Genomic DNA, 57671 nt, shown 5'->3' on the forward strand with positions numbered 1-57671 from the left:
ATACTTAAATTTTCCGCCCCTTTGAAAATATTTCGAATGAGTAGGGTAGTGCCTAAGCCAACTCCTAATCTTCGAAGATTAGAACGACTTACTTCAAAATTTGTACCTAATGAATATTTAGATTTTGGAGCTAGGTAGATGTTGGTATTTACCTTATTTCCAATACTATCTGCTTCAAAAATTATATTCGGATATTTAAAAATATTTAGGGCATTTAATTGTCTTGAGGTTCTTATTTTATCAACATCCCTGTAAGTGCTGTCTTTCTTGAAAAAGATGGTGTTAGCCAATGTTTTTGGTTTAATATCAAAATTAGGGGAATAGTGAATAGTATAGTCTCCATAATTTACTGTTCTAATGGTGTCTATAATACTTGTTGATAGATAATCTGTATAAACATTTATCTTGTTTATTTTTTCAACCTTGTACGCAGATGTAGTTACTTCATTCTCTCCCCGGGTCTTTAGGTTACCAATGTTTAACGTAATATTCATCTTTTGGTCATCGGTAGACCTGACGGTATCTCTTAAAATATCAAAGGTAATGGAGCTTTCTTGGAAATTACGGATACCGCTATTTCTGAAAATACTGGTTAAGCGTTCACGCTCTTTGTTAAAATTAGATAAATCGAACTGCTGACCCTCTTTTACGAGTGAGGTTGTTGAATTTAGAAAATATAGCGAATCAATAGCTGTTGATGAAATATCATTAGCAAGGGAGTCAATCATATAGGGATTACCTAGTTCTATGTGGTAATTGACTTTCGCCTTTCTATTATGTTTTAGGGTGTCTATTTCATAACTCGTGTTATTCGTAAAATAACCCTTCCCTTGATAATATGCACTTAGCCTAGCAAGGCTTAATCGTGTTCTTGTCGTGTCTAAAACAGTAGGTGCTTCACCAATATCTTTTAGCCAATTACTTAGGCCTTTGACTAAAAAAGATTCCCCTAAACGCTCAACTTGCTTGGCAGATAATATTTTATCCAACTTTCTCTCCCTGTTCTTCTTTTTATACAGCCAGGCGTTAAAGGATGAGTCTGGATTTTCCTTTGCTAAATTGTATAAGTTGAGTCTTAGTGGGTACCCTAATACAGTTGAATTAGGTTTTTGGTAAATAAGACTTTCAAGTTCCTCGTTGTTAATTTTTATGGAATCTGCGTAAATGGTGTTTTTTAGAACCAGATATTCATCTTGCTCAACTTTTTTAAGTGAGTTGCAGGAAAGCAAGACTATTGCCAGTAGGGATAATAAGCTTAATTTAGCCATGTCGTTTTTGGAGCAGAGTGCCATCCTCATAGAAATCAAAAATACATTATTTGAATGGTTGTCAAAAGTGAATTGAAACTTATCAAAAGTCTACAACATAAAAAATACCGAAATGAACACGGTCTATTTGTTGTTGAAGGTAAAAAGGTGGTAGAGGAAGTTATAAACTCTAAAATAAAACTGCATAAATTATTTGCGGTAGCGCCTGAAAAAATACAATTAGAGGGTGTGCAAACCTTTTCAATCTCTAATAAGGAGCTAAGTCAGGTAAGTAGTCTTAAAAGTCCAAACGGGTTTATAGGTGTTTTTTATATACCCAAACTAGAGGAGGAAATAGTATCAGATTGGATTTTAGTACTTGATGGTGTTCAGGACCCCGGTAATTTAGGAACAATAATTCGACTCTGCGATTGGTTTGGTGTAACCGATATCGTCTGCTCATTAGAAACTGTTGATTGTTATAATTCAAAGGTACTTCAAGCAACTATGGGTTCAATTACACGAGTTAATATCCATTATAGAGCTATAGATTCTTTTCTAAATACAACGAAACTACCTGTTTTTGGAACATTTGTGGATGGCGCTAGCGTAAAGGATTCAAAATTACCGAAAAAGGGAATCATGATTATGGGCAATGAAGGAAAAGGAATTTCTGATTTGGTTGCCAAATTTTGTACAGATAAATTGGCAATACCTCAATTTGGTAATAGCACTACAGAAAGTTTGAACGTAGCATCTGCAACAGCCATCTTACTTCACGAAATACGAAGATAAAATAGCTTTTAATTGGCTATCGAATTCAAGAATAATATTTTACTGACTACTGACTACTGACTACTGACTACTGACTACTGACTACTGACTACTGACTACTGACTACTGACTACTGACTACTGACTACTGACTACTGACTACTGACTACTGACTACTGACTACTGACTACTGACTACTGACTACTGACTACTGACTACTGATTTATTCAAAAGTAAAATTGATGAATAACCCTCTTGTTTTCATTGACTCAATATTACCCGTCCATGGGCTATTTGGGTCTTGATCGGGCACAAGTTCATCCGTTATGGCAAAAACACCACGTATAGAAGGTGTGAATTTGAAATATTCTAAGTAGAAATCTATCCCAAAACCAAGTTCGTAATTATACACCCATTTTTTCATTCTAAAGGTACCAGAGCTATTGTCGTCAGGACTAACTTCATTACTTCCTAAGTTAAGACTTCTTGAGCCCCCTCCAATTACAAAAGGTTTCCAGTTTCCAAATCTTTTGGCGCTTGCTTTTAGCAAAATAGGAAAATTGATATACGTTGATTTTACTTCTCTAATGGCATCACGCTCTTCATCAAACCCTTGAAACCCCAAAACTCTTGAGCCATAATAAAGTCCAGGTTCAAAGCGTAAATCTAGAAACTCATTAATACGCAATTCCCCAATAAGGCCTACATTGAATCCAAAGCTCTTGCTAACCAAAATATCAGGTGCGTTTTCTTTATATTCAAATTTAAAATCATATTGATTAAAACCTAAGAAATATCCCCAGTTTAAGAATTTCTTATCCTCGTTTTGTTTATTCAATATGGGGTTTTCGTTGAATTGAGCGCTTAACGAAGTGGACATCAACAATAAGGTTAGGCTTATAAAAAACCATTTCTTCATATAACGTGGTTTACGATTGTACGACATCTAATTGAATATGCGAATTTAACTAAAGCTAGGAATCAGCCTTTTTTGCAATATAAATTGATGCCACCCCAAATGTTTGAGGCTTGTTCGTTACATCTATAAACCCGATTTCACGTAAAATATTGTTGAAGTTTTCACCATATGGAAAAACAGAAGCTGATTCGCTTAAATAGCCATAAGCAGAATCATCTTTAGAGAACAGTTTGCCAATTAGCGGAAGAATATATTTGGTGTATAATTTATATCCTTGTTTGTATGGTGTTTTTGTGGGCACTGACGTTTCTAATATAACCAAGAATCCGTTAGGCTTTAAAACACGAAGTATTTCAGACATACCTATTTCAAGGGTTTCAAAATTCCGTACTCCAAAAGAGACTGTTACGGCATCAAAAGAATTATCATCAAAAACAAGGTTTTCGCTATCACCAACGACCATTTCTATATTGTTGTCAAGATTCTTGTCTTTCACTTTTTCTTTGCCAACGGCTAACATACCAGGAGAAATATCAAGGCCAATGATTTTTTTCGCGCCGGTGTTTACAAGTGCAATGGCTAAATCACCAGTTCCGGTGGCAATGTCTAATATTGAGTCGGGTTGTTCTTTTCTTAATATCTCGACAACTTTTTTACGCCATTTAATATCTATTCCAAATGAAATTACACGATTTAGGCTATCATAATTTTTAGAAATAGTATCGAACATTTTAGTGACCTGTTCCTTTTTTCCAAGCTCTGAATCTTTATAGGGCGTAACTTTACGGGGCATTATTATGTTTTCTTTTTTGACAAAGATACAATATAGCAAATGCTTAATTCCTTTTTATTAAGTGCGGTTATAAGTTGAAGGGTTAAAGAGCTGAAAACAAATAATAAACTAATTAAATTATGTAATTTTGCCCCATAACAATTGCTATTGTTGTCAGGATTACTTTTGGGTATTATTATAGCTAAGAGTAGAACTTCTTTTCAATTCTTGATAGTTAGCGTTCTAATAAATTAAATGAAAATTATAATCGCTGGAGCTGGGGAAGTTGGCTTTCATTTAGCTAAGTTACTATCTTATGAATCACAGGATATTACCTTAATCGATAGTCAAAAGGAAAGTCTTGCTTACGCAGATAATCATTTGGATATACGGGTTTTAAAGGGTGATGCTACCTCTATTTCGGTATTGAGAGATGCTCAAGTACAGAATTCTGATTTGGTTATTGCGGTTACTTCTTCAGAAACTACCAATTTAACACTATGTATGTTGGCAAAACAATTGGGTTGTAAGCGTACTATTGCGAGAATTTCGAATACCGAATTTATTAAGCATAAGGAGTTATTAAGATTTTCAGAATTAGGAATTGATGAATTGATATCTCCAGAAGCACTAGCAGCTACTGAAATTCAATTGCTGCTAAATAAGTCTGCTTTTAACGATACCTACGAATTTGAGGATGGAGAATTGATAATGGTGGGGGTATCCTTAATTAAATCTGCTACACTTGTGGGTAAAATGGTAAAGGAAGCGGCGAAAATTTTCCCAAAATTACATTTTATGCCTATAGCCCTTCAACGTACAGGCACGCAATATACGGTTATACCGAGAGGAGATACGTTGTTCAAAGAAGGTGATCAGGTTTATTTTATTACAGTAAAAGAAGGGGTTGATGAGCTTTACAAGCTTACGGGTAAGAAAAAAGCAGAAATTAAGAATGTAATGATATTAGGCGGTAGTAAGGTAGGGTATAAAACTGCCCGAGACCTTTGCGCCAATAAATTCAACGTTAAGCTTATAGAAAAAAACAAAGAAAAAGCATTTGATTTAGCCGATGAATTACCAAATGCGTTAGTCATTAATGGAGACGGTAGAAATGTTGAGTTATTGGAAGAAGAAAGTTTAGAATCTATGGATGCCTTTATTGCGGTAACCGGTAATTCAGAAACCAATATAATGTCATGCTTGGTGGCAAAATCTAAGTTTATCAAAAAAACGATTGCTTTGGTTGAGAACATGGATTATTTTCAACTCTCCCATTCTATTGGAATAGATACTTTGATTAATAAAAAGCTTTTGGCCGCTAACAATATTTTTAGACATATTCGAAAAGGTGAAGTAGTGGCATTGATGCGATTGAATAATTTAAATGCTGAAATTTTAGAATTTATCGTAAAAAGGAATTCTAAAGTAACAGGAGCAACTATTAGGGATTTAGACTTTCCTAAGCAGGCTACAATCGGAGGTGTTGTTAGAGATGGCGTAGGTCATATTGCCCTAGGGGGATTTAAAATTAAAGAAGGTGATCGAGTTGTTGTTTGTTGTTTACCATCTGAGATACCAAAAATAGAACGAATGTTCCTTTAAAATGCGGCTTAACTCAAGAATCATATTCCATTTAATGGGCCTTCTACTACTTTGTAACGGTGGTTTTATGCTTTTAGCAGCCGTTGTTAGTGGTATTTATCAGGATGGAGCTACATTGAGTATTACATTGGCATCGATTACAACAATGTTTGTAGGTGTGTTTTCAATGTACTATACCAGAGGGCATAAAAAAGAAGTAAAACAGAAAGAAGGATATATCATTGTAACTTTTGGGTGGATAGTCATGTCAATTTCAGGCATGTTGCCTTATTTATTCTCTGGCGCAATTCCTGACATTACAAATGCATTTTTTGAAACAGTATCGGGTTACACGACAACTGGCGCTTCAATTGTTGATGATATTGAAGCGATGCCCGAAGGTATTTTATTCTGGAGAAGCCTTACCCACTGGATCGGAGGCATGGGTATTATTGTTTTGGCCATAGCGATATTACCATTATTAGGAATAGGGGGCATGCAGCTCTTTTCTGCTGAAGCTCCTGGGCCAAGTGCAGATAAATTACATCCTAGAATTACAGATACAGCTAAGCGTCTTTGGCTGATTTATTTTGGATATACAGTAGCAGAAACCATTCTATTGCGAATAGCAGGAATGTCATTTTTTGATGCCATAAATCATGCCATGGCCACCCTGTCTACAGGTGGTTTTTCAACAAAAAATGCTAGTCTTGCCTATTGGAACGACCAACCGTTAATTCAATATATAGTTATCTTTTTCATGTTTCTAGCAGGGAGTAATTTTGTGTTGAGTTATTTTGCTTTTAAAGGTAGGTTTCAAAAAGTAATTAAAGATGAGGAGTTTAAGTATTATGCAGGGTTCGTAATCATTTTCACTATCATTGTTGCTCTTGTTATTTATTTTAAAGCAAATATCACGGACATTACTCCGGGGTATCCAATGGTTTTAGGAAAAGTAGAAAGTTCATTTAGGCACGCACTATTTCAGATAGTTTCGGTCATTACCACAACCGGATTTGTTAGTGCAGATTTTACACAGTGGACACCGTTCTTAACTATATTCTTTTTCGGATTGTTTTTTCTGGGAGGTTCCGCAGGTTCAACTGCAGGGGGTATAAAAGTCATGCGACACTTATTGATTATTAAAAATGGGGTGTTAGAATTTAAAAGAACACTGCATACAAATGCCATAATACCTGTGCGATATAATAATAAAACGGTGAAGGAAAAGATCGTTTATAATATCATTGGGTTCTTTGTGCTTTACATGTTGCTTTTTATAATAGGAGCGCTGGTGCTAGCTTCCTTAGGTTTGGATTTTGAATCGGCAATAGGTGGTTCTGCCTCTTCTTTAGGTAATTTAGGTCCGGCGTTGGGGAGTTTAAACCCGGTTAGTAATTTTAATAGCTTACCTGTATTGGCAAAATGGTGGTGTGGCTTTTTGATGTTGGCAGGTAGGCTAGAGCTCTTTACGGTATTGATATTATTAACGCCTTATTTTTGGAAACGAACTTAATTGCATCACAATTTGTGGTATAAAAAAAGTCCTTTACTCGTAAAGGACCTTTTTTATATAAATGGGTCTGATTTATTTTAACACCTCTTTGATTCTAGATATTGCCTCTTTGATTTCTTTAACGGAAGCAGCATAAGATATACGAATACAATTTCCATTACCAAAGGCGTCACCTGTAACAGTTGCTACATTGGCGGCTTCCAAAATGTACATTGAAAAATCTGATGCATTTTTGATTTTAGTGCCATTGAACGTTTTTCCAAAATAGGCGGTCACATCTGGATAAACATAAAATGCCCCCTCTGGTTCATTACATTTAAATCCTTCTATGTCATTCAGTAAACCTAAAATTAGTTTGCGACGTTCTTTAAATTCGTCTACCATGAACTTAATGCGTTCTGGAGATTCCTCTAAAGCTGTTATAACCGCACGTTGGGCAATACAATTAGCACCACTGGTAACTTGGCCTTGTAGTTTGTTTGTGGCACGAGCAATGTAGGCTGGTGCGCCAATATATCCAATACGCCATCCGGTCATTGCAAATGCTTTTGCTACTCCATTAACGGTAACTGTACGATTATACATATCTTCAAATTCGGCCATTGAAGCGTGTTCAGTTACACCATAATTTATATGTTCATAGATTTCATCACTTACAATGATGATTTGAGGGTATTTTTTTAAAACATCTGCAAGGGCACGCAATTCCTTTTTGCTATAAATAGATCCGCTTGGGTTGCAAGGAGAGCTATACCATAGCATTTTTGTTTTAGGTGTTATGGCGGCTTCCAGTTGTTCAGGAGTCATCTTAAAATCACTTTCCAAAGAAGTGGGCACTTCTACAGGTATACCATCTGCCAGCTTAACAATGTCACTATAGCTTACCCAGTATGGGCAAGGTAAAATAACTTCATCACCTGGGTTTAAAATAACTTGGGCAACATTATATAATGATTGTTTCGCACCCGTAGAAACAACAATTTGAGCCTGCTCATAACTAAGGTTATTATCCCTTTTAAATTTCGTTATTATAGCCTTTTTTAAATCTACATATCCGTCTACTGGAGAATATGAATTATAGTTATCATTAACGGCCTGTATGGCTGCTTTTTTAATGTAATCTGGCGTGTTAAAATCAGGTTCACCTAAACTTAAACCGATTATATCTTTTCCTTGTGCTCTTAATTCACGGGCCTTGGCGGCCATTTCCAAAGTAGCTGACGGCGTAACGCTATTTATTCTATCCGAAAGTTGATTGCTCATGGGTGCTATAAATTTCTAGTATTGTAATGAAGGCTCTTTGCCTAATTCTTTTAAATGTTTGAAGTGCGAAATTATAGCTTTTCTAGTAGTTTTATACTCGTGGTAAGGCAAATTAAATTCTTGTGCCGTTTCTTTCACAATTTTCGAAATTTTTGTGTAATGTACATGGCTTATGTTAGGGAATATATGATGCTCTACTTGATGATTCAATCCTCCTGTAAACCAGTTTACAACTTTATTTTTGGTGCCAAAGTTTACAGTAGTAAAGAGTTGGTGAATAGCCCAAGTATTTTTCATGGTACCCGATTCATCTGGTAATGGTGTGTCGGCATCGTCAACTATGTGCGCAAGTTGGAAGACAACACTTAAGATAACCCCAGCTACATAATGCATTAAAAAGAAGCCGATTAAAATTTTCCACCATGCGATGTCTATAAACAACATTGGTAATACGATCCAAATTGTTATGTACAATAATTTTGTGATTATTAGTGTACTCCAGTTCATGGTAGCACTTGGTAACTTACCATAAGATAATTTACGTTTCATGAACCTGTACATTTGCTGAAAATCAGTAGTTATTGCCCAGTTGAAAGTGAGCAATCCGTATAGAAGTACAGAATAGAAATGCTGAAATTTATGATGTTTCTTCCATTCCACATGCTTAGAAAATCGTAGAATTCTTCCAGCTTCCATATCCTCATCATGTTCATGAATATTAGTGTAGGTATGGTGAAGTACATTATGTTGTACTTGCCAGTTGTAGACATTTCCAGCCAGTATATAAATACTACTTCCCATTAATTTATTCACCCATTTTTTATTAGAATATGCGCCATGGTTCCCATCATGCATAACATTCATGCCGACACCTGCCATGCCAACGCCCATGACAATAGTTAGTAGAAAATTCGCCCAATTTGGTAAACCTAAGGTTAAAATCAAAAAGTAAGGAGCTAGAAATAAGGAGAACATCACCAAAGTCTTCACGTGAAGCTTCCAATTTCCTGTTTTCTTTAATTTATTCGTTTTGAAATATTCGTTAACTCTCCCATTCAAAGTCTTGAAGAACTTTGTAGAATCCGTTCTTGAAAAACGTATGGTATTTTGTTCCATAATATGATAATCTTTACTTAATATAACGTAATTGAATCTATAATAGTTTGATAGCTTAATTAAAAGCGAAATCTTTGCACTAGTGAATATACTAATAATATCCAATTACAAAGATACGGATGACTGCTGAAACCATATTTGAATATTTTCCCAATTTATCTGAAAATCAGAAAGAACAACTTGAAAAATTAGAAGAACTTTATAAGGATTGGAACCAAAAGATTAATGTGGTTTCGAGAAAAGATATAGATGAACTCTATTTGAGACACATTTTGCATTCTTTAGGGATCGTTAAATTTATTACGTTTAAAGATGGTTCCTCCGTTCTTGATGTAGGTACAGGCGGTGGATTTCCTGGAATTCCGTTAGCTATATTATTTCCTGAAGTACAATTTACATTGGTAGACTCTATTGGTAAAAAGATAAAAGTTGTCAATGAAGTGGTAGAAGGCTTGCAATTAACTAATGTGACAACGGTAAATGCGAGGGTGGAAGAAATAAAAGGTCAATTCGATTTTATCGTGAGTAGAGCAGTAGCAGCTATGCCAACATTTGTACATTGGACAAAGGGTAAAATAAAAAAGGAATCGGCACACGCTATTCGCAATGGAATACTTTACTTAAAAGGAGGTGATTTGCTTGATGAATTAAAGGAGTATAAAACGGCAGAAATCTTTGAATTGAAAGATTACTTCAAGGAAGACTTTTTTGAAACAAAGAAAATGGTCTATTTGCCGTTGAAATTCAAAGGATAATTTTGCGGTTTAATTCAGTGATTTAAATGCTGAATGCTTGGTAATAGGCTCTCCTGTATTTTTGAACGAATAGTTTAATGGAGCTCCATGTTAGAATTGGGAAACCGTTCAGGTGAGTTTTTGTTTTTAAAGATTTCATAAGGCATTGATTTTAAACGAAGTCTGAAGTTCGGTATATTGCATTTAATTTACAATTTATTAACGTTAAATTTACATTGATATTGTGTTCTACCACAGTGAATGTCTATTTTAGATATATGAACCTAGTTCAAAAAGGGTGTATATAGACTGATTCCGTAAGTACACCTATTTTTTTAAGAAGGTTTAGGATGGCGTCAGGTGTATTGACAAATCTAATAATGTTCCTTTTTGGTAAAATCTAAGGAAGAGTCAGCTGGGCCTTTTTTTTGTTGATGGACTAGTAAATATGGTTAACAAAGACCTTATAAGAGGAAGGTGTTTTTTGTAGCAAATATGAGTATTTGTCCTAATTTTTATTAACTAATCAATAGAACAAGGGAAATCATCCGTTTTGTTAACGACACGCTCATTAGTTATTTTCGGCAGGTGGTATACCTTATTAAAAGTCGTCTATTTTTTTCCTTCATACCTATAAATTTGGATAATAGTTTTGCGAAAAGAGCAACATTAAAGTGTCTATAAATACGTTTTCGCTATTGAGTTCGGCATTTTCTATCTGGTGTAACTTAGGAGTCTCAAACTGATTATTTTCTATGTTACCCGCTAGGTTTTGAACTAAACTAAATGCTCATTGAGGTTGTATGCATTTCAAGAGGCATTGAGATGGATAAATCAGAGTCATTATTATTATTATAAGACAACACAGATATAGTTAGTACTAGTGCGTAGATTATTTTATGTTTCATATAAATTTGAATGCAAGATGTAAATGGTTAGGCATAAAAAAGCCTTCAATCGTATATGTGATTGAAGGCTGAGTGTATTATTGCTGAATATTTTAGTTGCTCCAAGGTGGTACAACACCATTAGATCTTGCATAAGCGATTAATTGTCCTTTATGCTCTCCATTATGCTCCATAATCGCTAAAAGTCCCCCTAATTTATTCGATTTCATAAATCCGAAATCAACTTCTTCATTCAAAGTACCATCTTCTACCATGGTGATTTTATCAAGAACAAATTCATTAGACCTTTTTAAGGTGGCTATAATATTGTCTTTTCCAGTAATTTGATCGATGGTCATCATATCAACATCTTCAGGTGGAGCGAATCCTAATTTGGAAGCTAGAAAGTAATTTCCACCTGCAACATGTAAAAGTGCTTCCCTAACAGAATTAACTCCTTCTGTAGGTCTCCAATCATATGTATCTTCAGGAAAAGCTTCTGCAAGTTGTATAACCTGAGATTGATTGCTAGTCAAAAGCGCTTTTATAGTGTTTTGTGCTAATTCTTCTTGTGCCTGTAATAAGCCTGTAGAAAATAATACTGCAATTAGTAGTAACTTTTTCATATCTAGTGTGTTAGGAGAGTTAATAAATAAAACAGAATACCCTAATTTACCTTTATTTTTACAAATATTCAATAAAAAAGGGCTGAATTTAAGTTCAGCCCTTTTAGTTTGTCTATCCTAAAAACGGATATCTATAATCTATTGGAGTTACAAATGTTTCCTTGATTAGCCTTGGTGATACCCATCGTAAAAGATTTTGGGGTGATCCAGCTTTGTCATTTGTTCCTGAGGCTCTTGCGCCACCAAAAGGTTGTTGACCGACTACGGCCCCAGTTGGTTTGTCGTTGATGTAGAAATTGCCAGCACAATTTTGAAGTGCTTTTGTTGCTTCTTCAATGGTGTACCTGTCTTTTGATATTACTGCGCCAGTAAGGGCGTAATCAGAGGTGTTATCTATTAACTGCAGGGTTTTGCTCCAATCACTGTCATCATAAATGTAAATAGTTACTACTGGTCCAAAGAGTTCAGTTTCCATGGTAGTATACTTTGGGTCTGTCGTTACGATTACTGTAGGCTCAATAAAGTATCCTTTAGATTTGTCATAACTACCACCAGCATAAATCTCCGCATTTTCATCATCCTTAGCTTGATTAATGTATCTCACCAATTTATCGAACGAACCTTCATGAATCACAGCAGTGATATAGTTGGTCATATCTGCTGGGGAACCTGGTTTGTTAAAAGAGGCAATATCTTTCTTTACATATTCTAAAATCTCTTTAGATGTTGATTTCGGTAAATAAACTCTAGATGCTGCACTACATTTTTGACCTTGAAATTCAAAAGCTCCTCTTGTGATAGCTGTAGCTACCTGTTTTGGATTTGCTGTTGGGTGTGCCAATATGAAATCTTTACCTCCAGTTTCGCCAACTATTTTCGGGTATGTTTTATACGTGTGTATGTTATTGCCAATTTGTTTCCATAGTTCTTTGAAAACATGTGTAGATCCCGTAAAATGAATTCCTGCAAAATCAGGACTGGCGAGTACGGTATCAGTTATCATTACTGGGTCACCGTATACCACGTTTATTACACCGTCAGGTAAACCTGCTTCTTTAAAAATATCAACGATTACTTTTGCTGAGAATATTTGACTATCGCTTGGTTTCCAAACGACAACATTACCCATCATGGCAGCACTAGCAGGTAAATTTCCAGCTATGGCTGTAAAGTTAAAAGGAGTTACGGCATAAACGAATCCTTCTAGAGGTCTATATTCTACACGGTTCCAAATCCCTTCTGCAGAGTCTGGCTGTTCACAATAAATTTGCGACATATATTCTACGTTAAAACGTAAAAAGTCAATTAATTCGCAGGCAGCATCAATTTCCGCTTGATGAATGTTTTTTGATTGAGCAATCATGGTAGCCGCGTTAATTTTCGCACGGTATGGCCCGGCAATCAATTCGGCAGCTTTTAGGAATATTGCAGCACGATGTTCCCAGCTCAAATTTGCCCAAGCGTTTCTTGAGGCAAGGCAATTATCAATTGCAGATTGCACATTTTTTTTATCGGCAATATGATAGGTGCCAACAATGTGTTGGTGATCGTGAGGTGGTGACATGGGTTTAGTATTTCCAGTACGCACTTCTTCTGAACCTATATACATAGGTACATCAATCGTATCATTAAAATATGCTTTGTATTGTTCCAAAACGGACTCCCTCTCTGAAGAACCAGGAGCATAGCTTTTAATTGGTTCATTAATTGCTGTTGGAACTTGAAAAAAACCTTTTCCCATTGTCAAATTTTTTTAAATTAAATAGTTGACTAAAGATACTAAAATGGGATTGGACTTTAAGGCTAATAGAATGTTAAAAGGTCTTAGTTTAAAGCAAACGGAGCGCTAAATTTAAATGTTGGGACATACACCCTGAATTTATCAGTCGTAGTGAAATGAACCATATTGTAATGACCCTTCATAGCACCTAGAGGTGATGTAAGTAAACAACCAGAATTATAGGTATGTGATTCACCAGGTTCAATTACGGGTTTTTTACCGATGACACCTTCACCGTCCAAGGTTTCCATGTCATTAAGCGAATCATAAATTTTCCAATGGCGCGAAGTTAGCTGAACGGCATCTTTACTTTGGTTTTCAATGGTAACTGTATAACCAAATGCATAATGCATTTTGTAGTTCTTGAAGAACGTACCTTCAAAACTGGTTTGAACCGATATTTTTATGCCTTTGGTAACTTGTGTTATCATCATACTTAATATGTAAATACGCTTGCAGCTATTAAAATTATTATTGCAATAGCTCCTAAGATAAAAAAAATAGAGTTTAGAAAAATATATTTAACAATAGTTTTAAATCTTCCCTGTTGATAGAAATTTCGCATTGCTTTATAAAGGTAGAAAGCGAATATTAAAAGAAATAAGCCTTCGCTACGTACATTAAATACAGCATTGATCAAATAGCTAATAATGAGCAAGATAAATAATAACGACTGATTGTGAAAACTAAAGATTAAATGATCGGTATAAGTGTATTTTTTTCTGATATAGACCATCCAAATGTATAAAGAAAAGAATGGAAGAAAGAAAAAGGTAGCAAAAGGTGATTTGGATATTAGCGTATTTATAAATGTTCCTGGGCGTTTTTTTATCTCTACTAAGCTATTTGAAAGATTAAAGGCCATTTTATTTTCTGTGTCTGGCGGTATTTCGTACTTGGTTACACTTTCTTGAAAACTATAAATAGTGTCCTTTTTGATAACGGTACTAAAGAATTCAATTTTACCTAGGTATTTTCCGATTAAGTCCTCTTCTTTTATGGCTTTAAAATGTTTTTTTGGATTTGCTAGTATAACAGAATCTCTACGATTAAGGATGCTACCGATTGCACTCCGATTTTTTAATGAATCTAATGCAGCCAAGGCAATTTTCTTTTCTTCCTCATTATCAAACTCAATATTTTCAATTCTATCTTGGAAATTGAACGCGGGTGTATTTCCGCTTGACCCAAATTTATTCCACGATTCAAACTCGTTATTATAACTGATTAAAAGAAAGTAGATAATGGATAAGCTTAATAGAAAGCGGAAAGGATTGGTATATGATAATCGCTTACCGACAATATATTCTCTAGTAATTTTACCTGGCCGTAGCAGTAATGCGGCCAATGTTTGTAATACTTTAGAATCGTAAGAGAGAATATTAGTAAAGAATTCTTCGAAGAAATCTAAAAGGGTGAGTTTTTTGGTGCTGTTTGCTTGAGAGCAATTGGGGCAATATTTGTCACTTAAATCTAGCGAATGACCGCAATTGAGGCAATAAACACCTCTATGTTGCAGCTTATAGCGTCCAGTAGTTTTTACAGTTAGTTTATTTTTCATATGTAATGAAAAAGGTAAAGATACATTAGTTCGTTATATTTCTAGAATTGGCAGTTCCTACGCCTATAACGCTATCGTACATATCACCAAAATTTCGGTAATATACCAGAATGAGATAATTGTTTTCCGTGAAGTGAGAATTACCATCTATTTCATTGAGTTTTAAGTTTTCGCCATTTTTCAGAACATATTTATAGTTATAAAAACCTTGCTTCATTTTTATGGTAGCTTCCATCATGCCGCTTTCTTTGTTGTAGGACATTTTGTTTTCATCTGTAAGGGCGTAATTGTTGTATTTTCCAAAAACATACACATCGTCCAAGGCAATGAATTCTGTATAGGGCAAGCTGAAGTGTACAAATGTATACTCGGCCTCTCGAGAAGCATTTTGGCCTTGTAGTGTTCTGATAACGAAATCCCCATTAATATCAGGGAAATAAGTGTAGGGTTTGTCGTTTCTAGAAGCGTCAGAAAATAAATAATGATTGTAAAGTTCGGTCATATCAATACTTGATATCTGTGAACTTGGTGCTCTAAGGTCGCTAGTGTCGAACAAAAGAAATTCATTACCTCCGAAAAATGCGGTCTCTTGATCATATTTATAAACTAATTCACTACCAATGGTATACTGAGGGGCGATATTATAAAGAGCAGTCGGCCAATAGTAATTTTGTAATATGGCAACTTTAACTTCTTTTTTCGGATTTACCAATCTTAAGCCGTTAGATTGAATGCTGAATTGTACTACTTGTTTTTCGTTGAGAAAATTAAAGTCTCGTGAGCGTTTAATAGTAGCGCCCACGCTTACTAGGTCTTTGTAAACTACAAATCTTCTAGAAAATTGAAGTTCGTAGTTGTTATTGTAAACTTCAATTAAGTAGTTGCCACTAACTTTAAGACGTACATTGTCATTAGGTAGCGTCAATTGATAATTTGAATAGGTTTCTAGCGTTGTGTAGCTATTCTCGTAATTTGTAATACGTTGGTTGTCTACACCATCTAGATATTGAGACTTTAATAACGATGATTTATTCCAATCATAATCACAATGGATTATCTTATAATAATAGTCTTGTTCATTGGCCAAAACATCGTCGAATTCTAAGTAAATAGGTTCCCTAGTTTTGACGATTGGAAACTGGTCACCCGTAGGGCCTTTGAAAATAATGGATTTTATGTTGTCTGGTGAATTCACCTCTTTCTGTACCTGTGCAACTAGGTTTTGCACGAAAAAAAGGCATAAAAAATGTTTAATAAAAATACGCATTAGATTGCTTTTTACTGAGTAAAGATAAACAAAAACGATACCTAAAAAATATACCTCGTTGTATTGCTGAAATTATAGGGTAATAATTATGAAAACGAAGTTTTTGTACTTAAATTTGCTGAAATTTTGTTAACCTAAAGGTCTACACGCACATGTCCAAAGACATACGAATTAAGAAAGGGCTCAACATTAATCTTATGGGTGCCGCAGAGCAGGCTACTTCAAAAGCTGTTTTGAGTAATATTTATGCAATACAGCTTAGTGATTTTCACGGAATTACACCCAAAATGTTGGTTAAGCAAGGTGCAGAGGTGAAAGCCGGGGAGCCTTTGTTCTACGATAAGAACATGGCAGATATGCTCTTTGTATCTCCTGTAAGTGGTGAGCTTGTAGAGATTGAAAGAGGGGAAAGAAGGCGTATTTTGAACTTGAAAATTTTAGCTGATAAAACTCAAGAGTCATTTGTAAATCCAACTTTAGATGTAGAAAAAGCATCTAAGGGTGAATTAAAGGCTTCGTTGTTAAAAGGTGGGTGCTGGCCATTCATTAAACAGCGTCCGTATGATATTGTTGCGAATCCTGATACTACGCCTAAGTCTATTTTTATTTCTGGTTATGCGAGTGCTCCGCTTCAGGCAAATGTAGATTACGTTTTACAGGGCAAAGAAAAAGAAATACAGGCTGCAATTACAGCGCTAGGTAAATTAACACCTGGTAAAGTTCATGTATCTGTTGGTAGTTCAGGTGATTCTCCATTTTCTTCTTTGAAAGGCGTGGAATTACATAAAGTATCAGGGCCACACCCTGCAGGTTTGGTGGGTACGCAAATTAATAAGCTAGACCCTATTAATAAGGGTGAATTGGTTTGGACAGTTTCTCCTCAAGACTTGGTTGTAATCGGTGAGTATTTGCTTACGGGTAAATATAATGCAGAACGTCTTATAGCACTTGTGGGTTCTTCTGTTAAATCGCCTAAGTATTATGCTACAAAAATAGGGGCAGAGATATCTACTTTTCTATATGCGAGTGGCGTAAACGAAGAGAATTTTCGTGTTATAAATGGAGATGTGCTTACGGGTTCTAAAAGTAAGCCAGAGGGGTATTTGGGGTATTACAATAATACGGTTACAGTTATTCCAGAAGGTGATGATTATGAATTATTTGGGTGGAACAAACCTGTTTTTGATAAAATATCGGCAACTAGGGCGCTTACTTTTTCATGGTTGCAGCCGAATAAAAAATATGACCTTGATACCAATACCAATGGTGAGCATAGAGCCTTCGTGGTAACTGGTCAATATGAACAGGTTTTTCCAATGGATATTTTTCCAATGCAGCTTTTAAAGGCTTGTATGGTGAAAGATTTGGATGAGATGGAACAATTAGGTTTGTATGAGGTAGCTCCAGAAGATTTTTCATTGACTGAGTTTATATGTATTTCAAAACAACCGCACCAAAAGATTATTCGTGAGGGGTTAGATTTATTGCAACAAGAAATAGGATAAGAAATGAGTTTAAAAAGTAAATTACACGAACTTAAGCTAAAGTATCAGGGTAATAAGATGGCACCTGCTTTCAATGCCTTTCATACTTTTTTGTTTTCACCCGATGAAACTACCCATCCAGGTGGTACGCATGTAAAGGCTGCAGATGATTTAAAGAGGACTATGAATACCGTGATCATGGCATTGGTGCCGGTTCTATTGTTTTCAATGTTCAATGCAGGTTATCAGCACTATTCGGCTATAAATGGATTTCCAGTGGATTTTTCAGTAATGCGAGATTTTCTAACATGGGATAATTTTTGGATAGGAATTATAAAAGTTTTACCATTAGTAGTTGTATCCTATGGGGTAGGTCTTTTGGTAGAATTTATTTTTGCGGTTATTAAAGGGCATGAAGTTGAAGAAGGTTATTTGGTGACCGGTATGTTGGTGCCGTTAATCGTTCCTATAGATACGCCTCTTTGGATGTTGTCTGTTGCCGTAATATTTGGTGTTGTAATAGGTAAAGAAGTTTTTGGGGGAACGGGAATGAATATTTTGAATCCTGCCTTAACCATTAGAGCCTTTCTATTCTTCGCTTATCCAACTTGGATGAGTGGTGATAAGGTTTGGGTGTATGGCGCACGAGAACGAGCAGAGCAAATTCTAGCGGGTACTACAAATGCTGATGCTATTTCTGGTGAGACGATTTTAGGATATTTAGCTCAGAATAAGGGGGCGGAGATGAGTTACTCTGTTTCTGATATGTTTTTCGGTTTCATTCCCGGATCTGTAGGTGAGACATCGGCATTTTTGATTTTGTTGGGAGGATTGTTCTTAATCTTTACCAAGATTGCTAGTTGGAGAATTATGGTGAGTGCTGTACTAGGTTCTTTAGTAATGGGATTGATTTTCAATCAGATTGTTGATTTTGGATGGATAGGAGAATCGAGTAAGTTTTATGGTCTAATGAGTTTCGATTTTTGGAAACATTTAATCGTTGGTGGTCTTGCTTTTGGTATTGTCTATATGGCAACAGATCCTGTTACTGGATCTCAAACTAATAAGGGTAAGTGGTACTACGGTTTTTTTATAGGATTTATTTCTGTAATGATTCGAGTGTTCAACCCTGCGTATCCCGAAGGAGTTTTCTTAGCTATTTTATTAATGAACGTGTTTGCTCCTACTATTGATCACTATGTTATTAGAGGTAATATTAAGAGAAGAATGAAACGATTGAAAAATGCCACTATCTATCCGAAAGATTCAGAAGGTAAGGCAGAAGAACTTAAAGCTGAAACAGTTTAATTATGGCAGTTAATACAGATAAGAACGTTTATACAGTAGTTTTTGCAGGTGTAATGGTTGTGGTAGTGGGATCTATTCTCGCATTTTTAGCTTCAGTATTACGTCCACTTATTCAGGAAAATGAGCGTTTTGAAAAACAGCAGAATATCCTATATGCAATGGGTGTTAATGAAAATGGGGATGACTCTGGAAGCGTGAATTTTATACCTACAGATGTAGTGGAGGGTGAATTTTCTACATATATCAAGGAGCAGTTGGTTATTCAAGGAGGTGAAATTACTCAGAATGATGAAGCATATTTGATTGATTTGAAAAAGCAATTAGCGAATATTAAAAAAGGAAAGGAATATAAATTACCTGTATTTATAGGCGATAAGGATGGTAAAAAGTTCTACATTATTCCTATGTACGGCAAAGGTCTTTGGGATGCGATTTGGGGTTTTATTGCCCTTGATGATACCATGACTGTTCAGGGCGTATATTTCGATCATAAAGGTGAAACTCCTGGTCTAGGTGCGAATATTAAGATGCGCTATTTTATGGATGATTTTAAAGGAGAATCTATTCTAAAAGGATCTTCGTATTCAGGTATAGCTGTTGCAAAAGGAAATAACGATCCATTGAATAACACAAAGGATGATAATGAAGTAGATGCCTTGGCAGGTGCTACTATCACTGGTAACGGTGTTTCAGCTATGATTAGTGAGACCGTTAAATTATATAAACCTTATTTAGAAACAATTAGAGCAAAGTAATATGGCACTACTCTCAAAAAAAGATACAAATCTCATACTAGATCCGCTTGCGGACAATAATCCTATAACCATTCAAGTATTGGGTATATGTTCGGCATTAGCTATTACAGCAGAGTTAAATGCATCGTTGGTGATGGCTATTTCTGTAATGTTCGTTCTAGGTGCTGGCAATGTCGTTATATCATTGATGAGGAATATCATCCCTTCAAAAATTAGAATTATCGTTCAATTGATTGTTGTAGCTACACTGGTAATTATAGTTGATCAAGTACTTAAGGCGTTTGCATATGAATTAAGTAAAACATTGGCGGTATTTGTAGGATTGATTATTACGAACTGTATTATCATGGGTCGTTTTGAAGCATTCGCTTTGGCCAACGGACCATGGCGTTCATTTTTGGATGGAATAGGAAATTCATTGGGATATGGAATCATTTTGATTATTGTAGGTTTCTTTAGGGAACTTTTAGGCTCTGGTACGCTTTTCGGTATTCCGGTTTTTGGGGATCCAATTGCAAAAACTGGTTTGTATTCTACGGGTTATGAGAACAATGGTTTTATGATTATTCCACCAGCAGCATTAATTGTTGTGGGGATTATTATTTGGGTACAACGCTCACGAAATCCAGCACTTGTAGAGGAGAATTAAAAAGACATTTAATAAGAAATTATGTTAGAACATGTAGAATTATTTTTTAAGTCCATCTTTATTGATAATATGGTTTTCGCTGTATTCTTGGGGATGTGTTCTTATTTGGCTGTATCCAAAAAAGTGGCTACGGCTGTAGGATTAGGAGCTGCGGTAATATTCGTATTGGCCGTAACCGTACCATTAAATTGGTTATTGGATAAATATTTGTTACAAGATGGTGCTTTAGTATGGTTAGGTCCAGAATATGCGGACTACAACCTTAGCTTTTTATCATTTATTCTATTTATTGCAACCATCGCAACTATGGTTCAATTGGTAGAGATAGTGGTTGAAAAATTCTCGCCTTCTCTGTATAACTCATTGGGTATTTTCTTGCCCTTGATTGCAGTAAATTGTGCCATTCTTGGTGGTTCATTATTTATGCAGGCAAGAGAAATTGAGACGTTGGGTCTAGCGTTTAATTATGGGGTGAGTTCTGGGATAGGATGGTTTTTAGCTATTTTAGCCATTGCTGCAATCCGTGAGAAAATCAGGTATAGTAATGTACCAGCGCCTTTAAGAGGATTAGGAATTACATTTATTATAACGGGTCTAATGGGTATCGGTTTCCAAAGTTTTGGTGGTATGTTAACCGGTGGTGATGATGCTGCTGAAGAGGCTAATGAGCAAGTTAATCAGATTGTAGAGCCAAAAGTTATCGCTCCAAAAGAAGATATAGTAGAAAAAAACAAAGAAATTGACGAAGAGGTTATTTCTTATAACGACGTAAATAAATAAACATGATTTTAGCTGCAAGTACTGGCGGTACTATACTAATAACCGTTGTCGCATTTCTAATATTATTAATGGTATTATTAGCCTTACTTCTGTTCACGAAGGAAAAACTGGCTCCTTCAGGTCCGGTTACCATTACTATAAATGGAGAAAAGAAGATTGAAGTAGCTTCAGGTAGTTCCTTATTATCTACGTTGGGTAATCAAAAGGTTTTTTTACCATCTGCTTGTGGTGGTGGTGGAACATGCATTCAATGTGAATGTCATGTGTTATCTGGTGGAGGTGAAGCCTTACCTACTGAAACCCCGCATTTCTCAAAAAGAGAATTGAACCATGGTGCACGTCTAGCCTGTCAGGTAAAGGTGAAACAAGATATGGAAATCACAATTCCAGAAGAAGTTTTCGGTATTAAGAAGTGGCCCGGAAAAGTGCTTCGTAATTATAATGTAGCATCTTTTATTAAGGAATTCGTTATTCAAATTCCTGAAGATATGAACTATAAGGCTGGTGGTTACATTCAAATTGAGATTCCAGAGTGTGAGGTTAAGTTTGAAAATATTGATATTACCGCCCACCCAGAAGAACACGAACGTCCAGATAAATTTAAAGAAGAATGGGATAAATTTAATTTGTGGCCATTGGTAATGAAAAACCCTGAAACAGTAGAGAGAGCTTATTCAATGGCATCTTTCCCTGGTGAAGGAAGAGAAATTATGTTGAACGTACGTATCGCAACACCGCCATGGGATCGTTCTAAAAATGGATGGATGGATGTAAACCCAGGGGTAGCTTCTTCTTACATTTTCAATTTAAAGGAAGGTGATGAAGTAACTATTTCAGGTCCTTACGGAGAATTCTTCATTAATGAGTCTGATTCAGAAATGTTATATGTAGGCGGTGGTGCAGGTATGGCTCCAATGCGTTCACATTTATATCATCTGTTCAAAACATTAAAAACAAACAGAAAAGTTAGTTACTGGTATGGTGGTCGTTCTAAACGTGAGTTGTTTTACTTAAATCATTTCTACGAATTGGAGAAGGAGTTTTCTAATTTTAAGTTCTATTTGGCTTTATCTGAACCAATGGAAGTAGACAATTGGAAAGTAAAAGAAAATATTGATGCTCCGGGCGATGGTTTTGTTGGTTTTATACACAACTGTGTAATAGATAACTATTTAGATCACCACGAATCACCAGAAGATATAGAACTATACTTTTGTGGTCCTCCATTAATGAATAAGGCTGTGCAAAAAATGGGAGAAGATTATGGTATCCCAGATGAGCATATACGTTTTGATGATTTCGGTGGATAACATTTAAATAAGAAATAATTAATAAAAAAACCGATATACTTTATATCGGTTTTTTTGTAAAATGTACTGAAATGCATATTTTAACAGAGCAGGAGCTCCATAATTTGGCTATGAATATTGTAGGCAAACAGCTAGAGGAGGAAGGATTTGAATTTTTAGCCGTCAACAGTGAGCTTCGTAAGAATCCACAGTTTGTGTGTACTAAGGATAAGAAAATGCGTTTTGTCGTTGTAAAGGCAATTGGTTATCCAGGTGACCCAAAGGATATCGAGTTTTTTAAATCCGACCTAAACAAGATGAGTGAGCATGCCCTTAAATTTGAAGCAACAACATTTTATGCAGGTGTAGGTTTGGTAAATGCTACTGATCATAATTTACCCGTGTATTTAGATGAAGAGTATATTGTTGATTTTGATGGATTGGTTGAGATATGAAGAAGTATATTTTAGTTGTATCGATTTTTTTAAGTTTGTTTTATTCTTGTTCTGAAACTGAAAGTAATCGAAGCGATTATACTGGTGGTGCATTGGGTACATCATACAATATAATCGTTATTTCTTCTGTAGAAATAGACCTTCAAAAAGATATAGATTCCGTTTTTACTTCCATCAATCATTCATTGTCTACGTATATTCCAGAATCGGATATTTCAAGGATAAATGAAGGCGATAGTACGGTTGTTGTAGATAAAATGTTTCAAGAGGTATTTAATTTATCTAAAGATATTTTTATACAAACCAGAGGTTTCTTTGACCCAACGGTAGGTACTTTAGTGAATGCATGGGGTTTTGGTCCAGAGCGACAAATAACGATGGATAGTCTAAAGGTAGATAGTTTATTGCAGTATGTTGGCTTTGATAAAGTAACGCTTAACACCAAGAATGAGGTAATCAAAACGAATCCAAATATCTTTATAGATTTTAATGCAATTGCTAAGGGGTACGCTATCGATAGGATAGCTGCTATGCTAGACGCTAGAGAAGTTCGTAATTACCTAATTGAAGTTGGTGGTGAACTAGTGGCTAAAGGTAAGAATACGATTAAAGGGAAACCTTGGGTAGTGGGTATTGATGACCCAGAAATGCTGGTAGAGCGAAAGACAAAAATATTAATCAATCTTAATAATAGGGCATTAGCATCTTCTGGTAATTATAGAAAATATAGAATTGATGAAGCTACAGGTAAGAAGTATGTTCATATCGTAAATCCAAAGACTGGGTTTACACAGATATCTAATATATTAGCAGTGACTATATTGGCGAAAAATTGTGCAACTGCAGATGCATATGCAACTGCTTTCATGGCTATGGATTTGGACGAAGCTTTTAAATTAGTAATTGAGAATAAAACGTTAGAAGCGTATATTATTTATTCGGATGAAGCTGGAAAGACACAAGAATTTTTGACCAAAGGTTTTAAAGACTTGGTCGTCGAGTAATTATTTCTGCACATAGGGGATGATTTCTCCCTTTGCTAATCTGTAGCGTATAATATTTTCTTGGCTCAAGTGCTTTGTTAAATCTACTTCATTAACCGTGAAGCCTATCGTTCTTAGTTTAGTAAAATAATCTCTGCCATAAATACGTACGTGGTCATATTGACCAAATATTTTTGCACGTTCCACCTTATCAACTATTGAATTGTCTTCAAATGTATGTTCTCGGCTTAAATCTTGAGGTATTTGAAAAACTCCCCAGCCACCCGGTTTTAAAACTCGGTACAATTCATGCATGGCTTTTGAATCGTCTGGTATGTGTTCTAGAACATGGTTACATAGTATAACGTCGAAAGTGTTGTCATCAAAGGGAAGATTACAAATATCAGCCTTTACATCCGCCAAGGGAGAATTTAAATCCGTCGTTATATATTTTAAATTCTTTAATTTTTTAAACCGTTTGTAAAATGCCTGTTCGGGAGCACAATGTAAAACATGCAGCGCGGAGGTGAAAAAATTGGTTTTTTCGGTAAGAAATAACCAAAGAAGTCGATGCCGTTCTAATGATAGGGTAGAAGGGGATAATACATTATCACGTGGGTTTTCATAACCATAGGGTAAAAAACTACGAAATGATTTTCCATCGATTGGATCCTCAAACGTGTCCCCTTTATAATAAAGCTGAAAAAAAGGTTTTACCAAATAACTCACTGAAATTAAAACAGGTCTTGGTACAAGGTTGAGGAAAAATTTAAAAATTTTCTTCATGTCAGTTTCCTAGCTGTTGGCTACAGAAGAGATGAATTCTGATTCTTCATCACTACTAATTCCTAGGGCTTCATAAACGTACTTAAAAGTGGATAGCAATTCTGGTTTGCCATTAACGATGGCCACATCGTGCTCAAAATGGGCGCTTGGCTTACCATCAGCGGTAAGAATGGTCCAACCATCTTTTAGTTGTTTTATGTTCTTGGTACCTAAATTAATCATGGGTTCGATTGCCACGGTCATTCCCTCAACGAATTTTTTACCTCTGCCACGTCGACCATAATTAGGCATTTCTGGATCTTCGTGCATTTTCCGGCCTAGTCCATGGCCTACTAACTCACGCACTACGCCATAACCATGGTCTTCAGTGAATTTTTGTATTGCAAAACCTACATCCCCGACACGGTTACCTGCTTTGAATTGACGTATGCCTACATATAGTGATTGCTTGGTAATGTCTAGTAACTTTTTAATTTCGGGGGTTACCTCACCAACCTCAAAAGTATAGGCATGATCACCGTAGAAGTCATTTTTCAATGCGCCGCAGTCTATAGAAATAATATCACCTTCTATCAACGGTTTGTTATTTGGAATACCATGTACTACCTGTGCATTAGGGCTCATGCAGAGGGAATTAGGGAAATCATACAAGCCAAGAAAACCGGGTACTGCACCATGATCGCGAATGAAAGCTTCTGCCATAGTGTCTAACTTAAGCGTTGTCACACCTGGCTTAACTTCAGCTGCTATCATTCCCAATGTTTTTGAAACGATAAGCGCGCTTTCGCGCATCAATTCTATTTCCTCGGCCGTTTTAATCTGTATCATATTCGTGTGAAATTCTGTTATTACCGATTAATTTATTATACCAAAGAATGCTGTGTCATGAATTCAGATTTTGCAACTCCCATTAATTTTAAAATGGTTGGTGCTATATCTCCTAAAACGCCATCTTTGATTTTATGTATATCCTTATCGACTAAGATTAAAGGTACAGGATTCGTGGTGTGTGCGGTATTTGGACTACCATCTGGATTTACCATAGTTTCGCAATTACCATGATCGGCAATAACGATTACGGAATAGTCGTTTTCTTGTGCCGCTGTGATAACATCTTTAGCACATTCGTCTACGGTTTCACATGCTTTTATTGCTGCCTCCATTACACCAGTATGACCAACCATATCGGGATTTGCGAAGTTTAAACAAACAAAATCAACATCTCCTTTGTTTAACTCAGGGATGATTTTGTCTCGAATCTCATAAGCACTCATTTCTGGTTGCAGGTCGTATGTTGCAACTTTTGGTGAAGGACATAAAATACGCGTCTCACCATCGAAAGGAACTTCTCTACCCCCATTGAAAAAAAATGTAACGTGAGGGTATTTTTCTGTTTCCGCAATACGTATTTGTTTTTTTCCTGCTTTAGACAATACTTCACCTAAAGTTTCTTTGATATTGTCTTTATTATAAATCACATGTACACCATTATATGATTCATCATAGTTGGTCAACGTGACATAATATAAATTTAATTTATGCATATTTTGTTCATGCATATCTGCTTGACTCAATACTTGAGTCAGTTCTCTACCTCGGTCTGTTCTAAAGTTGAAGAAGATGACAACATCGTCTTCCTTAATACTAGCTATGGGTGTGCCATCTGTAGATGTCATTACGATGGGTTTTATGAACTCATCGGTTACACCAGTATCGTAACTTTTTTGAATGCTTTTGGCAATATCCGTTGATTTTTCTCCTTCTGCATTAACGATAACATCGTATGCTTCCTTAACACGTTCCCAACGTTTATCTCGGTCCATTGCATAATACCTACCAATAACCGAAGCTAATTTGGTGTTTTTATCAGCAGTGAATTGAACAAGATCTTTTAAAAATCCTTTACCGCTTTTCGGATCTACATCTCTACCATCGGTAAAAGCATGCACATACATGTTTTCTACACCAGAAGCGCTACCGGCATTAATAAGTCCTTTAATGTGATTTGTATGGCTATGTACACCACCATCACTTAACAGGCCTAAAAAATGAACATCCTTATTGTTTTTCTTGGCGTATTCGAAGGCGTCTTTTAAAACTTGCTCATCACGAAGAGTGTTTTCTTTGACTGCCTTGTTTATTTTGGCTAAATCTTGATATACAATTCTACCGGCACCTAAGTTCATGTGCCCCACTTCGCTATTGCCCATTTGACCCTCTGGAAGGCCAACGTTCATGCCGTCTGTTAATAAATTTGAATTTGCATAGGTCGTATATAAACTATCAATAAAAGGGGTATTTGCTTTATCTACTGCAGATACTTCTGGGTCAGGAGATTTTCCCCAACCATCCAATATCATTAAGATTACTTTTTTGTTCATCTTTTCAAGAGTTTTAGAAATCAAAAATACTACGTTCTACCTAGTTAAGCTACTAGATACCATACCTTTTTTAGAATCTGAACAAAATCACAAGTATTCATAAATTTCATGCGGCGTCGTTTGTTAAACTTAAGTTATAAGTCTGTTAAAGCATGAAACAAATTACAGTTACATGCGTCTATTAAAATGTAGAATAATCTATTCATCAATTAAATCAATCATCATGAGAAAAACAATTCTAACACTAGCTATGGTAGTACTTACAATGGGGTCTAATCTAATGGCTAACGAAACCAATGAAGTAAGAAGTACTGTAAACAAGGAACTAATTAAGAAAATTGAAATTAATTCTTTTTGTAAAGCTGTTATGCAAGGCGATGTTTTAACCGTAAAACGTTTAATCGATTTAGGTGAAGATGTAAATCAAAAATCTTTAGGGATGACCCCGGTAATGTTTGCTGCCCGTTATAATAAAGTAGAAGTCTTAAGACTATTAATAAATCATGGTGCAGATTTAAAAATAAAAAGTAATCAAGGCTTCTCTGTTAAGCGTTACGCTGAATTATCAAATGCTACTGAAGCATCGGAGGTAATAGAAACTGCCTCGGGTATCTAATTGAATTTTAGTTATTTATAAGTATAAAGGAAATTTATCTATTTGATGCTACTGCAATTAAATGCAATAACTATGTGTAATTTCGGTAGTATGTTTTTATTAACATTTGATTTTTCACTCATCGCTCGCATGCCCAAATTACGGTCTGCATTATCAAGTTTTTTTAGTTGCCATCTACCATGTGAGGCTAAAATTTTCTGAATGTTAAATATTTACTATTTCTTTCTTAAAATTATTTTATTATCAGTTTAGTATGATTAAATTGATATTATCATTAATTATTTTAATCAAATACCATAAATATTATGAAAAAATCAATCTCAATACTGTTTTTTATGGGTGTATGTGCTATAACTGGAGTTTATGCCAATACTACGGTAACTACAATAGCATCTGATTTTGTTGTATTGCAGACTAATGATCAAATAAGCGCTCTATGTAAAGCAGCTATGAAAGGCGATGTTGACCAAGTTCGTAGTCTAGTTGCTATAGGCGAGGAATTGAATGAAAAATCATTAGGATTAACACCTGCCATGTACGCGGCAAGATATAATAGGGCAGAGGTTCTAAAAGTACTTTTGTTAAATGGCGCTAACCTTAATATTAAAAGTGAAAAAGGTTATACCGCCAAGGAGTATGCGACCATGTCAAATGCAAAAGATGTTTTAGCGGTAATCAATCAAAACTCTTAACGGAAAAGGAATAAATAAAAAAGGCTCATTGGAAATCCCAACGAGCCTTTTTTATTTATTAAATTCTACTCTATATAGTGTTCAAGTAAAAGAGTAAAAAACGTTAAAAATCAAATCCATTTACTGCTCTATAAACAAAAGCGTATAGTGCCATAAACAACATTAGGGCACAAAATACTGAGTAGACTTTTAAAATTGTAACCAATATGCCAGGTTTACAATGTTCAAACGCCTGAAAGTAAATATTTCTAAAATGTGTAATAGTTCCCATTATAGTGTTCTTCTATGATTAAATCATAGCTATAAAGGTAATTCATCAATGGTAAAATAAGTTTGGGACCTCCTCAAACTTACAACATTAAGCACTTACCGCTTTGCACTCTAGGTCAAAAGACCAAAAAACACGATTAACCTTCATTCTTATGCTTCTCGATGGCTTCTTTTCTTTTTTCAATTCTGTTTTCTGGATCAGCATGCGTGCTTTGAAATTCTAATGCACGTTGTAATCTTTGCGCAACTTCTTGTGCAGAAAGCATTGTACTATGTTGTGATCGCCCGGTATATGGATTCTCTTATGTAGTGCTGCATTTTGAATAAACGCAAAAGTAACGATTGCCAAAACCCTATGAATAATCGTATTTTTTAATTTCCACTTTAAATGATAAAGTGTTCTAATACAGTATCTAAAGTTCGAAATGGTTATAAAAGATCTCTATTAATATCTAAAATATTATTTTGGATATATGACCTTAAAAAACCGATTGTAAAATGCTCTGCGCCATAAAACTCTTCATGTTGTAAAAGTGAGGCAATGTTCTTTCCTCTAAATTGCTCTAGCATAGGTATGGAAAGTGGTGCATAGCTATAGTGCCATGGCTCATATTTAAAACCTCTTCTTTTTGGGTGGTCGGTATAGACTAGGTGATAACCATAAGTTTCAGAATTTTCATCCATCCATGCTTTAAAATCTTCATAAGGACCTCCAGCTTCAAATTTTGACGGGACTAAAACATCTCCATCTACTTTTCTATAACCGTCTACAATATCTATATCAGTACCCCAATGATGCCTACTGGTACCTGGTATGGTAGAATATTCTATAATTTTATCAATGGCATCTAAAGGATCCATACCATCATCGGTATACGATATAAACTTACGTTCAAAAATGGCTTCCTGGCGTTGAAAATTACGATAACTGGAAACAATTTTAAGGTCGATACCGTCTTTATAAGCCGCCATTTTCATTTCTAAAAAAGCATCGTGAGCTTCCTTTCTTAGATTAATTCCTTTTCCATACAATTGAATATCGTCTTTACCCATGAGTTCCAATATGGAATATTCTTGGTCTTGTTGAATGAATAGTGAGGGGATAAGGGACACCGCTAAGCTTGCAGAACTACTTTTTTTAATAAAAATTCTTCTCTTCATAAGTTAAAAATAAGATTTTAAGGCATGACCTGTTAAGTTTTAACTCTAAAAAGGTCATAGAATTGTTTCATAACTGGCTTAATTCAACTAGCGCGCCAAATATAAAAACCCCTGGTAGTTTAGGTCGCCTTCACTAATGTAAATGGTGTAGAAATAAACGCCAATGGGCAATCCTTTTTCTGAACTGAAGGGTACGTTGTTTAAATTAGAAAATCCTGCAAATTCGTCTATGTAGTTTGCCATTTCAAAAACCTTTAGACCGTAACGGTCATAAATCTGAACAAGATTAGTACCTAAGTCTTCTAGTTCAGGTATAAAAAAGGAGTCGTTAACACCATCATCATTTACCGAAACGATGTAATTGTCTAAACTTAGTACTTCTCGTGATAAAGGCTCATAAGGTAATCTAGAGACCCCAAGGGTGATAATTTCATAATCATCTGGGTTGAATTGTTCGGTGCTAACGAACCCTTCGGTTAAGTTGCCGACAGGAATACTGCCCGATAGGTTGATCCACCGTTGCGAAAGCTTGCTCCAACCTACAGGTATGATTTTGTCGGCATCATCTGTTAAGCTTACCATTTCGCTACGAGAATTCCAGCTAAGTGTTACGGTCGATGGTATATTACCTTCTAAGCGCCAGAATTCAATGGCACTAACAACGTCCACATCTAACGCAACTGCAAACGTATTAAAGCTGCCAGGTAACGAAGCCGGAGTATTGGCATCCTCAAAGAAATAAGCACTCTTTGCAAAAAGGTTGGTGCTTTCTGAATTTAGAATCAACGGACGCATAAGTTCGCTATCGCCAACAGGAAACCCAAAATTCTGTTGATTTGTAATGGCTGCATAGCCTTCAACTTTTGAAACGTCAGTTTCCCCGGTGTAAAACGAATTATTTAAAAAGGTATAGAAAATTTCGGGTTGGGTTAGGGGCGTACGAATGCTGCCTAAAATAAAATTAGTATTGTTGCTATTGTCTACGCCAACTGCTAATTGCAAATCATTGTCTAGTGCAATCTCAACATCATAAAATTGAGGAGTTAACGTACCAGAAACGGTTAATGGCTGTGGGCCATAAAAACCTACCAAACCAAGATTACTATCGAAAGGCGATACATTAATGAGGTTGGTATGAAATCCCAAATTCCCACCTTCATGAATACGCACGTTGCCATTATTGTAAAGGGCAGTTTGGGCAGATGCCGAAACCACTAAAAGAATGAAAAGAAGTGTGAATTGCTTTTTCATTAGTCGTTGGACTTTTCTAACAATAGGTTTTTGATTTCTTTCATTTGAGCTTTAAGTACTTCTACTTCGGAAGCCATATTTTTGTTTACAGATTCTAAGGCCTTAATTTTCTTTTCTTGTTCTATAGTATGAAGAAAGAGTTCTTCAATTTTTTCTAGGTTGATTCTAGAGGCTTCCCCCAAATCCAAAAAACCTTGTTCTTTTATTTCTTTGGCAGATTTAATACCTGGTAGGTGGTTGTTTTGTTTTACAAATTCTTCAATTTCAGACAAGTTTGAAAATTCATACTTTGGGTTTAAAATGGAGTTGCCTAAGAAATATTTTTGGAAGACGTAGTCGGGATGAACAAGAGCTCCTTGGACAGTTACAGTTCCAGTTCCGGTAATATTTAAATTGCCGCTTGTCGTTATAGCTTGACCACCAAAGTCGGGTAGTATTTTCGCACCAGTTATGCCAGCTCCAATATCAGCATTTAGCACAGTGCCATCAATTATTTCATTAGTGCCAATTGCATTGTCAGAGATTTCCCCTTGACCAATCGCACCCGTAGCTATGTCGATAGTTACATTACTTAATACTGAATTAGCGCCTCCAGTAACTTGTAGGGTACTTGAAGTTATGTCTGAGTTTCCTGCTGGCGTTACAGCTGCCCAAACTACGGTGCTACCAGATATTGTCAATACTTCATTTTCATTTCCTGATGGATTTAACTTATTTGGGTTTATAGTATTATTTTGTATGTCTTCATTTAGGATGGTCTCATTTTTGATTTTTGCTGACGTTACGGCATCTGATGCTAATTGTTGTGTATCTATACCTAAATCTGTTACACCTATGGCATTTGCTGCAGAAATAATAATACCTGTTCCTTCGGTATAGGTTGTTCCGCTGATAGCTGCATCAATCCACTGGACACCAGCAACCGTAGAGGACAATATTTGACCTGCCGCGCCTGGTATGTTATTAACATCCATTAATGAACTGTTTATTTCCAATCTCCCACTAACTATTGCATCTAGAATTCCACCATTTTCCTCTATTCTAAAAACTTCTTGGCCACCTGCTGAAAAAGCAAGTTCATCAGCTTGATCTCTCCACATACCAGTATCACTATCATCACCAGTACTAAATGAATATGCTGGGAAATCTTCAGTACCTTTAGATGAATTGTACCCTTCAGAACGTATTTCTCCTGATACATGTAATTTATTTTGAGGGTTGTTATTGCCTATTCCTACACTTCCGCTACCGTCAAAACTTAAATCAAATCCAGCTAATTGATGAACTCTATTTGCAGTTAATGGTAAATTCGAATTGGAGAAATTATCTCCAACATTTAACCCAGAAATTTGGCCATCCACATAGGTTTTAACAGCTTGTTCAGTAGGGAAATCATCAATCGAATTATCTACTAAAGTCCCATCATTAGATTTGTTTGCAGCATCTTCTTTGTTCCCAAGCGCAGTCGCATTGGCGGTGATTCCGTTTGTATTTGTAGTGATGTTGTTGGTCAATGGAGTATCGTCGTAAAGTGCACCGCCATCCGTTCCTACGGTGATTGAATTAGGACTGTTGCCACTAACGATTATTGGTGCCGTGATGGTTCCTATCTGTGTGTCCACATATGTTTTTACAGCCTGTTCGGTTGGGAAATCGGTCGTCGAGTTATCTGCCAGTGCAGCATCATTGGATTTGTTTGCGGCATCTTCTTTGTTCCCAAGCGCAGTTGCATTCGCGGTGATTCCGTTTGTATTTGCTGTGATGTTGTTAGTCAACAGAGTATCGTCGTAAAGTGCACCGCCATCCGTTCCTACAGTGATTGAATTAGGACTGTTGCCACTAACGATTATTGGTGCCGTTATGATTCCTATCTGTGTGTCCACGTATGTTTTTACAGCCTGTTCGGTTGGGAAATCGATCGTCGAGTTATCCGTAAGTGCAGCATCATTGGATTTGTTTGCGGTATCTTCTTTGTTCCCAAGCGCAGTTGCATTGGCGGTGATTCCGGTTGTATTTGCAATGATGTTGTTGGTCAACGGAGTTTCGTCGTAAAGTGCACCGCCATCCGTTCCTACAGTGATTGAATTAGGACTGTTGCCACTAACGATTATTGGTGCCGTGATGGTTCCTATCTGTGTGTCCACATATGTTTTTACAGCCTGTTCGGTTGGGAAATCGGTCGTCGAGTTATCTGCCAGTGCAGCATCATTAGATTTGTTTGCGGCATCTTCTTTGTTCCCAAGCGCAGTTGCATTGGTGGCAATTCCGTTTGTATTTACAGTGATGTTGTTGGTCAACGGTGTATCGTCATAAAGCGCTCCGCTATCGGTTCCTATAGTAATTGCATTTGGTGTATCGGTGCTAACAATATTACTACTAGTAGCCCACACCACATCGGTCCCATTAGTAGTCAGTATTTGTCCGTCCAGGCCTTCCGCTATCTTATTTACACCAACACTATTGTCCGCTAAATCCAAGTTACCTATGGTTCCATCAACAATCTTATTTGATGTAATTGCATCAGCAGAAATAGCTAAAACGCCATTATTATCCATACTAGCATCACCTGAAACTATTCTTTCCTGAGGAATGTTAAAATCATCACCAATAAGGATGGTAGCATTTGCCAATGTAGGTATACCAGTACCGTCTGTTCTATCATCTGAAACAATCCAACCTCCAGCTCCAGCATTTTCGGTAGCATCCCATTTTAAAATTTGACCGTCGGTTGCGCCATTTTGGTTAAGGTCCACTAATAAAATTTCGTTATTTATTATTTGAGCGGTTCCAATCGCTACTACTGTAAATTCATTACCAATAGAACCATTGCCTGTTATGGTGGCTTGATCTGCCAATTCTGTAGTTCCACTAGCAGGCACATTGGCCCAAACCACATTCCCGCCGGCATCCGTACCTAAAAACTGCCCAGTTGTCAGAGAGGGTTGTATTTTGATTGGAGTAATACCTGCATCGGTTACTTTAAATTCATTACCAATCGAACCATTGCCTGTTATGGTGGCTTGATCTGCCAATTCTGTAGTTCCACTAGCAGGCACATTGGCCCAAACTACATTCCCGCCGGCATCCGTACCTAAAAACTGTCCAGTTGTCAGAGAGGGTTGTATTTTGATTGGAGTAATACCTGCATCAGTTACTGTAAATTCATTACCAATCGAACCATTGCCTGTTATGGTGGCTTGGTCTGCCAATTCTGTAGTTCCACTAGCGGGAACATTGACCCAAACCACATTCCCACCGGCATCCGTACTTAAAAACTGCCCAGTTGTCAGAGAAGGTTGTATTTTGATTGGTGTGATTCCTTCATCAGTTAGTGTAAATTCATTACCAATAGAACCATCGCCTGTTATGGTGGCTTGATCAGCTAATTCCGTTGTTCCTGACCCAGCGGCAACTAATGATAATTCAGTATCCACATATACTTTTACCGCATTTTGGGTAGGATAATCGGTATTAGAAGAGCCAAGATTTACATTGGGATTTTTATTTGCTATAAATTCTTTGGTAGCTTGTAAACCTGTTATTGCAGTTGCGTTTGCATTTTCAGCATTGGTTGCGCGTTGGGTCTCATCCAAGATTGCTTGAGACTCCTCTAAATCTGCTAGACTTACATCTATAGATGTAGCACCCTCTTCGATAGTTAGTAAACTTGTCAAAGTATTTAAATTGGCATCGGTTATATCATCATCTGTTGTGACCCCTCCTACCTGCGCATCCACATAGGTTTTAACCGCATTTTGGGTAGGATAGGCATCTTCTGACATTCCTAAATTAGGATTCGAATCTTTATTGGCCACATCCTCTTTAAGATTTAGACCCGTCGTTAAACCTATATCTGTTGCAAACGCACTTAAATCAGCAGTAGTGGGGTCGCCATTTTCAATACTAATGGTAAGTTCTTCGTCTGTTAATGTTGCGGTGCCTAAATTCTGACTATCAGTATTTAAGTAAGTCGAAAGATCAATAGAATTCCCACCGTTTTCGAGTGTGAGACTATTATCTATAAGGGTCAACTGTTGATCATCAGAACCAATTAAAGCACCAAGATTAACGACTGAACTTCCTTGTATTGTAGAACGGGTAATAGTTAAGGTTGTATCTAATTTGCTGAACGTTAAGTCGTAAAGGTCGTTGGCATCTTCCCACTGTACAATACCGTTTTCATCGGTAGTTAAAAACTGCCCGGGTATAAAGTTTGCCAAATCAGTGGGTACGATACTACCGTCTCGTATTTCATCAGACCCCACCGCATTTTGTCGTATTTCACTTGAGCCTACAGATTCTGCCGCTAGTTTATCCTGTCCGATAGAATTGTCTTGTATATCATCGGGTCCTATACCACCATCAACAATGTTATCTCCAAGAATACTGTTTTTTGCTATTTCTAAATTATAACCATCTTCTGATTGTGTGATTTCAATGGTACTTCTATTATTTACAATAGGGTCATTGGTAATAGTGAAGCTTACGGCATCACATAAATTGATCCATTGTGTGCCATCAAAATAATGGATACACGCAGTATCGGTATTATAGACCATACCACCTCGTTGAGGGGTTATTGCATCCATTTCTGTCGTGGTGATACGCGTAATCACCAACACTTTTGAACGGCTCTCCAGTTCCAAAACAGACGAAGGGTCTATATTCTGAGGATTGTCTCCTATTTTTATTTGCCCAAAAACAGTGGGTATCGTGAGCATTATAAATAAGGCAAAGAAAATTACTGCTTTCATACTAAGCGTTTTAGGACCTAAATAGTAAGAAACAAAAATAGGATTATCTGCTAATTTAGCTTGATTAATAAGATGAAATATTGCGCTTATAGGTTAAAGAGCATCATTACCTATTGAATGCGCACCTATTCTTAACCCGTTTTAGATTTTGTTTGGAGTAGCAAAAACGAGTGCCAATTCGAGTATTTTTTCGAAATATAAGGTGTAAAAAATGTGTCTAGATATATTTTTAGGCCATAGAACAGTTCTCGATAGTGCTACTTATTTTTACTGATGTATACCAGATTTTCCAAAGAAAGAATAGTAAAATATAACACTCGAACTGACTTTTTTACATAAAGTAATTAAAATAAAAAAAAGGTATTCTTAGGTAATGAACAGTTGATTATTTTACGATTGTTTTTGAGGCGGTGGTCAAGAAATTAACAAAAGTTTATTGACAGGGGTTTTTTTATCATGGCTACATATCTTTACTTTATACGCTGCATACCCTGTGAGTAGGGGTTTATTCAGTTCAAATAAAAATAGATGACCAAAAAAATACTTTTCTTAGTAGTATTATGTACCGTAGTAGCGGGATTTTCACAAGATGACGATAGACGACCCTTAAATGGTTCTGTAATCTATATGAATGTTGCCGTACCCAATGAAAATGTGATTAACGCAACCGCCGAAAGAGCGACAATTACGAATGATAAAGGGTTATTTAGAATTAATGTAAAGCTTGGTGATCAATTGGTTTTTACAGCAGTGAACTACAATATAAAAGTGGTGACCATAACCGAAGAGATTTTAGCCAATAATCGTTTGGTCGTTGAGGTAAATGAAAAAGTAACCGAGTTGGATGAAGTGGTGATTACGCCCGATCAGCAAGAGCGCTTTTTAAAGGCCAAGAATGAAGAATTTAAAGGATATGAATATGAGATTGACCGGGGTACCGAGGTAGAGAATATATCATTGTCCCAATCTGAAAGAGGAATGCAAGATGGGTTGAATTTTGTTAATATTTTTAGGGCAATATTCAAATCTCAGGATGAAACAGCAGATGCCGGACCAAAATTATTGGTGAGCGATGTATTAAGACAGGTATATGATAATTCATTTTTTGTGGTTGACCTTCAAATACCACAAGATAGAATAGATGAATTCTTGATATATTGCGATACACGAATGCCTGCACAGTCACTTCTGAGAAAGGAAAATGAATTTCAGCTTATAGATGCGCTAGTTACAAATAGCAAGGCATTTCTTATAGGTATTGATGAGGAGTAGTCTCCTTATTCTTATTTTTTTTTCTACAGTTACGGCGGTAGGCCAGACCGGCGGGTCTAAAAACTTAGAGGGTAGGGTGTATAGCGATGATGGCGACGTAGCGGCCACCCACGTACTTAACCTAACTACAAAAAGAGCAACGATTACCGATAATAATGGGTTTTTTACACTATCGGTACATCTATCGGATACCTTAGAGTTTTCTGCGGTACAGTACAAGAAAAAGGTTGTTGTGGTAACCTCTTCAATTCTAGAAAGTAAATTTGTCACCGTAGGCTTGGAAGATGCCTTGACCGAATTAGATGAGGTAACGGTTACACCCTATAACCTCAGTGGCGATTTGATCAAAGATTTGGCGACATTGTCATTAGACCCTGTAGTTACCGCATCTACGTTAGGGTTGCCCAATGCATATATACGAATACCTACAAAGGCAGAGCGAGAACTTACAGCTGCAACAGCTAATCCATTAATGAGTTTTGATCCATTAATCAATGCCATAACTGGGCGAACCAAAATGTTGAAACAACGGGTCGCACGAAATAAACTGTACGATAGAACTGAACGCGTACGTGATTTCTTTGCAGATAGTATATATGAAAAACAATTACGCATTCCCATAGAAAAAATCGATGATTTTCTATATTACTGTGAAGTAGACCCGCGATTTCAAGGCATAGTAGATACGCATGATCAAATCAAAATTTGGGAATATATGCGACAGAAAGGGGTGATTTATAGAGCGAACAATGCGATAGATTAGCGGTAATCTTTGGCATATGGTTTGCAGAGGTTTACTAAAAAAAATACAATGAGATTTGTTAAGACTGGGTTGTTAATGGTATTGCTTCCGCTTTTTGCTTTTGTTGGGGCTCATAAATTTTATATAAGTGTCACCAACGTCGATTATTCTGAAAAGAATCAATCGGTGCAAATCATTACCCGCATATTTATTGACGATATGAATGCTGTAATTAAAGAACGTTATGGTGTGCCTTCTGAATTAGGTACGGATAGCGAATCGGCTATGGATCGAGCGTATTTGGAAAAATACCTACGTACTAAATTTTTAGTAGAAATTAATGGTGAAACGGTCAAGTACGAATTTATAGGTAAAAAATATGATACCGATATGGTTATTTGCTATTTGGAGGTGCCCGATATTCCCCTAAGGAGTTTAAAGCAAATTGGGATTCAAAATGAAGTGCTCACTGATATCTACGATGATCAGCAAAATGTTGTTCATTTTAAGGTTAATGGAAAGAAAAAGAGCCATGTGTTGGTAAAATCACATACTAAAGGAATGTTAAATTTGTAACATAAAATGAGTAATTCATACAAAAAACTTTAATTTTCTGCCACTAAAAACTAAATAATGATAAGAATAAAATACGTGTTCCCCTCTATTTTATTTCTTTTCGCAGCGGTTACCTTTGCACAAGATGCAGAGACCAACGAAAAGGAGCCAGGGCATTACAACCAGAATAAGTTTAAACAACTTTATGAAGAATTTGCAACCCCAAATACCTATAGGTCAGCTTCTGGCGCTCCAGGGCCTGACTACTATCAACAACAAGCAGATTATGTGATGGACATTCGCTTAGACGATAAGAATGCCAAAATTTTTGGGGAAGAAACAATTACATACATCAATAATTCTCCCGATAATTTAACGTATTTATGGTTGCAATTAGACCAGAATGTTCGGACGAAAGATTCTAAAGCACTGCTACGCGACGATAGTGTAGTTCCTATGAACGAAAAGGCTAGTGATTTCGTCAACAAGTATATGACAACCCCTTTTGATGGTGGTTTTACTATTGATTATGTGAAGGATGATTCTGGTAAGGCACTGCCGTTTACCGTTAATTTCACCATGATGCGTGTCGATCTTGCGACACCTTTAAAAAGCGGTGATAAATTTTCCTTTGATATAAAATGGAACTATACTATTCCAGACCATACGGTCAATAGAGCCAGATCAGGATACGAATTTTTTGAGAATGATGGAAACAGAGCGTATGTAATTGCTCAGTTTTTTCCAAGAATGGCCGTTTACAATGATGTAGAAGGATGGCAGAACCACCAGTTTTGGGGTAAAGGTGAGTTTGCGCTTCCTTTTGGGAATTATGAGGTTAATATAACTGTTCCTGCGGATCACATTCTAGATGGTACCGGTGTACTTCAAAATAGAAAAGAGGTCTACTCTAAAGAAATGATGAGCCGTTATGAGCAAGCTAAAAAGTCATACGACAAACCTGTTATCATTGTAACGCAAGCAGAAGCCGAAGCAGCTGAAAAAGGCTTTTCAGATAAAACCAAAACATGGAAGCTGAAGGCCGAAAATGTTCGTGATTTCGGATTTGCAACGTCTCGAAAATTCATTTGGGATATGCAAGCGGTGAAATTAGGGGATAGAGACATCATGGCAATTTCTATGTATCCAAAAGAAGGTAATCCATTATGGGAAGAATATTCAACAAAGGCAGTAGCACATACCCTTAAGTCGTATTCATCACATACGTTCGATTATCCTTATCCAAAAGCAATATCGGTACATGCAAAAAATCAAGGGATGGAATATCCTATGATTTGCTGGAACTACGGTAGACCAAACGAAGATGGCAGCTATTCTGACCGAACAAAATTCGGTATGATAAGTGTCATCATTCATGAGGTAGGTCATAACTTTTTCCCGATGATCGTTAATTCAGACGAACGCCAATGGGGCTGGATGGATGAAGGTCTTGATACCTTTATGCAGTTTATGGCCGAACAAGAGTTTGGGGAAACTTTTCCTGAAGCTATCGCACCGAATGATAAATATCCATCTAGAAGAGGTGATCCATCCAAAATAGTACCTTATATGAGTGGTGATCAAAGTACGATATCACCCATCATGTCCAATCCTGAAAATGTATTTCAATTAGGTCCAAATGCTTACGGGAAACCAGCAACGGCCCTGAATATTTTAAGGGAAACAGTAATGGGGCGTGAGCTATTTGATCATGCGTTTAAAACGTATTCTCACCGTTGGATGTTTAAACATCCAACTCCAGAAGATTTTTTCAGAACGATGGAAGATGCCTCTGCGGTTGATTTAGATTGGTATTGGAGAGGATGGTTTTATACGACCGATTATGTGGATATAGGAGTGAAAGACATTAAAAAGTATTATGTAAGCGATACGCCGAATAAAAAAATGCAGGCATATCTTTCTGACCGTGGCATGACCGAGGCAAATTTATTACCATTTGTTTATTTAGAGGAATATAGCGATACCGATATGGTTCCTACAGAGCTTAAGGGCAACTTGCCGTCAGAATCTTCTAAAACGCTAAAAGAGTATATGATGGATGCGATGACAGAAGCTGAAAGAGCTGCTGTTAAAGAACCAAAATATTTCTATGAGATTACCTACAATAGCCCTGGGGGTCTGCCGATGCCATTAATTGTAGAATATACCTATGCAGACGGTTCGGTTAAAAATATAACCTACCCACCAGAAATTTGGAGAAAGAATAATAAGGAAGTAAAAATGGTCATTTCATCAATGTCTGAGCTTGAAGGAGTACTTGTTGATCCTAAAATGGAAACAGCAGATATTGATACAACGAACAATAGTTGGCCAAAGAAAGAGCAAGTGAGCGACTTCGATAAAATGAAGGAGAAAATTCAAGGAGAATAAGAATAATTTTTTTTTAAAAAAGCCACGTATAACTACGAGGCTTTTTAATTTTGGATACTAAACTTGTTTATATTTGTAGTATGATTGCTATGTATTCATTATTTATTAGTGGCGCAGAAATTTTCTTCATTATGTTTATAGTGGTGATGGTTTTTGGTGCCGATAAAATTCCTGGTATCGCCAAGGGATTAGGAAAGGGTATGCGTCAGTTAAAAGATGCGACCGAAGATATCAAGCAGGAAATTCAAAAGAGTGCTGATAAGCAAGGTATTGACACAAGTTTCGTGAAGGATATCAAAAAAGATATCGATGACATGAAAAAGGATGTTGATTCTGGTTTGGTCAAAGATGTTAAAAAACAAATTAGCGATGTAGGCAAGAACGTCAGTGATGTTGCGGGTAGTATAAAGAGAAAGTAGCCCCGTATGTTGGATAGGGTTTTGCAATGGGATCGTGAGGCCTTTGTCTACCTAAACAGTCTTGGTATAGAACAGTACGATTTCTTTTGGTCTACTGTTACTAAATTTCCAACTTGGATTCCCTTATTTGTACTTATTATCTCTTTGTTTTTTATAAAATTCACCAAGCGTGATGCATTATCTATGATTTTGACGCTATTGCTTATGGTGTTTTTTGTGACCACCCTTACAGATTTAACGAAAGAGGTAGTGACACGATTAAGACCTAATAACGATGACGAACTTCATACGCTTATTCGTATTTTAAGGAGCCCGTCTGGATATAGCTTTTTCTCAGGGCATGCTTCATCCTCATTTTCCATAACAACGCTGGTGGTTTTATTTCTAAGGCAACATTTTAAATGGGTATACCTATTTTATATCTGGCCTATTTTATTTGTTATGAGTAGAATTTATGTCGGGGTACATTTTCCTATCGACCTTATGGTAGGTGCTTTGGTAGGTATGCTTGCCGCTTGGATATTTTATAAATTATATCAATTACTTATTTCACCCTACTTAAGGTCAACCCATCACGTATAGGTAGCAATACGGTCTCCAATAGTGGATGCTGACTTAGCTTTTTATTGTAGTCTAAGAGTACTTTTGTTGCCGTATCCTTCGGGTCTAGAGGTTCGACCACCTTACCCGACCACAATACATTATCTGAAAGGATTATAGAGCCCGATTTCGTTTTGGGCAGTACCTTTTCAAGATAATAATCATATTGTTTCTTTTCTGCATCAATAAAAACAAGATCGAAAGTAACATCAAGATTAGGAATAATATCTAATGCATTTCCTATATGTTGAATGATTTGTGAGCCATATTGACTCCTGTCAAAATACGTTCGTTGAATTTGTTCTAATTCGGCATTTACATCAATGGTATGCAGTTCTCCATCTGTACGTAATCCTTCGGCCAAGCAAAGTGCAGAATACCCAGTGTAGGTTCCAATTTCAAGAATGTATTTTGGACTAATTATCTTGGATAAAAGACTGAGTACACGGCCTTGAAAATGACCGGTTAGCATACGTGGTTGAATTACTTTTAAATGGGTCTCGCGTGTTAGTTCTTGTAATAAACTTGGCTCTTCTTGTGAATTATCGGCCAAATAATTTTCTAATAGTGGCGATAGAAAATGCATACGTTTCTTTTTGCAAAAATAGGGTTTTAAGCCTTAATTTAATGCCATCTAAAAAGAAGCATAATGAACACCAAAATAATACTTAGGGAAGCCATACAAGATGATTTACCTGTACTCTTACAGCACGAGCAGGAAGTTATTAAAGCAGAGCGCCCTTTAGACCCAACGATTAAAAATGAAAAAGTAACTTACTATGATTTGCAGGGATTAATGAGTAACTCCAAAGCAATGGTACTGGTCGCTTGTGATGGAGATAAGATAGTAGCTACGGGTTACGCCTTGGAAAAAGCTGCACGGCATTATTTGGATCATGATGCGTATGCGTATTTAGGTTTTATGTATACTGACCCAGCATATAGAGGGAGAGGTATTAATGGAGATATCATAGGTAGTTTGAAGAAATGGGCTAACGCTCTTGGGTTGGTTGAATTACGGCTAACCGTATATAGTGAGAATGAACCTGCCTTACGCGCCTATAAAAAAGTGGGTTTTAAAAATCATATGGTAGAAATGCGTTTACGAACCAAGCCTTAGTATTCTATTATTCATCGTGGTACTTTAGTTTAAGGGCTTATGATTACTTTTATATAAAATTAGTTATGGAATTTAAAAATACATTGGAGTTTGCACAATCGCTAGATGCAACCGACACGTTAAGATCTTATAGAGATGAGTTTATTTTTCCTAAAATTAACGGAAAAGAGGTTATCTATTTTACAGGAAATTCGTTAGGGCTGCAACCAAAACGTACGAAGGGTTTTGTAGATGAGGTAATGAAAGATTGGGCAGAACTGGCCGTTGAGGGTCATTTCTACGCTGAAAAACCTTGGTGGGATTACCATGAGCGGTTAGCCGAACCGTTGGCTAAAGTTGTAGGGGCGTTACCAGAAGAAGTTTCGGTAATGAATACCTTAACGGTTAACCTCCACTTACTTATGGTTTCGTTTTATAGGCCGACAACTACTCGGTTTAAAATTATCTGCGAAGAAAAAGCCTTCCCTAGCGATCAATACATGTTTCAGAGTCAAGTACGATTTCATGGGTTAGACCCAAATGAAACGATTGTAGAGGTAAAGAAACGCGATGGAGAGCACCATTGGAGAACTGAAGATATACTTAAAAAAATAGAAGAAGTAGGAGATGAACTTGCCTTGGTTTTAATTGGAGGTGTTAATTATTATAATGGTCAGGTTATGGACATGGAAGCCATTACCAAAGCAGGAAAATTGGCGGGAGCCATGGTTGGTTGGGATTTGGCACATGCGGTTGGTAATGTAGAATTGAAATTGCATGATTGGAATGCCGATTTCGCATCATGGTGTAGTTACAAATACATGAACAGTGGCCCTGGCAATGCATCAGGGATTTATGTACATAAGAAGTACCTGAACAAAAAAGATATTCCAAGGTTTGAAGGTTGGTGGGGAACAAAAAAGGACACTCGCTTTTTAATGAAACCCGAATTTGAACCCATGGAAAATGCAGATGCTTGGCAAATTAGTAATGCGCCTATATTATCCGTTGCTCCTTATTTAGCATCCTTAACAATGTTCGAGGAAGTAGGAATGCCGGCCTTGATTGAAAAGAGAATTAAAATTGTTTCTTACTTAGAGTTTATTCTTCATGAGATTGATACCGAGGTAGATAGTTCGTTCGAGATTATTACACCTAAAGATCGTGGTTGTCAATTATCTGTTTTTCTGCATGGACAAGGAAAATCTTTGTTTAATTATTTAATGGAAAATGGTGTAATTACCGATTGGCGCGAACCTAATGTCATACGTTTGGCACCAGCACCTTTTTACTCCTCGTATGAAGATATGTATCGATTCGGACAACTATTGAAAGCAGGTATTATGGTAAAGTAAATGATGGATGAGGCAAAGAACAACGTATGAAGTATTCGCCGACATTTATGTGATTCCAACAATCAACAAACCTTTTGCTGATTTAAGCCGAAGTAAATAACCAATTTTAAATGAAATCCTTAAAGCTAATTTTAGGTAATGCGCGTTATTTCGGGCCCTCTTGGGTTTTCGCTAGTATAAATATTCTTTTTGGTACATGGGCAATTTACATCCCAACCGTAAAAGAAGCGTTAGATATTAGTAAGTCAGAATTAGGTCTTGCTATTTTTTTTCTGGCTTTAGGGGTGTTCTGTATTTTTCCGTTTGCATCTACCATAATTAATAGAGTAGGAGTCGGTAAAGCAACATTTTATGGAGTAGTACTAAGTTGTGCAGCTGCCATGTTGCCGTTATTGGCCACAAATTATTATGTTTTGATGGGAGCCCTTTTTCTTTTCGGCGCTGCAAACGGTATTACTGATATTTCTATGAATACTTTGGTTACCGAAATAGAAAAAAAGGACAAGGTAAAGTTTATGGCTGCCTCACATGGCTTTTTTAGCCTAGGAGGCGTTTTGGCTGGAATGGGTAGTTTTTTGATTGGTCCGTTATCCAACCCTGTACTGCACATGTCATGCGCTGTGCTATTGGTTCTTATAGTTAATTTTAAATTTCGAAACCAGTTTTTTTCGGAGACTGCTGAAGTACAAGAAAAGGAACCCTTTACCCTACGGCTATTTAAGCCACTTTTAGTTTTAGGTCTAATATCTTTTGTTGCTATGGGTAGCGAGGGGGCTATAGTAGATTGGAGCGGACTCTATTTAAAGGAAATCACTATGGCGCCAGAAGCGTTATGGGGCACAGGTTTTTTGGCATTTCAGGTGACCATGACACTTGGTCGGTTTTTGGGTGATGGGTTTAGTGAGAAGATTGGTTCTATAAAAATGGTTACCCTAGGTACTGTATTGGCAATAGTTGGCTATGTATTAGTGCTGACTACCGACACTTATTTAAGTATTTTTGGGTTTGCTCTGAATGGATTAGGATTTTCGGTTATGGTACCGGAAGTATTTCGAATTGGAGGAAATGTAAAAGGTGTAGATTCTTCGAAAGGAATAGCATTTATTGCTGGTTCTGGTTACGCTGGGTTTTTATGTGCTCCACCTATTTTAGGATTTTTAGCAGAAAATTATAGCCTTACTCGAAGTTTTGTAGTGCTTCTTGCATGTGGATTTTTAATACTCCTATTTACATTTTTGTTGAAAAAGAAAAAGGCGCAAGACGGAGGTTAAACCATCCCGATTTAGTTTTTAATATTACTTCTAACTTTAAATCCGTTTGCTGGGTTTTGCACATTTTTAATAAAATTCAACATTTCATCTGTTTGTAACAATTGGTTTTGTGTATTCCAATAATCGGTATTATAAGGATATTTGATTTTAAATATGTCTTTGCTACTGCTAACATTTTTTTTAACCTTAAAATCACCTTCATTTTCGGTTGTTGTCATGATGTAGGTAACATCATAAAATGAAGTATAAGATTTGGTCTCATCTGTTTGCTCGATTTTCGAAGTTAGTTTGGAAGATGCGATAAAATATTTTTTACTTTTTGGTAATTTAGCAAGTGATATTTCTCTTTCTGATGATATAGTTCTATACCTACTATTTCCGCTTTCCTGAAATGGAGCGTTTTTGGTTTCAGTAATTAAATGAAAGCGCTCAATAGCGTTGTTTTCTGCATTTACGATATATTCCCCAAAAGTGTTTTCGGTTTTAATATGTGGTAGCGTTTTAAAGCTAAGTTTAATTTTACTTCCATGATCAAATGAAGACTCAGATAATTCAAAATCATCTCCAGTAGCATTCATCGGAGTTAAATTCAAGAATACTTTATGGAACGTAAAGAATTTAAAATAGTTGTCTTTATTATCATGTATCAATCCTACTTTACGCCTGTTAGTTAATTCTACGGTATAATCTTTTTTATCAAGTTTAATTTCTTACGTATATAAAAGCGTTTTTCGTTTCAATTTACCTTGTATATCCTGTATTCTTGTGATTTCACCATTATACCTTAAAACTCCTCTCAATAAAAACTTTTCTTTATAAGGGTACAATGCGTAATTAGATTTTATAGAATCCTTTACTTTTTGCCAGAGTGTTTTTTCGTTGGTAACGGTAACCTCATTTAATTCTAAAACACTTTTTTGCAGGTAAATGGTATCACTTACTTTTTGAAAAGAAGTGCTACGTTTATCATAGCCAGGCCTATAAATAGTGATAGAATCTGAAGTGGAAGAAAATAGAAAACGCCCATCCGCATTAGTCATTGTATGTTCCGTTCCATTATAGATACCAACAAATTCCATAGGAGATTTATCCGCCTCAACCAAAACAATACCGCTCCGTCTATTTTGTGAGTAGGTGAAAATTGAAAATAAGAGTAGAATACAAAAGTGAGGTTTCATCGTGTCGGTTGCGTTGTATTTGAATTATCAAACACTTTACCGACTTATTCCACTTCAACCCCAGAAAAGTATAATGAAAAGTCAGTGTCAGGTCTTTTGTGCATCATCCCGATTTTTAAACCGTTTAAATTCTTATAATCTTCCCAACTTGTCGCCATATTTGGTTCTGTCTGGTTTTCTTTTCTATACACCCATTCTTTAATAATATAGTCGTCACCAAAATAATAATCGTAAGCATCACCAGGTGTATAACCACCATCATTGGCATAGACCGTTGTTAACTTATGCATCGGTGTTTTGCTTATAGGAGCTTCTACATTTTCTGTATGTTCATACGTAAAACTGGCTTGGTCCCAAACTAATTGATAAGGTGCCAATAACCAAAATTTATCATTTACAAAACCACCATCCGTACCAGCCATAGCACTATCTACTGCTTTTCTATTGTAGGTGATTGTGTCTTGTCTTGTCATCATGGTGACATCGTTAGAGCCTGTTTTCCATAACCAAGTACGTTCAAAATGCGAAGAATCTTGGTCTACATTAAACGTGAATTTTATACTTGAAATATTTCTCCAGTTTTCGTAACCATGGGCATTTGCAATTTTCTCTAAAACAGTTAATTTCTTTGCTGCAGTAGTTTTCGTTTCAGGTTGTTTTTTATCGATTTTACAACTAGTAGCGAGCGTTAAGATACAAAGGGAAAGAAGAAGTATATTTTTCATTTTTAGTTCAATTATATCCAAATATATTAATTACCGAATCTTTAACCTATTTTTATTTTTTGTAAACAATCAATAGTAGTGACTTTTCCGAAAAGGTTTTGTTTTATACTAATCGGAAATCAATTCAGTAAGAAATCGACTTCCAAAAGTGCTCACGATAATTCCGCCGGAGGAAAAATCAACTGTCTTATTAAGACACCAGCATAGATCTTTTATTAAATTTTACGGGAATGTGTTGTTTTGCTTGATTATCATTTTTACGTGTACTACTACGTTTAGTCAAGCGGGCGTATATAGCAAAAGTTTCACCTTTGTACGTGGAGCATTTTTGTTGGTAACTGTATTGGCTTTATGAAAAAAAGAGGTGGTAAGAGATTTATTGAGAACCATTACTACTAGAATAATATATGAAGTAGGGCGTAAGTTGAGAATTGGATAACTACGAAGAACCGTGGAGGGAGTAGGTCATTATAAAGACAAAAACGGGCAAAGTAGTCATCCAAATAAAAAAGTTTGTTGATAAAATCGTATTGGTTTAGGAATCATTATAAGCTTTACAAAATTTGTATTTTTAGGGATATGAAACATGATGTAAATTCCGTTGGTTCATGCCGTATTTGTTTACCAATAAATTCCTTAATTTTGTTAGAGATAAATAAACTTAAAATATGAGTGCTAAAAAAGGAAAAGTTCAGGAAGCCATAGATGAGAAAATGTTGGAAGAAAGAAAAGTATTCCTATGGGGTATGGTTGATGACGATTCTGCAAAACATGTAATTGATCGGTTATTGTATCTAGATATGCAAAACAGTAAAGAAATTCAGCTTTATATAAATAGTCCTGGTGGTTATGTTACTTCTGGTTTCGCGATGTATGATACTATAAAATCTTTGAAAAGTCCGGTTTCAACAATTTGTACAGGTTTGGCCGCATCAATGGGTTCTATATTATTATCCGTAGGTAAAAAAGGAAGAAGGTTCATTCAGCCACATGCACAGGTGATGATTCACCAGCCAAGTGGTGGCGCAAGAGGCCAAGCTTCTAATATAGAAATACAGGCAAGAGAAATAATCAAAACTAAAGAACTTAGTGCGCAAATTTTGGCAGATAATTGTGGACAAAAATTTGAGAAGGTCTTAAAAGATTTTGATAGGGATTATTGGATGAATGCAACAGAATCCATTGAGTATGGAATTGTAGATGGAATTTTGGAATAAATTCTGGATAACAACGTAAAACAAAAAGTCCTTTACATTCTTGTAAAGGACTTTTTTATGGTTGGCTATTACTAGCTTATTTTAATGCCAAGATTTATTTTTTAATTTGAAGGATTGGGAACCTCATTCTTCAATTCAATTTAAGCTCTTCTGGAGTACAATCTTCTTTGTTGCTATATTTATTTACCGAAGTACGTTTACCAAAACGTATATGACCGTCTGAACTAAAAAACAACTGTCTTTTTTCGTTAATAAATAGGAACAATTCATTTTCTTGGGTATTCACAAGCAGTCCAGTACTCTTTATTGTTTGAATACCGCCTAGCTTATGTATTTCAGTATTGTAACTATCTGCGTCATCATAACTGCTGGGTTAATCGGAAGTAAAATAAACTCTAGTTCTAGCCCGAATTACAAATGGGTGACCGATAGAATAATAACCCCATATTTGTTTTTAGGGCACTATGCTCTACCCATTCCCTTTCAAGATATTGGTCAGCATAAATTTTTAGGTTTATTACGTTAGATACACCGTAACCTTCTTTTATCGTTGGTCGATATGGTGTTCAAAAACCAATATAAATGGGTGTTTTAAATGTGCTTAGAAAAGAATGTATTACCCAAATATTATGCGATTTTAGTCTAAAAACAGTGGTAAAACTAGTCTAAATTTTAAGTTTTGAATACTTAGTTTGAGTAAAACAAAAACACCTTTTCATAGTCATGAAGAGGTGTTTTCTATAGATAGACACTCTGGCGGAAAGTTCACTTTAGTTATGTTTCATAAGCATATATTAGATCATTTGTACATATTAAATTAGTATCAAAAATCGTCTATGTTATTGATGACTAAAGCAGCACGTTCTTGTAATTCTACTAATTTAGTGTTGTCCATTTTAGCCAATAAACTCATCATCATATTCATTCTGTGGTTATCTTTAAAGTGTTCTTTTTTAGCTTCCAAAAAATTCCAGTATAATGCGTTAAAAGGACAAGCATCAGCACCTGTTTTTTTAGTATGGCTATAGTGACAGCTACCACAATAATTACTCATTTTATTGATGTAATTGGCACTACTTACATATGGTTTTGTAGCTACAATGCCCCCATCCGCGAACTGGCTCATACCCCTTGTGTTGGTGATTTCAACCCATTCAATAGCATCGATATAAACACCTAGGTACCATTTGTCTACTTCATCGGGATCCACTTGGGCCAATAATGCGAAATTGCCTATCACCATTAAGCGTTGAATATGGTGTGCATAAGCGTCATTCAAACTTTGACCAATAGATTGCTTTAAGCAATTCATTTTGGTATTTCCTGTCCAAAAGAAATCCGGTAATTTATTTGTATTGTTTAGGGTATTTAATTGTTTGTACTTTGGCATCTCTTTCCAATAGATGCCTCTCATATATTCTCGCCAACCCAAGATTTGACGAACGAAGCCTTCGACTTGAGATATGTTTATTTCCTTTGGATGTTCATAGAAGTAGTCTAAAACGGTATCAATAACTTCCTTAGGGGAGATTATTTTGGCATTCATTGCAAAAGATAAGCGTGAATGAAAGAGGAATTTTTCATTTTCATGCATCGCATCTTGATAATCACCAAAATGGAGTAAAAGCTCTTGGCAAAAATAATCTAATGTAGAAAGACAGTCAGTTCTTGTAATAGGCCATTTGAAGGATTTTGACTCTATGTTACCGATGGTTTCTACTTGCGCGGCGTTCAGTTCATGAATTATTTTGCGGACATTTTTAGTAAATGCTTTCTCATGAGGAATGCTAGGCTCTCCTTTCCATTTTTTACGGTTACTTTGGTCAAAATTCCATTTACCACCTTCTGGCTGGTCATTGTTTATCATAATATGATGCTTTTTTCGCATCATGCGGTAAAAGCTTTCCATGACCATTTGCTTTTTGCCCTCGTAGAACTCTTTTAGTTCATATCTACTTGTGTAAAAGTGTTCTGTGTCAAAACAATCAGATTCAATTTCTAATGATTCACAAATATTTTTCAACTGTTGGTCAAGACGATATTCATCAGGTAATTGATATTCAAATTTTTTAGCGTTTGTTTTGTTAATGTATTTGGAAATTAGCTGTTCTAACTTTTGAGGGTTATCGGGGTCATTCAGTTTGAGGTAAATGAATTGGTGACCTTTTGAGGAAAGTTCACCTTCAAAACTTCGCATTGCCAAAAAGAAGGCCACTACTTTTTGAATGTGATGTTTTACATAGTCGGTTTCTTGTCTCATTTCTGCCATTAGGTAGGTGACATCGTCATCTACAGTTTGAAACCAAGAATGTTGTTGATTTAGCTGATCACCTAATATGAGTCGGAGTTTTTTCATTCAATTTTTGTATTTTTTAATCGGTCAATTCTTTATTTTTAAACACGTATGTCATTTTATTGTTACCCTTTAGAAAAGTGTTTCTTGCAGCCAGATTCTTTGATATTTACCACTACTGTCATACCGTTCGGCCTGCCCCTTAATATTGAACTTGCGGTCTCTTGGGTCATTGCCAACACCACTAGTATACATCCAATTTCCCCAATTACTGTGTACGTCATAATCTAACAACATACTCTCAAAATATGCTGCGCCTATTCGCCAATCTTGCTCTAGTTCTTTAGACCAGAAACTGGCAACATTTTGTCTTCCTCGATTGCTCATCCATCCCGTTTGCGCCAATTCTTTCATATTTGCATTAATAAATGGCTCTTTTGTGGCACCAGTAATCCAATCGCTTCTTTCAGAGAGATCATCTTTCCATTCATACACTTTTTGAAGTATACCACCAACGTGAAAAATGTGGTCTTGATGTTTTAGAGAAACATATTTAAAATAATCACGCCAAATAAGTTCGAAAATAAGCCAGTATGTATCTTGATTTTTCTTTATTTCGTTTTCAAATTTTATAACCTCCCAATATATTGTTCGAGGAGAAATACTTCCATTTGCTAACCAAGGCGATAATTTGGAGCTATAATCGTTACCTACTAAACCGTTTCTGGTTTTTTTATAAAAGGCCAGTTTTTTAGTTTCCCAAAAGTAGTGCTGTATCCTTTTCAGTGCTTCTAATTCACCACCATAAAAAGGGAATACAGTACGAGAGTCATGTTGAAAATCTTCTAATCCCAAATCGCTAAGCGTTGGAATATCTGTTGGATTGGAAACCCTATTGTCTTTGTCCATTTTGAGGTCAATAGATTGAAGTGGCCTTACGTTTATTTCTTTTTCACACTTTTTCCTGAAATAGGTAAAGACCTGTGGAAGGTCTTTGAAATTGGGGTAAGGAATATCGTCTGGATGAAAAAGAAATTGGTCGTATGCGTCAACAAATTTTACGGTTGATGAGACTTTTGATTTCACCGAATCTAAAATAGTATTCTCATCTCGCGTCCATTCTTTTTGTAAAAATATAGTATCAATATTTTGACTGTCAATCAACTTAGGTAGAATATCAACCGATTTGCCATAATATACAAATAGCGTAATGTTTAATTTCTCAAGTTCTTGTTGAAGTTGACGAATAGTTTCAATTAAAAATTGACCTCTAAATTTCTCGGTTCTTTTGAATCCGAAGCTATCGGTCTCAAAGAATATAGATTCAAAACAATAGAAACCTATTACTTTTCCCCCTTTCATGGCTTCATTCAAAGAAGTATTATCCTGGACTCTTAGGTCGTTTCTAAACCATATTAAATTATTCATCAGCACTCTAAAAATTTCGTATTATTTTTATTTGTTTCTCCTGCATTTTTCACCACAATATTTCACCTCGTCCCAATTAGTTTCCCATTTTTTACGCCAATTGAAGGGTCTGTTGCAGGTTGCACAGATTTTAGTAGGTAGATTTTCCTTTTTATGTGCCATTAGAGTAATGATTTGGTAGCTTCATTTGGTTTGGGATAGGCTAATCTATCTAATAGGGTAGGTAGGGCATACCCATCTAAACCAATGGTTGCAATGGATTCTGCCTTATCCAACTGTACCCAACCATCCGCATGTATTAAATCTTCAGGCAAATAGATATGTTCAATCTGCCCAATAATTAAGAGGCAACCATTTTCCTTTATTTCATACTCATTGAGATAACGGCACCCTAGTTTAATTGTACTTTGGGCTACATAGGGAGCTGCAAAATCATCCAGATAAGATTCTGTTAAGTTCGTTTTTGAAAATTCAGATACATCCTCTTCATATTTTGCAGCCGTATGATGTGCATCGGTTATGATTTCTTTATTCACCTGATTTACTGTGAAATATCCTGTTTCCTTGAAATTGGAATACGTATTTCTTTTTACGGTTAATGGTCGAAGAATAAAGCCTAACATAGGCGGGTTACTACCAATATGTACAACGGAATTAAAAACGGCTAAATTGGTTACTCCTTTCTTAGATATAGTTCCTAGAAGGTTAGCAGACTTGTAGCCAGTACAACTATTGATAAGGTGCGCTCTAAATCTACTAGGCATCTGCTCTAATTCTTTTTGTCTAAAATGTTTCAAATTATATTTTTTGTTTACTAAAAATACGAATAACTTAAACAATATTGAAGTAAGATTGAAAAAATGATTTGTTTAGTTTGTAGTATGAATGGTAGTAATAGGGCATAATTTGCTACTTTTAACATTCATTAAATTTTGGCGTTAGGCCTAATACATGACCCAAAGCACAAAAAACATAGCCATTATAGGCTCAGGACTTGTAGGTTCTTTACTTGCTATCTATTTAAAAAGATACGGACATAATATTACCGTTTTCGATAGAAGGCCCGACATTCGAAATATTGAATTCTCAGGAAGATCAATTAACCTAGCGATGAGCAACAGAGGCTGGAATGCCTTAAAGGCTGTTGGCATAGAGAAAGAGATAAAGGAGATAGCAATACCATTAGATAAGCGTGCTATGCACGTAGTCGGTAAGCCTGAGTATTATCAAAAGTACGGTAAGGATGGTGAGGCGATATGGTCTATTTCCCGTGGCGTACTTAATAAACGAATGATTGATTTGGCCGAGAAAAACGGCGTAGATTTTCGTTTTGAAGAAAAGGTTTGGGATATTGATTTACCCGAGGCTAAAGTGTATACTGGTGATACCGAGAAAGGTGAATGGAAAGAATATCCTTTTGATTTGATATTTGGTTGTGATGGTGCATTTTCAAGAGTGCGTCATAAGATGCAGCGACGTAGTCGGTTTGATTATTCCCAAGATTTTATAGATGTAGGGTATAAGGAATTGACTATACCGGCAAATACTGATGGTACTCATAAATTAGAGAAGCATTCTTTTCATATTTGGCCAAGAGGGAAGTTTATGTTTATAGCTATGCCCAATTTAGATGGTAGTTTTACATGTACTTTATTCATGCCTTTTGAAGGAGCTATTTCTTTTGAAAGTATTAAAACGAAGAAGGACGCCGTTCAGTTTTTTAACACCTATTTTCCTGATGTTAAAAATGAAATAGAAAACTTAACCGAAGACTTTTTTAAGAATCCGACGAGTGCTATGGTTACGATGAAATGCTACCCATGGACCTATTGGGATAAAGTAGCCCTTGTGGGTGATTCGGCGCATGCTGTAGTGCCTTTTTATGGTCAAGGAATGAACGCCGGTTTTGAAGATATTTTTGTGTTGGATGAAACCATAAAAGAATTTGGAGATGATTGGGAAAAGATATTTAGGACATATCAAGAGAAACGTAAACCCAATGCAGATGCTATTGCAGAACTGAGTTATCGAAATTTTGTGGAAATGAGTAGTAAAACGGCAGACTCCGAATTTTTATTACAAAAGAAAATAGAGAAGCATTTCTCAAGTAAACATCCGAATAAATGGATTCCTGCCTATAGTAGGGTTACATTTTCTGAACGACCTTATGCTGAAGCTTTAGCTGCAGGTGATGCGCAAGAGCGCATAATGAAAGAGGTGATGAAAATACCGAATATTGCAGAAGAATGGGATAGTGTAGCGGTTGAGAAAATGATGTTGAATTTAGTTGGTGTTAGCACCTAATTGTTTGATTTCATTTCGGCTCTTCGCATCGGCATGCCATCGATAAGGTTATATATACCTTCTAGGTCTAAGGGGTAAGGGTGTTTTGTTTTGACGCCTCCATCTTTGCCGATTAATAAATACCCATTAAAATACTTAGGAAGGATATTAGATTTTTCGAATTCAACCTCCTTTTCGTCTAGGTCATAGAGCTTATTCTCTTTAAATAGAAATATGATAATAGCTCGTTCATTGAGTTCTTTAGCACTACCCTCTATTATTTTTAAAGCAGTTTTAGTGTGAAAAGAATCAGAATTGTTCTCGGAAAGAATTAAAACCCTATTCTTCCATGTATAGTCCGATAATTTTTGAGCGGTTAGCGAGGTACCTTGAATCATGAAGAGGACTAGTATTGTTTTTAAAATATGCATGGTTATTAATATAACCAAAAAATGCCATCTTTATAAAGATGGCATTTTTATTTATGACTTAAATATTGCTATAATTTAGCAAACATTTTATACATTTTTTCACTTTCTTCCTCTGCCAATGTAGGGTCAACTAAAATACGACCACTATGCTCATCTGTAATGATTTTTTTTCTTGAAGCGATTTCCACTTGTACTTGTGGTGGAATAGTAAAGAAAGAACCACCAGATGCACCTCTTTCGATGGGAACTACTGCTAAGCCATTCTTTACATTATTTCTAATACGTGCATATGCCTTAATCAAACGCTCTTCAATTTTATCTTGATACTTGATTGATTCTTGTAACAAGGCTTTTTCTTCTTTTTCTGTTTCGGCAAGAATAGCATTCAATTCACTTTTCTTATGCTTTAAATGCGCATCACGTTCAGATAGACGTTCTTTCGTTTCTGAAATAACCGCTTTCTTCTGGTCGATTTGAGCTTTAAATTCTTTTATGTTCTTATCAGCTAATTGAATTTCCAATTCTTGAAATTCCAATTCTTTACTTATAGAATTGAACTCTCTACTGTTTCGAACGTTTTTTTGTTGCTCACCATATTTTTTAATTAAAGTCTTTGCTTCTTCAATAAGGTTTTTCTTAGCTCCAATTTCGAAATTTATATTTTCTAAATCAGATTTAAGTTTATCCATTCTCGTTTTTAGGCCAAGGACTTCATCTTCCAAATCTTCTACTTCTAAAGGGAGTTCACCACGAACATTCCTTATTTCATCAACTCTAGAATCAATTAATTGCAAATCATATAATGCTCTTAACTTTGCTTCTACAGAGGAATCTTCTTTTTTTGCCATATTAAAAATAATTGATAGGATTTGTTATGCTTTCCGATAAATGGATTGCAAAATTAGGAATTTTTTTCGTAAGATAATCAACTAAAAGGTTTTTTGTAAACTGCTCAGTTTCAAAGTGTCCTATATCTGCCAAAACCATTTGGTTTTCAGCTTCATAAAATTGGTGATATTTTAAGTCAGCAGTAATGAAAACATCTGCTCCAGCTGCTTTTGCCGCACCAATTGCAAAGGCACCACTGCCGCCTAAAACGGCAATTTTTTTAATGGGTTTGTTCAATAGTTTTGAATGCCGAACCATCTGAGTCTTCATTTTTAACTTTAAATCATTTAGAAACTCCTTTTCTGATACCTCTTTTTTCAATTCTCCTATCATACCGATACCTATATAAGCATTGGTGTTATCCAACGTTTGAATGTCATAAGCCACTTCTTCGTAAGGATGGCTTTCGATTAAACTGTTTACAATAGTATGTTCATCGGCTTTACCGAAAATACAAGTTAACATCACCTCTTTCTCTGTATGGGTTTCTCCAATAATGCCTTTAACTGGGTTGGCATTATCATGTGCCTTATACGTTCCTTTTCCTTCGGTAGAAAAACTACAATTAGAATAGTTTCCTATTTTCCCTGCACCAGCATTAAAAAGAACCTCTCTAACTTTTTCGACACTGTCTAATGGTATATACGTCGTTAATTTTTTTAATGTATTCTTTTGAGGTATCAGTATGTTTGTGTTTGTTAGGTTCAATACCTCGCAAATTTTAGCATTTACACCCTTGGGGGAGTTATCTAAAGCGGTATGAATAGCATAGATGGCAATATTGTTTTGAATGGCTTTAATTACTACGCGTTCAACGTAATTCTTGCCCGTAATTTTCTTAAGACCGCCAAAAATAATGGGGTGAAAACTTACGATTAGATTGCAGTTTTTAGTAATTGCTTCATCCACAACATTTTCAAGGGTGTCTAAGGTGACTAAGACCCCAGTTAATTCGGTCGATGCGTCCCCTACCAAGAGGCCAACGTTGTCAAAGTCTTCTGCGTAAGATAATGGAGCAAAGTCCTCTAAGATTTGTGTTATGTGGTTTATGGTCATTTTAATGAAAAATAAGGTATTCAAAGATAAATTATTATAATTTCGTACTGATGCACGTGCTACGAAAACTTCTTTTTCCTATTTCTTTAGTATACGCTTTAATCGTGTTTTTGAGAAATCGATTGTATGATTTAGGTATTTTTTCATCAATGTCATTCCATACGAAAACTATTTGTGTGGGAAATCTTAGTGTTGGTGGTACCGGAAAAACACCGATGATAGAATTATTGGTGAGGTCGTTAGAAAAGAATTTCCGCATTGCGATTTTGAGTAGAGGCTATAAAAGAAAGTCAAAGGGGTTTTTACTAGCAACTAGTCAAACAAGTGTTGAGAATTTGGGAGATGAACCATTTCAATTAAAATCTAAGTTTCCAATGGTTTCGGTTGCAGTAGATGCCGATAGAAGAAATGGAATCATGCAATTGGAAAAGTCTGTTAAACCAGATGTTATTCTTTTGGATGATGCCTTTCAACATCGTAAAGTAAAACCTGATTTTGCAATTCTATTAACCCCGTATGATAATTTATATGTTGATGATTGGTACTTACCGACTGGAAATTTGCGAGATGCTAAGGCTGAGGCAAAAAGAGCTAGCATAATTGTGGTGACAAAATGCCCAAATGATATATCGATTTCAGAAAGAAATACAATACGAGCTAAAATCGAGCCTTTACCTAATCAAAAAGTGCTGTTTAGCTATTTGGCGTATAATAAAAACCTAAAGGGAATTAACATAGAACTCTCGGAGCTAAAAAATAGAAAAGTAACTTTAGTGACTGGTATTGCGAATCCATTGCCACTGGAAGCT

At 36.0% G+C, this 57671-nt stretch carries 55 protein-coding genes (2 of these 55 cut by a window edge); 26 read left to right on the top strand and 29 right to left on the bottom strand.

Annotated elements, in window-relative coordinates; translation table 11 throughout:
- Positions 1–1268, bottom strand: partial view of a BamA/TamA family outer membrane protein gene (locus ES765_RS05750; RefSeq protein ID WP_249356246.1) — the 5' portion only. 1291 nt of this gene lie to the left of the window's left edge; the window shows 1268 of its 2559 coding nt (coding positions 1–1268); the start codon lies at positions 1266–1268; its stop codon lies beyond the left edge, outside the window.
- Positions 1269–1322: 54 nt separating this feature from the next.
- On the opposite strand from ES765_RS05750, the gene ES765_RS05755 reads away from it, so the two are divergent.
- Positions 1323–2042, top strand: a complete 720-nt coding sequence (locus tag ES765_RS05755; protein ID WP_138112161.1) for a TrmH family RNA methyltransferase — start codon at positions 1323–1325, stop codon at positions 2040–2042.
- A gap of 201 nt (positions 2043–2243) precedes the next feature.
- Here ES765_RS05755 and ES765_RS05760 read toward each other — a convergent pair whose 3' ends face one another.
- On the bottom strand, positions 2244–2939 hold the full coding sequence (locus ES765_RS05760; protein ID WP_138112163.1) for a porin family protein: 696 nt from the start codon (positions 2937–2939) through the stop codon (positions 2244–2246).
- A 55-nt stretch (positions 2940–2994) separates the two neighbouring features.
- Positions 2995–3732, bottom strand: coding sequence for a bifunctional demethylmenaquinone methyltransferase/2-methoxy-6-polyprenyl-1,4-benzoquinol methylase UbiE (gene ubiE, locus ES765_RS05765; protein WP_138112165.1), 738 nt, complete (start codon positions 3730–3732; stop codon positions 2995–2997).
- Positions 3733–3966: 234 nt separating this feature from the next.
- Between ubiE and trkA the strand changes: the two genes are divergently transcribed.
- Both trkA and ES765_RS05775 read left to right on the top strand, forming a co-directional pair.
- Complete coding sequence (trkA, locus tag ES765_RS05770) at positions 3967–5316, top strand: Trk system potassium transporter TrkA (RefSeq protein WP_138112168.1); 1350 nt, start codon at positions 3967–3969, stop codon at positions 5314–5316.
- A gap of 1 nt (position 5317) precedes the next feature.
- Positions 5318–6811, top strand: a complete 1494-nt coding sequence (locus ES765_RS05775) for a TrkH family potassium uptake protein (RefSeq protein WP_138112170.1) — start codon at positions 5318–5320, stop codon at positions 6809–6811.
- Between the two features lie 72 nt (positions 6812–6883).
- Here ES765_RS05775 and ES765_RS05780 read toward each other — a convergent pair whose 3' ends face one another.
- Positions 6884–8074 (bottom strand): pyridoxal phosphate-dependent aminotransferase, encoded by a 1191-nt coding sequence (locus tag ES765_RS05780; RefSeq protein WP_138112172.1) that lies wholly within the window; start codon positions 8072–8074, stop codon positions 6884–6886.
- Between the two features lie 15 nt (positions 8075–8089).
- On the bottom strand, positions 8090–9190 hold the full coding sequence (locus ES765_RS05785) for a fatty acid desaturase family protein (RefSeq protein WP_138112174.1): 1101 nt from the start codon (positions 9188–9190) through the stop codon (positions 8090–8092).
- 119 nt (positions 9191–9309) lie between these two features.
- Here ES765_RS05785 and rsmG point away from each other — a divergent pair, with 119 nt between their 5' ends.
- The gene (gene rsmG, locus ES765_RS05790) at positions 9310–9945 is read left to right on the top strand and encodes a 16S rRNA (guanine(527)-N(7))-methyltransferase RsmG (protein WP_138112176.1); all 636 of its coding nucleotides are present in this window, start codon (positions 9310–9312) and stop codon (positions 9943–9945) included.
- Between the two features lie 979 nt (positions 9946–10924).
- Here rsmG and ES765_RS05795 read toward each other — a convergent pair.
- The 5 genes from ES765_RS05795 to ES765_RS05815 all read right to left on the bottom strand — a co-directional run bounded on the left by ES765_RS05795 (position 10925) and on the right by ES765_RS05815 (position 16045).
- Positions 10925–11437 (bottom strand): DinB family protein, encoded by a 513-nt coding sequence (locus ES765_RS05795; protein WP_138112178.1) that lies wholly within the window; start codon positions 11435–11437, stop codon positions 10925–10927.
- Positions 11438–11549: 112 nt separating this feature from the next.
- The gene (gene pruA / locus ES765_RS05800; protein ID WP_138112180.1) at positions 11550–13178 is read right to left on the bottom strand and encodes an L-glutamate gamma-semialdehyde dehydrogenase; all 1629 of its coding nucleotides are present in this window, start codon (positions 13176–13178) and stop codon (positions 11550–11552) included.
- Between the two features lie 83 nt (positions 13179–13261).
- Positions 13262–13648 carry a Co2+/Mg2+ efflux protein ApaG gene (gene apaG / locus ES765_RS05805; protein WP_138112400.1) on the bottom strand — a complete coding sequence of 129 codons (387 nt, stop codon included), beginning with the start codon at positions 13646–13648 and terminating at the stop codon, positions 13262–13264.
- A gap of 5 nt (positions 13649–13653) precedes the next feature.
- Positions 13654–14778 (bottom strand): DUF3667 domain-containing protein, encoded by a 1125-nt coding sequence (locus ES765_RS05810; protein WP_138112182.1) that lies wholly within the window; start codon positions 14776–14778, stop codon positions 13654–13656.
- A gap of 25 nt (positions 14779–14803) precedes the next feature.
- A complete protein-coding gene (locus ES765_RS05815; RefSeq protein ID WP_138112184.1) occupies positions 14804–16045 on the bottom strand; it encodes a DUF5103 domain-containing protein in 1242 nt (413 codons plus the stop codon).
- A 152-nt stretch (positions 16046–16197) separates the two neighbouring features.
- Here ES765_RS05815 and ES765_RS05820 point away from each other — a divergent pair, with 152 nt between their 5' ends.
- The 8 genes from ES765_RS05820 (at position 16198) to ES765_RS05855 (ending at position 23769) form a co-directional block, all read left to right on the top strand.
- Entirely contained in the window at positions 16198–17550 is a 1353-nt protein-coding gene (locus ES765_RS05820; RefSeq protein ID WP_138112186.1) for a Na(+)-translocating NADH-quinone reductase subunit A, read from the top strand.
- Between the two features lie 3 nt (positions 17551–17553).
- Positions 17554–18837 (top strand): NADH:ubiquinone reductase (Na(+)-transporting) subunit B, encoded by a 1284-nt coding sequence (locus tag ES765_RS05825; RefSeq protein WP_138112188.1) that lies wholly within the window; start codon positions 17554–17556, stop codon positions 18835–18837.
- A 2-nt stretch (positions 18838–18839) separates the two neighbouring features.
- A complete protein-coding gene (locus tag ES765_RS05830; protein ID WP_138112190.1) occupies positions 18840–19592 on the top strand; it encodes a Na(+)-translocating NADH-quinone reductase subunit C in 753 nt (250 codons plus the stop codon).
- A 1-nt stretch (position 19593) separates the two neighbouring features.
- On the top strand, positions 19594–20241 hold the full coding sequence (locus ES765_RS05835) for an NADH:ubiquinone reductase (Na(+)-transporting) subunit D (RefSeq protein WP_138112192.1): 648 nt from the start codon (positions 19594–19596) through the stop codon (positions 20239–20241).
- 21 nt (positions 20242–20262) lie between these two features.
- Positions 20263–21021, top strand: coding sequence for an NADH:ubiquinone reductase (Na(+)-transporting) subunit E (gene nqrE / locus ES765_RS05840; RefSeq protein WP_138112194.1), 759 nt, complete (start codon positions 20263–20265; stop codon positions 21019–21021).
- A 2-nt stretch (positions 21022–21023) separates the two neighbouring features.
- Positions 21024–22331 carry an NADH:ubiquinone reductase (Na(+)-transporting) subunit F gene (gene nqrF / locus ES765_RS05845; protein ID WP_138112196.1) on the top strand — a complete coding sequence of 436 codons (1308 nt, stop codon included), beginning with the start codon at positions 21024–21026 and terminating at the stop codon, positions 22329–22331.
- Between the two features lie 71 nt (positions 22332–22402).
- Positions 22403–22765 (top strand): Na(+)-translocating NADH-quinone reductase subunit F, encoded by a 363-nt coding sequence (locus tag ES765_RS05850; RefSeq protein ID WP_138112198.1) that lies wholly within the window; start codon positions 22403–22405, stop codon positions 22763–22765.
- Positions 22762–23769: an FAD:protein FMN transferase gene (locus ES765_RS05855; RefSeq protein ID WP_138112200.1), complete on the top strand. Its 1008-nt coding sequence runs from the start codon at positions 22762–22764 to the stop codon at positions 23767–23769. Before ES765_RS05850 ends, ES765_RS05855 begins: the two co-directional genes overlap by 4 nt.
- Here ES765_RS05855 and ES765_RS05860 read toward each other — a convergent pair whose 3' ends face one another.
- Genes ES765_RS05860 through gpmI form a run of 3 tightly spaced genes read right to left on the bottom strand, consistent with a single transcriptional unit; the run spans position 23770 to position 26915 of the window.
- Positions 23770–24534, bottom strand: coding sequence for a class I SAM-dependent methyltransferase (locus ES765_RS05860; protein ID WP_138112202.1), 765 nt, complete (start codon positions 24532–24534; stop codon positions 23770–23772).
- 9 nt (positions 24535–24543) lie between these two features.
- The gene (map, locus tag ES765_RS05865; RefSeq protein WP_138112204.1) at positions 24544–25362 is read right to left on the bottom strand and encodes a type I methionyl aminopeptidase; all 819 of its coding nucleotides are present in this window, start codon (positions 25360–25362) and stop codon (positions 24544–24546) included.
- Positions 25363–25397: 35 nt separating this feature from the next.
- On the bottom strand, positions 25398–26915 hold the full coding sequence (gpmI, locus tag ES765_RS05870; protein ID WP_138112206.1) for a 2,3-bisphosphoglycerate-independent phosphoglycerate mutase: 1518 nt from the start codon (positions 26913–26915) through the stop codon (positions 25398–25400).
- Between the two features lie 223 nt (positions 26916–27138).
- On the opposite strand from gpmI, the gene ES765_RS05875 reads away from it, so the two are divergent.
- Both ES765_RS05875 and ES765_RS05880 read left to right on the top strand, forming a co-directional pair.
- Positions 27139–27531, top strand: coding sequence for an ankyrin repeat domain-containing protein (locus ES765_RS05875; protein ID WP_138112208.1), 393 nt, complete (start codon positions 27139–27141; stop codon positions 27529–27531).
- A gap of 305 nt (positions 27532–27836) precedes the next feature.
- The gene (locus ES765_RS05880) at positions 27837–28223 is read left to right on the top strand and encodes an ankyrin repeat domain-containing protein (protein ID WP_138112210.1); all 387 of its coding nucleotides are present in this window, start codon (positions 27837–27839) and stop codon (positions 28221–28223) included.
- A 103-nt stretch (positions 28224–28326) separates the two neighbouring features.
- Here the strand turns inward: ES765_RS05880 and ES765_RS22670 are convergent, their stop codons facing one another.
- The 5 genes from ES765_RS22670 to ES765_RS05900 all read right to left on the bottom strand — a co-directional run bounded on the left by ES765_RS22670 (position 28327) and on the right by ES765_RS05900 (position 35659).
- The gene (locus tag ES765_RS22670; protein ID WP_317131395.1) at positions 28327–28494 is read right to left on the bottom strand and encodes a DUF6747 family protein; all 168 of its coding nucleotides are present in this window, start codon (positions 28492–28494) and stop codon (positions 28327–28329) included.
- Between the two features lie 136 nt (positions 28495–28630).
- Positions 28631–28759, bottom strand: coding sequence for a hypothetical protein (locus tag ES765_RS22560; protein WP_262710659.1), 129 nt, complete (start codon positions 28757–28759; stop codon positions 28631–28633).
- 163 nt (positions 28760–28922) lie between these two features.
- Positions 28923–29654, bottom strand: a complete 732-nt coding sequence (locus ES765_RS05890) for a M15 family metallopeptidase (protein ID WP_138112212.1) — start codon at positions 29652–29654, stop codon at positions 28923–28925.
- An 87-nt stretch (positions 29655–29741) separates the two neighbouring features.
- Complete coding sequence (locus ES765_RS05895; RefSeq protein ID WP_138112214.1) at positions 29742–30905, bottom strand: gliding motility-associated C-terminal domain-containing protein; 1164 nt, start codon at positions 30903–30905, stop codon at positions 29742–29744.
- Positions 30905–35659 carry a beta strand repeat-containing protein gene (locus ES765_RS05900; protein WP_138112216.1) on the bottom strand — a complete coding sequence of 1585 codons (4755 nt, stop codon included), beginning with the start codon at positions 35657–35659 and terminating at the stop codon, positions 30905–30907. Before ES765_RS05900 ends, ES765_RS05895 begins: the two co-directional genes overlap by 1 nt.
- Before the next feature lie 528 nt (positions 35660–36187).
- On the opposite strand from ES765_RS05900, the gene ES765_RS05905 reads away from it, so the two are divergent.
- The 6 genes from ES765_RS05905 to ES765_RS05930 all read left to right on the top strand — a co-directional run bounded on the left by ES765_RS05905 (position 36188) and on the right by ES765_RS05930 (position 41620).
- Entirely contained in the window at positions 36188–36931 is a 744-nt protein-coding gene (locus ES765_RS05905) for a hypothetical protein (RefSeq protein ID WP_138112218.1), read from the top strand.
- A complete protein-coding gene (locus tag ES765_RS05910; protein WP_138112220.1) occupies positions 36921–37694 on the top strand; it encodes a carboxypeptidase-like regulatory domain-containing protein in 774 nt (257 codons plus the stop codon). The genes ES765_RS05905 and ES765_RS05910 overlap by 11 nt, the downstream gene beginning before the upstream one ends.
- A gap of 48 nt (positions 37695–37742) precedes the next feature.
- On the top strand, positions 37743–38249 hold the full coding sequence (locus tag ES765_RS05915; RefSeq protein ID WP_138112222.1) for a DUF6702 family protein: 507 nt from the start codon (positions 37743–37745) through the stop codon (positions 38247–38249).
- A 57-nt stretch (positions 38250–38306) separates the two neighbouring features.
- The gene (locus ES765_RS05920; RefSeq protein ID WP_138112224.1) at positions 38307–40619 is read left to right on the top strand and encodes a M1 family metallopeptidase; all 2313 of its coding nucleotides are present in this window, start codon (positions 38307–38309) and stop codon (positions 40617–40619) included.
- Positions 40620–40708: 89 nt separating this feature from the next.
- A complete protein-coding gene (locus ES765_RS05925) occupies positions 40709–41038 on the top strand; it encodes a twin-arginine translocase TatA/TatE family subunit (protein ID WP_410504371.1) in 330 nt (109 codons plus the stop codon).
- A 6-nt stretch (positions 41039–41044) separates the two neighbouring features.
- Positions 41045–41620, top strand: coding sequence for a phosphatase PAP2 family protein (locus tag ES765_RS05930; protein ID WP_138112226.1), 576 nt, complete (start codon positions 41045–41047; stop codon positions 41618–41620).
- Here ES765_RS05930 and ES765_RS05935 read toward each other — a convergent pair.
- Entirely contained in the window at positions 41583–42224 is a 642-nt protein-coding gene (locus ES765_RS05935; protein WP_138112228.1) for an O-methyltransferase, read from the bottom strand. The two genes, ES765_RS05930 and ES765_RS05935, sit on opposite strands and share 38 nt — an antisense overlap.
- A 63-nt stretch (positions 42225–42287) precedes the next feature.
- Between ES765_RS05935 and ES765_RS05940 the strand changes: the two genes are divergently transcribed.
- The 3 genes from ES765_RS05940 to ES765_RS05950 all read left to right on the top strand — a co-directional run bounded on the left by ES765_RS05940 (position 42288) and on the right by ES765_RS05950 (position 45363).
- The gene (locus ES765_RS05940) at positions 42288–42758 is read left to right on the top strand and encodes a GNAT family N-acetyltransferase (RefSeq protein WP_138112230.1); all 471 of its coding nucleotides are present in this window, start codon (positions 42288–42290) and stop codon (positions 42756–42758) included.
- A 65-nt stretch (positions 42759–42823) separates the two neighbouring features.
- Positions 42824–44092 carry a kynureninase gene (kynU, locus tag ES765_RS05945; protein ID WP_138112232.1) on the top strand — a complete coding sequence of 423 codons (1269 nt, stop codon included), beginning with the start codon at positions 42824–42826 and terminating at the stop codon, positions 44090–44092.
- A 110-nt stretch (positions 44093–44202) separates the two neighbouring features.
- A complete protein-coding gene (locus ES765_RS05950; protein ID WP_138112234.1) occupies positions 44203–45363 on the top strand; it encodes an MFS transporter in 1161 nt (386 codons plus the stop codon).
- Between the two features lie 11 nt (positions 45364–45374).
- Here the strand turns inward: ES765_RS05950 and ES765_RS05955 are convergent, their stop codons facing one another.
- From ES765_RS05955 to ES765_RS05965, 3 genes are all read right to left on the bottom strand, one after another.
- Entirely contained in the window at positions 45375–45941 is a 567-nt protein-coding gene (locus tag ES765_RS05955) for a hypothetical protein (protein ID WP_138112236.1), read from the bottom strand.
- Between the two features lie 132 nt (positions 45942–46073).
- Positions 46074–46541: a carboxypeptidase-like regulatory domain-containing protein gene (locus ES765_RS05960; protein ID WP_138112238.1), complete on the bottom strand. Its 468-nt coding sequence runs from the start codon at positions 46539–46541 to the stop codon at positions 46074–46076.
- Positions 46542–46585: 44 nt separating this feature from the next.
- Entirely contained in the window at positions 46586–47266 is a 681-nt protein-coding gene (locus ES765_RS05965) for a hypothetical protein (RefSeq protein ID WP_138112240.1), read from the bottom strand.
- 668 nt (positions 47267–47934) lie between these two features.
- On the opposite strand from ES765_RS05965, the gene ES765_RS05970 reads away from it, so the two are divergent.
- Positions 47935–48483: a ClpP family protease gene (locus ES765_RS05970; protein WP_138112242.1), complete on the top strand. Its 549-nt coding sequence runs from the start codon at positions 47935–47937 to the stop codon at positions 48481–48483.
- A gap of 823 nt (positions 48484–49306) precedes the next feature.
- Here ES765_RS05970 and ES765_RS05975 read toward each other — a convergent pair.
- The 4 genes from ES765_RS05975 to ES765_RS05990 form a co-directional block, all read right to left on the bottom strand.
- Positions 49307–50839, bottom strand: a complete 1533-nt coding sequence (locus ES765_RS05975) for a cryptochrome/photolyase family protein (RefSeq protein ID WP_138112244.1) — start codon at positions 50837–50839, stop codon at positions 49307–49309.
- A 69-nt stretch (positions 50840–50908) separates the two neighbouring features.
- A complete protein-coding gene (locus ES765_RS05980) occupies positions 50909–52204 on the bottom strand; it encodes a DASH family cryptochrome (RefSeq protein ID WP_138112245.1) in 1296 nt (431 codons plus the stop codon).
- Between the two features lie 27 nt (positions 52205–52231).
- The gene (locus ES765_RS05985) at positions 52232–52366 is read right to left on the bottom strand and encodes a DUF2256 domain-containing protein (RefSeq protein WP_138112247.1); all 135 of its coding nucleotides are present in this window, start codon (positions 52364–52366) and stop codon (positions 52232–52234) included.
- Complete coding sequence (locus tag ES765_RS05990) at positions 52366–53001, bottom strand: flavin reductase family protein (RefSeq protein WP_138112249.1); 636 nt, start codon at positions 52999–53001, stop codon at positions 52366–52368. The genes ES765_RS05985 and ES765_RS05990 overlap by 1 nt, the downstream gene beginning before the upstream one ends.
- A 154-nt stretch (positions 53002–53155) precedes the next feature.
- On the opposite strand from ES765_RS05990, the gene ES765_RS05995 reads away from it, so the two are divergent.
- The gene (locus ES765_RS05995) at positions 53156–54508 is read left to right on the top strand and encodes an FAD-dependent oxidoreductase (RefSeq protein ID WP_138112251.1); all 1353 of its coding nucleotides are present in this window, start codon (positions 53156–53158) and stop codon (positions 54506–54508) included.
- Here ES765_RS05995 and ES765_RS06000 read toward each other — a convergent pair.
- From ES765_RS06000 to ES765_RS06010, 3 genes are all read right to left on the bottom strand, one after another.
- Positions 54505–54885, bottom strand: coding sequence for a DUF4174 domain-containing protein (locus ES765_RS06000; RefSeq protein WP_171017242.1), 381 nt, complete (start codon positions 54883–54885; stop codon positions 54505–54507). The two genes, ES765_RS05995 and ES765_RS06000, sit on opposite strands and share 4 nt — an antisense overlap.
- A 101-nt stretch (positions 54886–54986) precedes the next feature.
- A complete protein-coding gene (locus ES765_RS06005) occupies positions 54987–55766 on the bottom strand; it encodes a zinc ribbon domain-containing protein (RefSeq protein WP_138112255.1) in 780 nt (259 codons plus the stop codon).
- Between the two features lies 1 nt (position 55767).
- Positions 55768–56862 carry a Nif3-like dinuclear metal center hexameric protein gene (locus ES765_RS06010; protein ID WP_138112404.1) on the bottom strand — a complete coding sequence of 365 codons (1095 nt, stop codon included), beginning with the start codon at positions 56860–56862 and terminating at the stop codon, positions 55768–55770.
- A gap of 50 nt (positions 56863–56912) precedes the next feature.
- Between ES765_RS06010 and lpxK the strand changes: the two genes are divergently transcribed.
- On the top strand, positions 56913–57671 hold the 5' portion of the coding sequence (gene lpxK / locus ES765_RS06015; protein WP_138112257.1) for a tetraacyldisaccharide 4'-kinase. Its footprint extends 243 nt past the window's final position; 759 of the gene's 1002 nt are visible here — the first part of the coding sequence; the start codon lies at positions 56913–56915; its stop codon lies beyond the right edge, outside the window.

Origin of the sequence: Maribacter sp. ACAM166 (genome assembly GCF_005771495.1) — a bacterium.
GTDB lineage: Bacteria > Bacteroidota > Bacteroidia > Flavobacteriales > Flavobacteriaceae > Maribacter.

Coding starts and splice junctions, on each gene's coding strand:
- ES765_RS05755 (WP_138112161.1), top strand. CDS start 1,323: ATGGTTGTCAAAAGTGAATTGAAACTTATCAAAAGTCTACAACATAAA.
- ES765_RS05760 (WP_138112163.1), bottom strand. CDS start 2,939: ATGAAGAAATGGTTTTTTATAAGCCTAACCTTATTGTTGATGTCCACT.
- ubiE (WP_138112165.1), bottom strand. CDS start 3,732: ATGCCCCGTAAAGTTACGCCCTATAAAGATTCAGAGCTTGGAAAAAAG.
- trkA (WP_138112168.1), top strand. CDS start 3,967: ATGAAAATTATAATCGCTGGAGCTGGGGAAGTTGGCTTTCATTTAGCT.
- ES765_RS05775 (WP_138112170.1), top strand. CDS start 5,318: ATGCGGCTTAACTCAAGAATCATATTCCATTTAATGGGCCTTCTACTA.
- ES765_RS05780 (WP_138112172.1), bottom strand. CDS start 8,074: ATGAGCAATCAACTTTCGGATAGAATAAATAGCGTTACGCCGTCAGCT.
- ES765_RS05785 (WP_138112174.1), bottom strand. CDS start 9,190: ATGGAACAAAATACCATACGTTTTTCAAGAACGGATTCTACAAAGTTC.
- rsmG (WP_138112176.1), top strand. CDS start 9,310: ATGACTGCTGAAACCATATTTGAATATTTTCCCAATTTATCTGAAAAT.
- ES765_RS05795 (WP_138112178.1), bottom strand. CDS start 11,437: ATGAAAAAGTTACTACTAATTGCAGTATTATTTTCTACAGGCTTATTA.
- pruA (WP_138112180.1), bottom strand. CDS start 13,178: ATGGGAAAAGGTTTTTTTCAAGTTCCAACAGCAATTAATGAACCAATT.
- apaG (WP_138112400.1), bottom strand. CDS start 13,648: ATGATAACACAAGTTACCAAAGGCATAAAAATATCGGTTCAAACCAGT.
- ES765_RS05810 (WP_138112182.1), bottom strand. CDS start 14,778: ATGAAAAATAAACTAACTGTAAAAACTACTGGACGCTATAAGCTGCAA.
- ES765_RS05815 (WP_138112184.1), bottom strand. CDS start 16,045: ATGCGTATTTTTATTAAACATTTTTTATGCCTTTTTTTCGTGCAAAAC.
- ES765_RS05820 (WP_138112186.1), top strand. CDS start 16,198: ATGTCCAAAGACATACGAATTAAGAAAGGGCTCAACATTAATCTTATG.
- ES765_RS05825 (WP_138112188.1), top strand. CDS start 17,554: ATGAGTTTAAAAAGTAAATTACACGAACTTAAGCTAAAGTATCAGGGT.
- ES765_RS05830 (WP_138112190.1), top strand. CDS start 18,840: ATGGCAGTTAATACAGATAAGAACGTTTATACAGTAGTTTTTGCAGGT.
- ES765_RS05835 (WP_138112192.1), top strand. CDS start 19,594: ATGGCACTACTCTCAAAAAAAGATACAAATCTCATACTAGATCCGCTT.
- nqrE (WP_138112194.1), top strand. CDS start 20,263: ATGTTAGAACATGTAGAATTATTTTTTAAGTCCATCTTTATTGATAAT.
- nqrF (WP_138112196.1), top strand. CDS start 21,024: ATGATTTTAGCTGCAAGTACTGGCGGTACTATACTAATAACCGTTGTC.
- ES765_RS05850 (WP_138112198.1), top strand. CDS start 22,403: ATGCATATTTTAACAGAGCAGGAGCTCCATAATTTGGCTATGAATATT.
- ES765_RS05855 (WP_138112200.1), top strand. CDS start 22,762: ATGAAGAAGTATATTTTAGTTGTATCGATTTTTTTAAGTTTGTTTTAT.
- ES765_RS05860 (WP_138112202.1), bottom strand. CDS start 24,534: ATGAAGAAAATTTTTAAATTTTTCCTCAACCTTGTACCAAGACCTGTT.
- map (WP_138112204.1), bottom strand. CDS start 25,362: ATGATACAGATTAAAACGGCCGAGGAAATAGAATTGATGCGCGAAAGC.
- gpmI (WP_138112206.1), bottom strand. CDS start 26,915: ATGAACAAAAAAGTAATCTTAATGATATTGGATGGTTGGGGAAAATCT.
- ES765_RS05875 (WP_138112208.1), top strand. CDS start 27,139: ATGAGAAAAACAATTCTAACACTAGCTATGGTAGTACTTACAATGGGG.
- ES765_RS05880 (WP_138112210.1), top strand. CDS start 27,837: ATGAAAAAATCAATCTCAATACTGTTTTTTATGGGTGTATGTGCTATA.
- ES765_RS22670 (WP_317131395.1), bottom strand. CDS start 28,494: ATGGGAACTATTACACATTTTAGAAATATTTACTTTCAGGCGTTTGAA.
- ES765_RS22560 (WP_262710659.1), bottom strand. CDS start 28,759: ATGCTTTCTGCACAAGAAGTTGCGCAAAGATTACAACGTGCATTAGAA.
- ES765_RS05890 (WP_138112212.1), bottom strand. CDS start 29,654: ATGAAGAGAAGAATTTTTATTAAAAAAAGTAGTTCTGCAAGCTTAGCG.
- ES765_RS05895 (WP_138112214.1), bottom strand. CDS start 30,905: ATGAAAAAGCAATTCACACTTCTTTTCATTCTTTTAGTGGTTTCGGCA.
- ES765_RS05900 (WP_138112216.1), bottom strand. CDS start 35,659: ATGAAAGCAGTAATTTTCTTTGCCTTATTTATAATGCTCACGATACCC.
- ES765_RS05905 (WP_138112218.1), top strand. CDS start 36,188: ATGACCAAAAAAATACTTTTCTTAGTAGTATTATGTACCGTAGTAGCG.
- ES765_RS05910 (WP_138112220.1), top strand. CDS start 36,921: ATGAGGAGTAGTCTCCTTATTCTTATTTTTTTTTCTACAGTTACGGCG.
- ES765_RS05915 (WP_138112222.1), top strand. CDS start 37,743: ATGAGATTTGTTAAGACTGGGTTGTTAATGGTATTGCTTCCGCTTTTT.
- ES765_RS05920 (WP_138112224.1), top strand. CDS start 38,307: ATGATAAGAATAAAATACGTGTTCCCCTCTATTTTATTTCTTTTCGCA.
- ES765_RS05925 (WP_410504371.1), top strand. CDS start 40,709: ATGTATTCATTATTTATTAGTGGCGCAGAAATTTTCTTCATTATGTTT.
- ES765_RS05930 (WP_138112226.1), top strand. CDS start 41,045: ATGTTGGATAGGGTTTTGCAATGGGATCGTGAGGCCTTTGTCTACCTA.
- ES765_RS05935 (WP_138112228.1), bottom strand. CDS start 42,224: ATGCATTTTCTATCGCCACTATTAGAAAATTATTTGGCCGATAATTCA.
- ES765_RS05940 (WP_138112230.1), top strand. CDS start 42,288: ATGAACACCAAAATAATACTTAGGGAAGCCATACAAGATGATTTACCT.
- kynU (WP_138112232.1), top strand. CDS start 42,824: ATGGAATTTAAAAATACATTGGAGTTTGCACAATCGCTAGATGCAACC.
- ES765_RS05950 (WP_138112234.1), top strand. CDS start 44,203: ATGAAATCCTTAAAGCTAATTTTAGGTAATGCGCGTTATTTCGGGCCC.
- ES765_RS05955 (WP_138112236.1), bottom strand. CDS start 45,941: ATGAATGCTACTGGAGATGATTTTGAATTATCTGAGTCTTCATTTGAT.
- ES765_RS05960 (WP_138112238.1), bottom strand. CDS start 46,541: ATGAAACCTCACTTTTGTATTCTACTCTTATTTTCAATTTTCACCTAC.
- ES765_RS05965 (WP_138112240.1), bottom strand. CDS start 47,266: ATGAAAAATATACTTCTTCTTTCCCTTTGTATCTTAACGCTCGCTACT.
- ES765_RS05970 (WP_138112242.1), top strand. CDS start 47,935: ATGAGTGCTAAAAAAGGAAAAGTTCAGGAAGCCATAGATGAGAAAATG.
- ES765_RS05975 (WP_138112244.1), bottom strand. CDS start 50,839: ATGAAAAAACTCCGACTCATATTAGGTGATCAGCTAAATCAACAACAT.
- ES765_RS05980 (WP_138112245.1), bottom strand. CDS start 52,204: ATGAATAATTTAATATGGTTTAGAAACGACCTAAGAGTCCAGGATAAT.
- ES765_RS05985 (WP_138112247.1), bottom strand. CDS start 52,366: ATGGCACATAAAAAGGAAAATCTACCTACTAAAATCTGTGCAACCTGC.
- ES765_RS05995 (WP_138112251.1), top strand. CDS start 53,156: ATGACCCAAAGCACAAAAAACATAGCCATTATAGGCTCAGGACTTGTA.
- ES765_RS06000 (WP_171017242.1), bottom strand. CDS start 54,885: ATGATTCAAGGTACCTCGCTAACCGCTCAAAAATTATCGGACTATACA.
- ES765_RS06005 (WP_138112255.1), bottom strand. CDS start 55,766: ATGGCAAAAAAAGAAGATTCCTCTGTAGAAGCAAAGTTAAGAGCATTA.
- ES765_RS06010 (WP_138112404.1), bottom strand. CDS start 56,862: ATGACCATAAACCACATAACACAAATCTTAGAGGACTTTGCTCCATTA.